Here is a 56,020-nt window from a genome sequence, read left to right as displayed (position 1 = left end):
GCCTGCTCGTTCAGCTCGCGCTGGAAGTCCTCCATACGGGAGCGCAGCTCGGGGTCGGCGGTGGCGAGGACACGGGCGGCCAGCAGGCCCGCGTTGCGGGCGCCGCCGACCGAGACGGTGGCCACCGGCACCCCGGCCGGCATCTGCACGATGGAGAGCAGGGAGTCCATGCCGTCCAGGTACTTCAGCGGTACGGGGACGCCGATGACCGGGAGCGGGGTGACCGAGGCGAGCATCCCGGGCAGGTGCGCGGCCCCGCCGGCGCCCGCCACGATCGCCTTCAGCCCGCGACCGGCCGCCCGCTCCCCGTAGGAGACCATCTCGCGCGGCATCCGGTGCGCGGAGACCACGTCCACCTCGTACGGGACCTCGAACTCGTCCAGCGCCTGCGCGGCGGCCTCCATCACGGGCCAGTCCGAGTCCGAGCCCATCACGATGCCGACCAGTGGGTTACTCAACGATCGTTCCTCGCAGATAGCCGGCGGCGTGGCGGGCGCGCTCCAGCACCTCGCCGAGTTCGTCGCCGTAGGTGTTGACATGGCCCACCTTGCGGCCGGGCTTCACGTCCTTGCCGTACATGTGGATCGTCAGCTGGGGGTCGCGGGCCATGCAGTGCAGATAGCCCTGGTACATGTCCGGGTAGTCGCCGCCGAGGACGTTGACCATGACCGTCCAGGGGGCGCGCGGGCGCGGGTCGCCGAGCGGCAGGTCCAGCACGGCCCGCACATGGTTGGCGAACTGCGAGGTGACCGCGCCGTCCTGGGTCCAGTGGCCCGAGTTGTGCGGGCGCATGGCCAGCTCGTTGACGAGGATCCGGCCGTCCCGGGTCTCGAACAGCTCGACCGCCAGGTGCCCGGTCACGCCCAGCTCGCGGGCGATCCGCAGGGCCAGCTCCTGGGCGGCGCCGGACAGCTCCTCGGAGAGCTCGGGGGCGGGCGCGATCACCGTGTCGCAGACGCCGTCCACCTGCCGGGACTCCACCACCGGATACGCCACGGCCTGGCCGTGCGGGGAGCGGACGACGTTCGCCGCCAGCTCGCGGGTGAAGTCCACCATCTCCTCGGCGAGCACCGGGACGCCCGCCAGGAACGGGTCGCGGGCCTCCGCCTCGGAGCGGACGAACCACACGCCCTTGCCGTCGTACCCGCCGCGCACCGTCTTCAGGATGACCGGGAAGCCGTCCCCCTCGCCGCCGCCCTCGGCCGCGAAGGCGGCCACGTCGGCGGGGTCGGTCACGATGCGGTGGCGCGGGCAGGGCACGCCGATCTCGGTGAGCCTGGCCCGCATCACGCCCTTGTCCTGGGCGTGCACCAAGGCGTCGGGCCCCGGGCGGACGGGGATGCCGTCCGCTTCCAGGGCCCGCAGGTGCTCGGTGGGCACATGCTCGTGGTCGAAGGTGATCACATCGCAGCCGCGGGCGAACTCACGGAGCGTGTCCAGGTCGCGGTAGTCGCCGATGACGACATCGCCGACGACCTGGGCCGCGGAATCCTGCGGAGTGTCACTGAGGATCTTGAATCTGATGCCGAGGGGGATGCCCGCCTCGTGGGTCATACGGGCGAGCTGGCCGCCGCCGACCATGCCGACTACCGGGAACGTCACCCTTCCAGGGTATCCGGCCGCTCGGACAGCCCCCGGCCCGGCCGGGACCACGGGCAGTACGGAGGCCGTCCCGCTCCGCCCGGGCGCCCCGTTCGGCCGATGGTTAGCATGGCCCGTGCGCAGTACGCGAGGCGCGTACGGGTGCGCATACGGGCCAGGGGGCCGCCCGACCGACCAGGTGGACCAGATGGACCATGGACCACGGACCACACCGGACGACAGGACCGAGAGATCACCATGAGTGAACGGGGCGCCCTCCGGGTGCGGCTGGACCGGCTCCTCCGCGAGATCGCGAAGTTCGGTCTCGTCGGCGGGGTCGGGCTGCTGGTCAACATGGCGGCCTTCAACCTGGTCCGGCACACCACCGAGTTGCCGGTGGTCCGGGCCAGCATCCTCGCCACGGTCATCGCCATCGTCTGCAACTACGTGGGCTTCCGCTACTTCGCGTACCGGGACCGCGACAAGTCCGGGCGCACCCGCGAGCTGACCCTCTTCCTGCTGTTCAGCCTGGCCGGGCTGGTGATCGAGAACGGGGTGCTGTACGCGGCGACCTACGGCTTCGGCTGGGACACCCCGCTGCAGTCCAACGTCTTCAAGTTCTCCGGCATCGCGGTGGCCACGCTCTTCCGCTTCTGGTCCTACCGGACCTGGGTCTTCCGTGCGCTGCCCCCGGACCCGGACGACGAGGCCGTGCAGACCGCGGAGGCGATCCTGGAGCGGGCAGAGGCCCTGGAGGGCGAGCCGAGCCGGGAGCGGGAGCGGGCCGCCGCGCCCCGGCACCGCTGACGTTCCCCGGGTGGTCTCAGCGGACCGTCGGCGGAGGCTCCTCGCGGGGCCCGACCGGCTCCCGGTCCTGGCCGCCGACCTCGCGGCTGAGGAAGAGCGCGAACACCGCCGGCTGGGGCTGGAGCAGCTCCAGCCGGCCGCCGTCGGCCTCGGCGAGGTCCCGGGCGACGGCGAGCCCGATGCCGGTGGAGTTGCGGCCGCTGATCGCCCGCTCGAAGATCCGCGCGCCGAGGTCGGGCGGCACGCCCTGGCCCTCGTCGGCGACCTCCACCACCACCTGGTTGCCGGTGACCCGGGTGCGCAGGGCCACCGTGCCGCCGCCGTGCATCAGCGAGTTCTCGATCAGCGCGGCCAGCACCTGGGCGACCGCCCCGGGGGTGCCGACCGCGCGGATGCCGGTCTTGCCGGAGGCGACCACGGCCCGGCCGGCGCTGCGGTAGGCGGGCCGCCACTCCTCGGTCTGCTGCTTGACGACCTCGTCCAGGTCGAAGGCGACCGCCGAGCCGGTGCGGGGGTCGCGCGAGTTGGTCAGCAGCCGCTCCACCACGTCGGTCAGCCGCTCCACCTGGGTGAGCGCGGCGTGCGCCTCCTCCCGGACGGTGTCCAGGTCGCCGGTGTCGGAGATCTCCTCCAGCCGCATGGACAGCGCGGTCAGCGGGGTGCGCAGCTGGTGGGAGGCGTCCGCGGCGAGCCGGCGCTCGGCGGTGAGCATCCGGGCGATCCGCTCGGCGGAGGCGTCCAGCACGTCCGCGACCCGGTCCAGCTCGGGCACCCCGTACCGCTTGTGGCGAGGGCGCGGGTCGCCGGAGCCGAGGCGTTCCGCGGTCTCGGCGAGGTCGGTGAGCGGGGAGCCGAGCCGGTTGGCCTGGCGTACCGCGAGCAGGATGGCCGCCACCACGGCGAGCAGCGCGACCGCGCCGATGATCAGCAGCGAGCGGCCCACCTCGCGGGTGATGGAGGAGCGGGACTCCTCGACGGTGACGGTGACCTGGCGGTCGCCGCGTCCGCCGTGCGCCTCGCCCCGGATGACGCTGCCGCCCGGGCGGGAGCCGATCTCGATGGAGGGGCGGCCGGTGATGTCGATCGAGGCGTACCGGCGGGCGCCGCTCTGCCGGGCCAGGATGTCCGGGTTGACCGGCTCGCCGCCGATCAGCCGGCTGTCCACGATGCTGACCAGCCGTACCGCCTCGGTGTCCACGCTCTCCTGGGCGCTGGCGCTGATGGTGCGGGTCTCCACGAGGACGAGGGAGAGGCCGAAGACCGCGATGACGACGAGGACGACGGCGAGGGTGGAGGTGATGAGTCGGCGGCGCACGGCCCCTGCCTAGCTGTTGTCCGGGTTCTCGGGCGTCCGCGCCGGGGTCAGTTCTTCTCGAAGCGGAAGCCGACGCCGCGCACGGTGGCGATGTAGCGGGGGTTGGCGGCGTCGTCGCCGAGCTTCTTGCGCAGCCAGGAGATGTGCATGTCCAGGGTCTTGGTGGAGGACCACCAGGTGGTGTCCCACACCTCGCGCATCAGCTGGTCGCGGGTGACGACCCGGCCGGCGTCCCGGACCAGGACCCGCAGCAGGTCGAACTCCTTGGCGGTGAGCTGGAGTTCCTCCTCGCCCATCCAGGCCCGGTGCGACTCCACGTCGATCCGCACCCCGTGCGGGGCGGGCGCGGGGGCCGGTTCGCCGGCGCCGCGCCGCAGCAGGGCCCGGACCCGGGCGAGCAGTTCGGCGAGGCGGAACGGCTTGGTGACGTAGTCGTCGGCGCCGGCGTCCAGCCCGACCACGGTGTCCACCTCGTCGGCGCGGGCGGTGAGCACCAGGATCGGCACGGTCAGCCCGTCGGAGCGGAGCCGGCGGGCGACCTCCAGGCCGTCCATGCCGGGCAGCCCGAGGTCGAGCACGACCAGGTCCACACCGCCCTGGAGTCCGGTCTCCAGCGCGCTCGGCCCGTTCTCGCGCACCTCGACCTCGTATCCCTCCCGCCGCAGGGCGCGGGCCAGCGGTTCCGAGATGGATGCGTCGTCCTCGGCGAGCAGTACACGGGTCATGGGGTGATGGTAGTCGGCGCGGCGGGACGGCCGCCCCGGCATCGGCGCATGATCATCACGCCACTTTCCCACTCCGTGAGCACCCTGTGAACATGGGCGGCCATTCTGCGTAACACCTTCGAATGATCGACTATGGTTCCCTTCAAACCTGTGATCCATCTCTCAAGTCCTTCCATATGGCGCACTGTCGTGTCGTATGGTGTCGAGACGATCGATGTACCACTCAGGGACCTTTGGCCGGATTGAGCCGCCAACGGCCCCTATCCACCCCGGGCCGGCCGTGCCAGCCTGAGGGTGAACGACCTACCGGCCGGGCTCCGGGTGCCAGACGGCACCCGGGGTGTGGATCCCGGTGCGGCCGCGCTCCTCTCCCGCCTCCGCCTCCGCGCGGGGGCGCGCCCCTGCCCGGGTGGTCCCGGGCCCGGGGGTTGCGGGAGGGGTGTACGACCGCTCCGGTGCCGGCCACCCCCCCACCGGGCGCGCACCGGCTCACGAAGCGCGGACGCGTCCCGAGCGAACAAGGATCGACATGGCGTCCAGCCTGACGAAGGACTCGGCCGGTACCGCCGGCACCGAGAAGACCTTCCTCGGCCAGCCCCGGGGTCTGGCCAATCTCTTCATGACCGAGATGTGGGAGCGCTACAGCTTCTACGGCATGCGCGCGCTGCTCGTGCTGTACCTCGCCGCCGGGGTGAAGGAGGGCGGTCTCGCCTTCGACACGGCGACGGCCGTGGCCATCTACTCGGTCTACAACGCGATGGTCTACCTGCTCGCGCTGCCGGGCGGCTGGTTCGGCGACCGGGTCTGGGGCGCCCGCAAGACGGTGGCGGTCTCCGGCACCATCATCATGGTCGGCCACTTCCTGCTGGCCGTCCCCGCCACCGTGTCCTTCTTCATCGGCCTGGCGTTCATCGCGGCCGGCTCCGGTCTGCTGAAGGCCAACATCTCCACGATGGTCGGCCACCTGTACCGGGACAAGAACGACCCGCGCCGCGACGGCGGCTTCACGGTCTTCTACATGGGCATCAACCTCGGCGCCTTCCTCGCCCCGCTGACCATCGGCCTGGTGGGCCAGAAGGTCAACTGGCACCTCGGCTTCGCGATGGCCGGTGTCGGCATGGCGCTGGGCCTGGTCTTCTACTTCCTGGGCTTCGGCAACCTGGCCCCGGAGTCCAACCAGGTGCCCGCCCCGCTGACCCCCGCCGAGCGCACCGCGGTGATCCGCAAGGCGGCGATCTGGGCGGCCGTGGCCGCGGTGGCGTACGCGGTGGTCGGCCTGACCGGCTCGCTCAGCATCGACTGGGTGCTGTGGCCGCTCACCATCCTGGGCCTGGCGCTGCCGGCCTGGTACCTGTTCCGGATCAAGCGCGACCCCGAGCTGGCCCCGGTGGAGCGGTCCCGGATGTCGGCGTACGTCTGGTTCTTTGTCGCCGCCGCGGTGTTCTGGGGCATCTACGACCAGACCGGCTCCACGCTGAGCCTGTTCGCGGACAAGAACACCGACCTGTCGTTCCTCGGCTGGGACTTCCCGGCGAGCTACTTCCAGTCGCTGAACCCGCTCTACGTGATGGCGCTGGCCCCCCTCTTCGCCTGGGCGTGGGTGGCGCTGGCCCGCCGCTCCAAGGAGCCGAGCACCCTGGTGAAGTTCACCATGGGGCTGGTCCTGGTCGGCCTGTCCTTCTTCGTGATGATGCTGGCGCAGGCCGCGGCCGCGGGCGGCGTGAAGGTCACCCCGCTGTGGCTGGCCGCCGTCTACCTGCTGCAGACCGTCGGCGAGCTGACGCTCTCCCCGGTGGGCCTGTCGCTGACGACGAAGCTGGCGCCGGAGAAGTACGCCTCCCAGATGATGGGCGTGTGGTTCCTCGCGGTCACCGCGGGCGACTCGGTCATCGCGCTGCTCCAGCTGATGGGCGCGCCGACCGACACCGAGTGGTGGTTCGCCAGCCAGGGCGCGCTGGCCGTGCTGGCCGGTGTCGCGATCTACATGTTCCGCAAGAAGGTCCAGCCCCTCATGGGCGGCGTGCACTAATCCGCCACCCCACCGGGCACGCCCCCCGGGCCCCTCGTACCGCCACCACGCGGGCACGGGGGGCCCGCGGCGTTTCCGGGGGCTGTTTCCCGGGGGCTGTTTTCCGGGGCGTTTCCCGAGGTTCCTAGGGGCGTCCGGGGGGTTCCTAGGGGCGTTTCCCAAGGTTCGTAGGGGGCTGTTTCCCGAGCGTTTCCTAGGGGCGTTTCCCGGGGGTACGACGGTGCGGCCGACCGGCTATGGGCGCGAACCGGCCAAGGGCGTGCGCAGGGCGCGAGGGGCAGCGATAAGGGCTACGCAGGAGTGGGCGAAGAGACGCGACGCGGGGTACGACGGGGCGCGCGTGGGGTGCGCGCCGGAGCGCGGGAAGGGGTACGGCGCGGGTTGGGCAGGGGCGCGCATGGGGTGCGCCGGAGCGCGCATGGGGGTACGGCGCGGGTCAGGCGGGGGCGGCGAGCTCGGCCCAGACGGTCTTGCCGTCGGCGCCGGGGTCGCGGGCGACGCCCCAGTCCAGGCAGAGCCGCTGGACGATGAACATGCCGTGTCCGCCGGGGCGGCCGGCGCGGTGCGGGGTGCGGGGCTCGGGCTGGCCGGAGCCGCGGTCCTCGACCTCCAGGCGGAGCACCTTGGCGTCCAGCGAGACCCGCAGCTCCTCGGGGCCCTCGGCGTGCAGGCACGCGTTGGTGACCAGCTCGGAGACGACCAGCAGCACGTCCTCGGCGGCGGCCCGGCGGTCGGCGCCCTCGGCGGGCAGCCAGCCCCAGTCGTAGAGCGCCTGGCGGGTGAAGTCACGGGCCAGCGGCACGATGCCGCTGGCACTGCCCAGGGAAAGCCGCCGGAGCCGCCGTTCCCCCGCCGGCGACCCGGCCTCCGCGGCGCCTGCCATCTCGGACGTCCCCTCCGGCGCCGTGGGAGCGGCGGAGGCAGCGGGAGCGGTGGCGGCGCCGAGGGCGGAGCCCTCCGGCCCGGGGCCGATCCCGCTCGGCGGATGCTGCTGGGTGGTGCCCATCAGCGCTTCACCTCACCGATTCACCAAGTCGGGCCATTACTTCGTCTACGTCGTGCTCGTGTACTTCGTCACAGACAGTACGGATCCTCCGCGTGTACTCCGCAAGGATTCCCGTTGGGGTCTTCTGCCCGGACGCGTCCGGACGACACCCCTTTTCGCCCTCGGCGGGCCGCCGGGTCAGCCGTCGAGGGCCGCGGCCAGCGAGTCGTGCACGGTGAAGACCGCGTCCGCTCCGGTGATCTCGAACACCCGGGCCACCACGGGCTGCATCCCGGCGAGATGGACTCCGCCACCGGCCGCCTCGGCCTTCAGCCGGGCCGCGAGCAGCACGTTCAGCCCGGTGGAGTCGCAGAACGCCAGCTGCGAGCAGTCGATGACCAGGCGGGTGCGACCCCGCTCCACGGCGGCGTCCAGAGGCTCACGCAGCAGTTCTGCGGTGTGGTGGTCGAGCTCACCCGCCGGGGTCACCACCTCGCTGCGGCCCTCCGTGCGGACCCCGACCTTGAGCCGGCCCTGATTTGCGCTGCCGACCGTCCCGCGGTCCATGCCCGTCCCTCTTCGCCGATGCCGATGGGTCGGTAGAACATTACGCCCTACCAACCCCCCGCCGGTAGTCAGGGGGTTAGCCACATAGCGCGCATACTGGACATTTCACACTTGCGACGATCCACCTGGAACCGGTAGGGCTAGTAGGGACACAACCAACACGGCCGGCTTCGGAGGCGCCGCTCACCGCAGTACGTCTTTAGGCATCGGCGGCCTTATGCCGAGAACCATGGAGGAGACCATGTCACCCCGGCTCGACGAAACGCGTACCCCGAACGCGCCGTCGGCAACATCCCCCCACCGTCCGATCGACTCCGACCCGGTCGTGCCCGAGCAGGCCGAGGCTTACGAGGACGGCGCGGACCCCACCTCGGATCTCCCCGAGATCCCGCCGTACGACGAGGTCGACCCCCTTGACGCGAGGGCGCTCTCCAAGACCCTCTTCGCACGGCTGGACGCGCTGGAGGAGGGCACGTACGAGCACGCGTACGTGCGCAACACCCTGGTCGAGCTGAACCTCGCGCTCGTCAAGTTCGCCGCCTCCCGCTTCCGCTCCCGCAGCGAGCCGATGGAGGACATCGTCCAGGTCGGCACCATCGGCCTCATCAAGGCCATCGACCGCTTCGAGCTGAGTCGGGGGGTGGAGTTCCCCACTTTCGCGATGCCCACCATCGTCGGGGAGATCAAGCGGTTCTTCCGCGACACCTCCTGGTCGGTGCGGGTGCCGCGGCGGCTCCAGGAGCTCCGGCTGGACCTGGCCAGGGCCGGTGACGAGCTGGCCCAGCAGCTGGACCGCTCGCCGACCGTGGCGGAGCTGGCCGAGCGGCTCGGGCTCACCCGGGACGAGGTCGTCGAGGGCATGGCCGCCAGCAACGCGTACACCGCGAGCTCGCTGGACGCGCAGCCCGACGAGGACGACTCCGAGGGCGCGCTGGCGGACCGCCTCGGCTACGAGGACCACGGTCTGGAGGGCATCGAGTACATCGAGTCCCTCAAGCCGCTGATCGCCGCGCTGCCGGCCCGGGACCGCACGATCCTCTCGCTGCGCTTCACCGCCGGGCTGACCCAGTCCGAGATCGGCGAGGAGCTGAACATCTCGCAGATGCATGTCTCCCGGCTGCTCTCGCGCACCCTGGGCAAGCTCCGCAAGGGCCTGACCCTGGAGGAGTAGCCCTCCGGGCAGTGCTTCTGACGACCGCTGTGACAGGCGTCTCCGCCGATCGGCCCGTCCCCCGTGTACATGTACGGGAGGCGGGCCGATCGGCGGTTTGCGTACGACCTGGAGTGCGTACGACCGGCAGGGCTAGCGCACCCGCTCGCCGCGCTGCCAGACGGCGCTGACCAGGGGGACGCCGGGGCGGTAGGCCAGGTGGACGTGGGAGGGGGCGTCCAGCAGGGCGAGGTCGGCGCGGGCGCCGGGGGTGAGCCGGCCGACGTCGGTGCGGCGCAGCGCGCGGGCGCCGCCGGCGGTGGCGGACCAGAGGGCCTCGTCGGGGGTCATCCCCATGTCGCGCACGGCGAGCGCGACGCAGAAGGGCATGGCGGAGGTGAAGGAGGAGCCCGGGTTGCAGTCGGTGGACAGCGCGACGGTGGCGCCGGCGTCCAGCAGGCGGCGGGCGTCCGGCCACTCGGCGCGGGTGGAGAACTCGGCGCCGGGCAGCAGGGTGGCCACCGTCCGCGAGTGGGCGAGGGCGTCCACGTCGGCGTCGGTGAGGTGGGTGCAGTGGTCGGCGGAGGCCGCGTCCAGCTCGACGGCGAGCTGCACCCCGGGGCCGTGGGAGAGCTGGTTGGCGTGCACCCGGGGGTGCAGTCCGCGGGCCCGGCCGGCGGTGAGGATGGCGCGGGCCTGGTCGCCGTCGAAGGCGCCCCGCTCGCAGAAGACGTCGATCCAGCGGGCGTGCGGGGCGCAGGCGTCCAGCATCGGGCCGGTGACCAGCTCGACATAGCCGGCCGGGTCGTCGGCGTAGTCGGGGGAGACGACGTGGGCGCCGAGGAAGGTGGTCTCGTCGGTGTGGCGGGCGGCGATCCGCAGGGCGCGGGCCTCGTCCTCGACGGTCAGCCCGTAGCCGGACTTGGTCTCGAAGACGGTGGTGCCCTGGTGCAGGGCCTCGCGCAGATAGCGGACGACGTTGGCCTCCAGGGCCTCGTCGGTGGCGGCGCGGGTGGCGGCGACGGTGGTGCGGATGCCGCCGGCGGCGTAGGGCTGCCCGGACATCCGGGCGGAGAACTCGGCGGTGCGGTCCCCGGCGAAGACCAGGTGCGAGTGGGAGTCCACGAAGCCGGGGATGACGGCCCGGCCGGCGGCGTCGACCCGGTTGTCAGTGGCGGGTGCTTTGCTTGATTCACCGACCCAGGCGATGCGGTCGCCGTCGATGACGACGGCCGCGTCCTGGATCAGGCCGAGGGGGGACGAGTCACCGAGGGAGGGGTCGTTGGTGACCAGGTTGGCGATGTTGGTGATCACGGTGGCGGTGGCCGCGACGGCGCTGTTCGCCGTGGCGGGGGCGGAGCTCGCCGGGGCGCTGTTCGTGGTCTCGGGGCCGGTGCTGCTCATGGTGCGGAAGGTCTCCTCGGGCCTCGGTGCGGGGGGTCTCAGTGCAGGGCGGCGATGGCGTCCGACAGGGCCCGGGCCGCGTCCGGCACCTGCCGGTGGACTCCGTCCCGTACGACCTGCCGGCCGCCTACGACGGTATGGCGCACATCCGCCGCGGACCCGGCGAATACCGCCGTCTCCGCTGCCAGGCGCGGTGGCGGTCCCGCTGTCCTGACGGTGTCCAGGGCGATCACGGCGAAGTCCGCGAGCGCCCCGGGCTCCAGCCGGCCCGCCTCGGGCCAGCCGAGCGCGGCGTGCCCGTCGGTGGTGGCGGCGCGCAGCAGCGCGGCGGCGGTCCAGTGGCCGCGGGTGCGGGTGCGCAGCCGCTCGTCCAGCTCCATCGCCCGGGCCTCCTCCAGCAGGTCGATCACGGCGTGGCTGTCGCTGCCCAGGGAGAGCGGGGAGCCCGCCCGCTGGAGGGCGGTGGCGGGGCCGATGCCGTCGGCGAGGTCGCGTTCGGTGGTGGGGCACATACAGGTGCCGGTGGCCGAGGAGCCGAGGAGCCGGATGTCCTCGTCGGTGAGATGGGTGTTGTGGACGCCGGTGGTGCGCGGGCCGAGCACCCCGTGGTCGGCGAGCAGCCGGGTGGGGGTGCGGCCGTGGGCGGCCTGGCAGGCCGCGTTCTCGCCGGTCTGCTCGGAGAGGTGGACATGCAGCGGGGCCTGCCGCCGGGCGGCCCAGTCGGCGACGGTGGCGAGCTGCTCGGCGGGCACGGCCCGCACCGAGTGGATCGCCGCGCCGATCCGGACGCCCTCGCGGTCCTTCAGCCCGTCGGCGCGCTCGGCCCAGGCGTCGGCGGTGCCGTCGGAGAAGCGGAGCTGGTGGGTGGTGGGGCGTTCGCCGAAGCCGGCCGAGAGATAGGCGGTGTCGAGCAGGGTGATCCGGATCCCGGCCTCGCCGGCGGCGGCGATCAGCGCCTCGCCCATGGCGTTGGGGTCGGCGTAGGGGCGGCCGCCGGGCGCGTGGTGGAGATAGTGGAACTCCCCCACGCTCGTGATCCCGGCCAGCGCCATCTCGGTGTAGACGGCGCGGGCCAGGGCGAAGTAGGTGTCCGGGGTGAGCTGGGCGGCGACCTGGTACATCACCTCGCGCCAGGTCCAGAAGGTGCCGCTGCCGACCTGGACGGTGGAGCGCAGCGCCCGGTGGAAGGCGTGGCTGTGGGCGTTGGCGAGGCCGGGGATGGTCAGCCCGCGCAGCACCACGGCGCCGGGCGGCGGGGTGGGGGTGCCGGTGCGGACGGCGGTGATCCGCCCGCCGGTCACGTCGAGGGCGACGCCCGGTTCGACCACGGGGTCGAGCCAGGCGTGCTCCGCCCAGTAGGTGGTGGTCACCGGCAGGCCAGTCCTTCCAGTACGTCGGCCAGCGCGCGCACCCCGGCCTGGCAGTCGTCCTCACCGGCGTGCTCGGCCGGGGAGTGCGAGACCCCGGTGGGGTTGCGCACGAACAGCATGGCGGTGGGCACGGAGGCGGACAGGATGCCCGCGTCGTGTCCGGCGCCGGTGCCGAGGACGGGCAGCTCCCCGCCGAGGAGCTTCGCCAGCTCGTCGCGGAGCGCGTGGCCGAACTCCACGACCGGGGTGAAGGACTCGCGGACCACGGTGAGGTCCACGCCCTGGCGGTCGGCGGCCTCCCGGGCGGCGGCCTCCACGGCGGCGACCACGGTGTCCAGGGCGGACTGGTCGGCGGCGCGGGAGTCCAGCCAGCCGCGCACCAGGGAGGGGATGGCGTTGACGCCGTTGGGTTCGACGGCGACCTTGCCGAAGGTGGCGACGGCACCGGCGAGTTCGGCCTCCCGGCGGGCGGCGAGCACGGTCTCGGCGTACGGCAGCATCGGGTCGCGCCGGTCGGCGAGCCGGGTGGTGCCCGCGTGGTTGCCCTCACCGGCGAAGTCGTACCGCCAGCGGCCGTGCGGCCAGATGGCGGAGGCCAGGCCCACCGGGTGGCCGGTGAGGTCCAGGGCGCGCCCCTGCTCGACATGGAGCTCGACGAACGCGCCGATACGGGCGAGCCGTTCGGGGTCGGGGCCGATGGCGTCCGGGTCGTATCCGGCGTTCTCCATGGCCTGGGGCAGGCTCACCCCCTCGCCGTCGCGCAGCCTGTGCGCGGCCTCGCGGGTGAGCTGCCCGGCGGCCAGCCGGGAGCCGACGCAGGCCAGCCCGAAGCGGGCGCCCTCCTCGTCACCGAAGTTGGCGATGGCCAGCGGCCGGGTGAACCGCGCGCCCCGGTGCCGGAGTTCGTCCAGCGCGGCGAAGGAGGACACCACCCCGAGCGGCCCGTCGAAGGCGCCGCCGTCGGGGACGGAGTCCAGATGGGAGCCGGTGACCACGGCGTCCGAACCGAGGGGGTCGCCGAGCCAGGCCCACTGGTTGCCGTTGCGGTCGGTCTCATAGGTCAGCCCGCGCGCCTCGGCCTGCTCCTGGAACCAGGTACGGCAGTCGGCGTCGGCCCCGGTCCAGGCGTAGCGGCGGTAGCCGCCGGTGCCCGGGTGGCGGCCGATGGGGGCCAGCTCGGCCCACATCCGGGAGAAGCTGTCGGCACCGCTCGCCGAGGGGCGCCCACGGTCCGGTCCGCCGCTCACGAGGCCGCGCCCTGCTGACCGCTGTCGCCCGAGGACTCCGCCGTGCCGTCTTCCCGCGTGCCATCTTCCCGCATCGGGACGCGGACGCCGCGCTCGGCGGCCACGTCCTCGGCGATGTCGTACCCGGCGTCCACGTGCCGGATGACGCCCATCCCGGGGTCGTTGGTGAGCACCCGGCGGATCTTCTCGCCGGCCAGCGGGGTGCCGTCGGCGACGGTGACCTGCCCGGCGTGGATGGAGCGGCCCATGCCGACCCCGCCGCCGTGGTGCAGGGAGACCCAGGAGGCACCAGAGGCGACGTTGACCATGGCGTTGAGCAGCGGCCAGTCGGCGATGGCGTCGGAGCCGTCGAGCATGGCCTCGGTCTCCCGGTACGGGGAGGCGACGGAGCCGCAGTCGAGGTGGTCCCGGCCGATGGCCAGCGGGGCCTGGAGCTCACCGGAGGCGACCATGTCGTTGAACCGCTCGCCGGCCCGGTCGCGCTCGCCGTAGCCGAGCCAGCAGATCCGGGCGGGCAGGCCCTGGAAGTGGACCCGCTCACCGGCCATGGTGATCCAGCGGCGCAGCGACTCGTTCTCCGGGAAGAGGTCGAGCATCGCCTTGTCGGTGGCGGCGATGTCCTTGGGGTCGCCGGAGAGCGCGGCCCAGCGGAAGGGGCCCTTGCCCTCGCAGAACAGCGGCCGGATGTAGGCGGGGACGAAGCCGGGGAAGTCGAAGGCCCGCTCGTAGCCGGCGAGCTTGGCCTCGCCCCGGATGGAGTTGCCGTAGTCGAAGACCTCGGCCCCGGCGTCCTGGAAGCCGACCATGGCCTCCACATGGCGGGCCATCGACTCCCGGGCCCGCTGGGTGAAGTCGGCCGGCTTGTCGGCGGCGTAGGAGGCCATGTCGTCGAAGTCGACGCCGAGCGGGAGGTAGGCGAGCGGGTCGTGGGCGGAGGTCTGGTCGGTGACGATGTCGATGGGCGCGCCCATGGCGAGCAGCCGCGGCAGCAGCTCGGCGGCGTTGCCGAGGACGCCGATGGAGAGCGGGCGGCGGGCGTCGCGGGCCTCGGTGGCCAGGGTGAGGGCGTGCTCCAGCGAGTCGGCCTTCACATCGAGGTAGCGGTGCTCGATCCGGCGCTCGATGGCGCGCGGGTCGCAGTCGATACAGAGGGCGACGCCGTCGTTCATGGTGACGGCCAGCGGCTGGGCCCCGCCCATGCCGCCGAGCCCGGCGGTCAGCGTGATGGTCCCGGCCAGCGTCCCGCCGAACTTCTTGGCCGCGACGGCGGCGAAGGTCTCGTAGGTGCCCTGGAGGATGCCCTGGGTGCCGATGTAGATCCAGGACCCGGCGGTCATCTGCCCGTACATGGTCAGGCCGAGCTGCTCCAGGCGGCGGAACTCCTCCCAGTTCGCCCAGTCGCCGACCAGGTTGGAGTTGGCGATCAGCACACGCGGCGCCCACTCGTGGGTCTGCATCACGCCGACCGGGCGGCCGGACTGGACCAGCATGGTCTCGTCCTGCTTGAGGGTGCGCAGGGTGCGGACCATGGCGTCGAAGGAGCGCCAGTCGCGGGCGGCCTTGCCGGTGCCGCCGTAGACGACCAGCTTGTCGGGGTGCTCGGCGACCTCCGGGTCCAGGTTGTTCTGGAGCATCCGCAGGGCGGCCTCCTGCTGCCAGCCGAGGGCGGTCAGTTCCGTACCGCGCGGGGCCCGGACGGGGCGGGGTCCTGACATGGGATGCCTCCTCGGCGACAGACGCTATGCAGAGCTGGTTATTCACATACTGACCCGATGAATACTTCCAGTCAACGGGGCGGCGGCGCCCGTCGGCCTCATGGCCGTCGGCCGTTCCCCCGTTCGCCTCGTCGCCCGTTCGGATGATTGGCTGGGGGCCATGGCTTCCGACCGCCGCGACCGAGCCGTACGAGCCGCCGTCGACCAGCGGCTGCTGTCCCAGGACCACCCCGTCGCCGCCCTCCTCGACACCGAGGGCGTCCGCGCCTCCGCCGCCGAACTGCGCGCCGCCTTCGCCGCCGTCACCGACGCCCCGGTGCTGCACGCCTTCGCCGTCAAGGCCGGGCCGCTGGTGCCGGTGCTGCGGCTGCTCTCCCAGGAGGGGCTGGGCGCGGAGGTGGCCAGCCCCGGGGAGCTGGCCCTGACCCGCGCCGCCGGGGTGCCGCCCGAGCGGATCGTGCTGGACTCCCCCGCCAAGACCCCCGCCGAGCTGACCGAGGCGGTCGCCCTCGGAGTCGCCGTCAACGCCGACAACCCGCAGGAACTGAGCCGCCTCGACACCCTGCTGAGCCGGTCGCCGACGGCCTCCCCCCTCGGCCTCCGCGTCAACCCGCAGATCGGCGGCGGCACCATCGACGCGCTGTCCACCGCGACCCCCACGTCCAAGTTCGGCATCGCCCTGCGCGACCAGGGCGCCCGCGACGAGGTCGTCCGCGCCTTCCTGGACCGCCCCTGGCTGACCCGGCTGCACACCCACACCGGCTCCCAGGGCATCCCGCTCTCCCTGCTCGCCACCGGGATCCGGGAGGCCTACGAGCTGGCCGAGGAGATCAACGAGGCCACCCTCCGCGCACACGGGCGCCGCCAGGTGGACACCCTCGACATCGGCGGCGGGCTGCCGGTGAACTTCGCCTCCGACGAGCACACCCCCACCTTCGCCGAGTACGCCCGGCTGCTGGCCGCCGAGGTGCCCGGACTGTTCGACGGGCGGTACGGGCTGGTCACCGAGTTCGGGCGGTCGCTGCTGGCCAAGCACGGCACCCTGCTCGCCCGCGTCGAGTACACCAAGACCTCCGGCGCCCGTCCCATCGCGGTCACCCACGCCGGCGTCCAGGTCGCCACCCGTACGGTCTACGACCCGGACTCCTGGCCGCTGCGGATCGCCACGTACGACGCCGAGGGCCGCCCCAAGGACGGCCCCCTCACCGACCAGGACGTGGCCGGCCCCGCCTGCTTCGCCGGCGACCTGCTCGCCGTCGAACGCCCCCTCCCCCTCCTCGAACCCGGGGACGTGATCGCCGCCCTGGACACCGGCGCCTACTACTTCACCGCCCACTACGCCTACAACTCGCTCCCCCGCCCCGGCGTCTACGGCCACACCGAGTCCCCCGACGGCACCGTCCACTTCACCCCCGCCCGCCCACCCCAGCAGCTTGCCGAGATCGTCGCCGAGTCAGGCGGCGCCCACCGGGACGCCCTGCTGGGGTGACGGGGGGGGGAAGGCCGCCGGGGCTCGGGTGACCGGACCGTACGCGGGACCGAGCCCCGTCCCGTACGCGGGGCGGGGGCGCCTCTTCGGGAGGCGAGCGGCCGGGGCGTACGCGGGGCCGGGGTGTACGCGGGGCCGGGGTGTACGCGGGGCCGGGGCGTACGCGGGGCCGGGGGGCCCGACGTACGGGGAGGGCAGGCCCCCGCCCCCGTACGTCAGGCGCCGTCGCCGAACACCCGGCGGTACGCCTCCTCCGCCGGCACCCCGGCGTCCTCGCCCCGGGCCTGGCGGGCCCGGTACGCGGCCAGCGCCCGTGCCTCCTGGAGTTCGAGGGCGTCCGCCGGGCCGACCAGCACCGCGACGAGCTGCCCGTGCTCCGTGATGCCGACCGGTTCCCCGGTCGCACCGACCTCATGGACGAGCTCGTCGAGCCGCTCGCGGGCCTCGGTGATCGAGTAGGTCTGCTGCGTCATGCGCGTGAGTGTAGGGAGAGCGCCGCACCGCCGGGGCCCGGGCAGCCGCGTCGGCCGGGCCGCCCCAGTCGGCCCGCCCCCGCGCGGGCACCCACCGGGGCGGTCCCGGCCCCCCTCCGTTCGCCGCACCCCCGGCGGTAATCGCCGGCCTCGCGGGAATCAGCCGTACCCCGCCGGGCAGTAAGCATCCATGTCCACTACCGCAGAGCCCGTCGACGGCGGCGAGCCGGCCCTCAAGAGAGCCATCGGGCCGAAGCTGCTGATCCTCTTCGTCATCGGTGACATCCTCGGCACCGGCATCTACGCCACCACGGGAAGCGTGGCGGGCAAGGTCGGGGGCGCGCTCTGGCTGCCGTTCGCGATCGGCTTCGCGGTCGCGCTGCTGACGGCGGCCTCGTATGTCGAGCTGGTCGGCAAGTACCCGAAGGCCGCCGGGGCCGCCCTCTACACCCAGAAGGCGTTCGAGGTCCCCTTCCTGACCTTCATCATCGCGTTCATGGTCATGTGCTCGGGACTGTCCTCGGCCAGTGCCGCCGCCCGGGCGTTCAGCGGGGACTACCTGGGCGAGTTCACCGACGCGGTGCCGCCGACGCTGATCGCGGTCCTCTTCATCCTGGCGCTCGCCGCGCTGAACCTGCGGGGCGTCTCGGAGTCGGTGAAGGCCAACGTGGTGCTCACCCTGGTCGAGCTGACCGGTCTGACGATCATCCTGGTCATCGGCGCCTACGCGGTGCTCTCCGGCGAGGGCGAGCCCTCCCGGCTCGGCGACTTCCAGGCCACCGGCACCGGATACGCCCTGCTCACCAGCGTGCTGGGCGCCACCGCGCTCGGTTTCTTCGCCTTCGTCGGCTTCGAGGACTCGGTCAACATGGCCGAGGAGACCCAGGACCCGGCCCGCACCTTCCCCCGCGCCATCTTCATCGGCGTCGGCGTCACCGGCACCATCTACGTCCTGGTGGCCCTGATCTCCTCGCTCCTGGTGGACTACCGGGTCCTGGAGGGCTCCAGCGGCCCGCTGCTGGAAGTGGTGAAGGCCGGCGGGCTGGACTTCCCGCCCAAGCTCTTCGCGCTGATCGCCCTGTTCGCGGTCACCAACTCCGCGCTGATCAACATCATGATGGCCTCCCGGCTCTGCTACGGCATGGCCAACGAGCGGATCCTGCCGCGCGCCATGGGCAAGGTGCTCCCCCGCCGCCGCACCCCGGTCGTCGGCATCGTCTTCGTCTCGCTGCTGGCGATCGGCCTGGTGTCCACCGGGGAGATCGAGGGCCTCGGCGACACCACCTCCTTCCTCCTGCTCTGCGTCTTCGCGGTGGTCAACGTCGCCGTGCTGGTGCTGCGCAAGGACCGGGTCGAGCACCACCACTTCCGTACGCCGACGATCCTGCCGGTGCTCGGCGCCATCAGCGCCCTGGTGCTGGCCAGCCCGCTGGCCGACCGCTCCTCCGACGTCTACATCCGGGCCGCCGTGCTGGTGGCGCTCGGGGTGGTGCTCTGGGCGGTGAACAAGCTGGTGCTCCGGGCACGGGGTGAGGACACGCCCGCCTCGCCCGCGCCACGCCAGTAGCGACCCGCACACCCGGGCCGTCGGGTGGCGCGAAAGCGCCGCTCGATGTCCGGCAACCGTCGACCGTACATCGGTCCGGGCACGTTCCCGTGGAATTTGCCAGAACTCCCTTCCCACGAGCGGGACTTTGCGTAACCTCCTCGTCACTGCTGCTTCTTGCGTGACGGGGAACTGGGAACTGGGAGGGGAACCGGCGTGCCCGGAATCGACGAGTGCCTGCGCGAAGCGATGAGCCTGCCAGGTGCCCGCGGTGCCGCGCTCGTCGACTGGACCAGCGGGCTGGCGCTCGGCACGGCGGGCGAGTCCCCGGTGGGCGACCACGAGACGACCGCCGCCGAGACCGCCGAACTGGCCCGCGCGGCCGCCGAGTACGAGTCCTTCGCCCCGGGGGCGAACGGCCCGCCCGCGCTGCCGCCGGGCCCCTCGGCCGCCGCCGCCCCGGCGCCCGTGCCCCGCCCGGCCCCCTTACCCGTACCGCCCCCCGTCCCCGTCCCCGCAGCATCGGCCGGACCGGCCGACGACCTGCGGGAACCGCCCGTCGAGGACGTCATCGTCACCACCCGGACCGGCTACCACGTGCTGCGGTTCGTCGGCACGACGTTCGACAGCAGCGTCTTCCTCCACCTCTGGCTGGACCGCCGCACCGGCAACCTGGCCCTCGCCCGGTTGCGGCTGCGCGAACTCGCCGAACGGCTGGTACTGATATGAGCGCGCACGCCGCCGCCCCCGTGGTCTCCCCGATGCTGCTGCGGCTCGCCGAGGACCGCGCCACCGGCGCCCTCATCCGCGACCACGGCACCCTCTATCTGGTGGACGGGCGGGTGGTGCACGCCGAGAGCCCCGCGGCACCCGGTGTGGACGTGCTGCTCACCGCCGGGGGCCGACTGCCCCGGGCCGGCTGGCAGGAGGCCGTCGACCGGGCCGGCGCCCGCCGCGAGGTGGGCCGCTTCCTGGTCGACAGCGGGCGAATATCCGGCGGTGAGCTGGAGATATGCCATCTGGCCGCCCTCTTCGACGCGGCCTACTTCGTCCTCACCCCCGGCGGCGGCCCGACCCGCTTCCGCGGCGGCGTCGGGCACTGGATGGGCCAGGTGCGCCCGGTCCCCGCCGCCGACGTCCAGCGCGAGACCCTGCGACGGCGCGAACTGCTGGAAGCCGTCTGGCCCTACCCGGCGGTCGACTCCGCGCCGGTCGTGCCGCGCACCCCCTCCCCCGGCCAGACGGTCACCCCCCGCCAGCGCGCCCTGCTGGCCCGCGCCGACGGCCGGCGCACCCCCGCGCGGCTCGCCCGCGAGCTCGGCCGCCCCGCCTTCCACACCCTGCTGGACATCCGCCGGCTGGCCGCGGCCGGGCTGGTCGCCACCCCGTACGAGCCGGCCGCGGCACCCGCACAGGTCCCGCCCACCGTTCCGGCGTGGGTCGCCGACATCGCCGCCGACCCGGACACCGCTCTGCTCCGCCGGCTCCGCGACGCACTGGAGGCACACCTGTGACGACCCGTACGCGCCCTACGCGCTCATGAGGCGCGCTCTGCGACAGCGCGCCGAGAGGAGACTGCTGATGACGGCCGAAGCCGAGGTGCTCGGCGAGCTCAGAAGGCTGCGGGCCAGAGTCCCGCAGCTCACCGGGGCGCTCGCGGCCAGCGCCGACGGGCTGGTCCTGGCCCGGGACGCGGCCGACGCCGAGGGCGCCGAGCATGTCGCCGCGCTCACCGCGACGGCGCTCGGCGTCGCCCAGCGGCTCACCGACGCCACCGGACAGGGCGGCTTCCGGGAACTGCTGGTCCAGGGCGAGCACGGGTACGTCGCCACCTACGCGGCGGGCGGCTCGGCCGTCCTCACCCTGCTCGCCGAGCCCCGGATCAACGTGGGCCGCCTCCATCTGGAGGCCCGGCGTTCAAGTGCCCGGATCGGCGCCCTGGTCGACGAGGCCCTGGAACGCCGCCCCGACCCCCGCCCGCAGCGCCGACCCGAACCGCGGACCCCCGCGACCGCCCCGGCGAAGTCCGGCCCCCTGCCCGTACGGCCGCCCGCGGCGGCGCCCGCCGTACCGCCCCTCCCGACCCATCACCCGAAGGAAGCGTGAGACGCCATGGCCAACACCGAGACCGCCCTCAAGGAAGCCACCACCATCATCGACGGCGCCATCGGCGCGGCCCTCGTCGACTACACCAGCGGCATGGCGCTGGGCACCGTCGGCGGCGGCAAGGACCTCGACCTCAACGTGGCCGCCGCGGGCAACACCGACGTGGTCCGCGCCAAGGTGCGCACCATGGAGATGCTGGGCCTGAACGAGGAGATCGAGGACATCCTGATCACCCTGGGCAGCCAGTACCACCTGATCCGCCTGCTCAGGAGCCGCGGCTCGAACGGGCTGTTCCTCTATCTGGCCCTGGACAAGAGCCGCGCCAACCTGGCGATGGCCCGCCACCAGCTCCGCAAGATCGAGGCCTCGCTGGAGATCTGACGACCCGCCGGCACACGGCGGCGGAAGCGGAAGCGGAAGCGGAGGCGGAAGCGGTACGGGCCGAGCCCGGCGGACGCACGTTGTACGGGGCCGGGGCCCGCAGGTGTACGCGGTACCGGGCACGGGCCTCAGCCCGGCAGGCGTACGCGGCACGGCCGCGGCGGGCTCGGCGCGCGTACGTGACACGGGGCCGGGGCCGGGGCCGGCAGGTGTACGTGCCCGGCGGGCGTACGCGGTACCGGGCGGCCCCGGCGGCTCGGCCGCAACGCATCCGCGCCCGGACGTCCTCAGCGGCGGCGGGACCCGCCCGGGGCGGCGTCTCCGGCGGCGATACCGGTGAAGCGGTAGCCGCCCACCGCGCGCCCGGTCGGGCCGCCGCCGGTCACGGCTCGGCCGACCGCCCCGGCCGGCAGCCACAACAGCCGGTCGGCGGCCCGTTCCCGTCCGCCGAGCCAGGCGGCCTTCAGCCACAGCCCGGCCCCGGCGCCCGCGAGCCACAGCCCTCCGGCGCCGGGCAGCGCGAACGACGAGCCCACCGCCGCCAGGAACCCGGCGAGCAGCCACCAGCGCAGGGCCCGCCGCCGGTCCCGTACCGTACGGGCCCGGTCCTGGAGCACATCGCCGCGCCCCGCCCGGACCGCCGCCCCGGCCGGCCGCGCATACGCACCGCGCCGGGCAAGGGCGACGGCCGCCGCGGTGACCAGGAAGAGGGCCGCCCCGGCGAGCAGCCCGATCCGCCGCCCGGTCAGCCCCGGGACCAGCGCGCCCACGGCGGCCGCGGCCAGCCCCGTCCACCACAGTGGCGCCGCCCCGGCCCGCACCACCACGGCCACCCGCACCAGCGTCTGTCCCGTCCGCGCCATGCACGCCTCCCTTGATCCACCCCGGCTCGCCGGGCGGCAGGCTAGCGGCCGGTTCTGAAGGTCTCCTGAGAGCCGGGCGGACACGCGCCCGGCCCCTACTCCTCCCCTACTCCCCTACTCCGCTACTCGGCGAAGAGGCCGCGGGAGGCCGCCGCCGCGTCGAACTCCTCCAGCCGCGCCTGCGCGTCCGGCAGCCCGTCGCACATGGCCTCCAGCAGCACCCGCCCCAGCAGCATCGGCGCGCAGGCGGTGTCGAAGGCGAGCCCGGTGCCGACGGCCGCGGGGATCAGCAGGTCGCTGTGGCGGGCGACCGGGGCGAACGCGGAGTCGGCCACCGTGACCACGGTCAGCCCGGCCTCCCGGGCGTACGCCAGGGCGTCCACCACCTCACGCGGGTGGCGGGGCAGCGCGAAGCAGAGCAGCACCCCGGCCCCGGCCCGTACCGCCGCGTCGATCCGGTCGGTGAGCATGGTGCCGCCCTCGTCCAGCAGCCGGACGTCGGGGTGCACCTTGGCGGCGAAGTAGGCGAAGCCGCGGGCCTGCGAGGAGGCGGCCCGCAGTCCCAGTACGGGCAGCGGCCGGGAGGAGGCCAGCAGCCGTCCGGCCCGCTCGACCGGGGCCGGGTCGGCCAGCAGCGTGCTGAGGTGGCGCAGGTTCTCGATCTCCGCCTGCACGGCCTGCTGGTACTCGTTGAGCCCCTGCTCCCCGTCCCCGGTGGCGGGCTGCTCCCCCGGGGCGACCTCGCGCAGATGCCGGCGGAGCGCGGGGTAACCGTCGAAGCCGAGCGCCACCGCGAAGCGGGTGACGGACGGCTGGCTGACCCCGGCCAGTTCGGCCATCTCCACGCTGGAGAGGTACGGCACCTCGGCGGCGCGGCGCACCATCCAGTGCGCGATCCGGCGCTGCGTGGGCGTCAGCCGGTGGCCCTCGAAGAGCGCCTGGAGCCGCGCGGCCGGGCTGTCGCTCATGACCGTCCCCCTCGTTCTATTCAAGCACTCATAATCCTGCATGACATTATGCAGAGCGCCGCCCCGCAAGCCACCCGTCGCCGCCCGGGGGCCATCCGGTGGGCGAAGAGGGGGGTTAGCCCCAATGACCCGGCCCCGCGCACTCCGTACCGTAGCGAGCATGAAAGCTCCCGATCACGAGCTCGCCAAGGAGCTCGACGCCACCCTGAGCGCCCGCCGCGACCTGGGTGCGGAGTACGAGCAGGCGCTGATCGAATCGTTCCTGGAGAAGCTCGACCAGCGGATGGAGGCCACGGTGGACCGCCGGGTCCGCCGCGAGGTGGCCGAGCAGCAGATAGGCGCGGTCCGCGGCAGCCGCTCCGCCGAGCCCGCGCTCACCGGCTTCGGCGAGCGCTTCGGCTTCGCCGTGGTCTCCCTGGTGCTGGCCATCCCGCTCTCCGGCATCGGTGCCGGTGCGGCCGGTCTGGGTGGGCTGATGACCGTCTGGGCCGGGATCGTCGGCGTCAACGTCGCGCAGACCCTGCGCGACGGGCCGATACGTCGCCGCCGCGAGGCCCGCGAGCACCCCCTGGACGCCTGAACCACCCCCGGACGCCGCCTCCGGACATGGGTCGGGGCCGCCCGCGCGATGGCGGGCGGCCCCGGAGGTATGGCGAGGACCGCCGCACCCCCGTGACCGGGGGGCGGGACGACGGCGGTCCTCGCGGGGGACACGGGCCCGGGTCAGGGCCGGTCTCCGCGTCCGCGGCGCGCTGGGTGATCCGGGAGCCGCTCCGGAAGCCCTGGCGCCGACACATCCAACGATGACGCCCACGTGTTAAGGCGGTGCTGCCGCCGTATGACGGGTGCGTACCGTTTCGGCGACATGCCCGCACCGCGATCCTGACGCCGGGTCAAGGACGCCCGCGGGCTGCGGCTCCGCCGGAAGGGTCCCACTCCGCCGGAAGGGGCTACTTCGCCGTGCGGGCCAGGAAGGCGAGCAGGTCCTGGCGGCTGACGACGCCGGTGGGCTTGCCCTCGACCAGGACGATGGCGGCGTCGGCGGTGCCGAGGACGGCCATCAGGTCGCTGACCGGCTCGCCCGAGCCGACCTGGGGCAGCGGCTTGCTCATGTGCTTCTCCAGCGGGTCGTCCAGCGAGGCGCGCTGGGTGAACAGCGCGTCCAGCAGCTCGCGCTCGACCACCGAGCCGACGACCTCGGCGGCCATCACGTCCGGGTGGCCCGCGCCCGGCTTGACGATGGGCATCTGGGAGACGCCGTACTCGCGCAGCACGTCGATGGCCTGGCCGACCGTCTCGTCCGGGTGCATATGGACCAGGGTGGGGATGGCCCCCTCCTTGTCGCGGAGCACGTCGCCGACGGCGGCGGAGGTACCGGCCTCCTCCAGGAAGCCGTAGTCGGCCATCCACTCGTCGTTGAAGATCTTGGAGAGGTAGCCCTTGCCGCTGTCCGGCAGCAGCACCACGACCACGTCGTCCTCGCCGAGGCCCTCGGCGACCTTCAGCGCGCCGACGACCGCCATCCCGCAGGAGCCGCCGACCAGCAGGCCCTCCTCCTTGGCGAGGCGGCGGGTCATCTGGAAGGAGTCCTTGTCGGAGACGGCGACGATCTCGTCCGTCACCTTGGCGTCGTAGGCGGAGGGCCAGAAGTCCTCGCCGACGCCCTCGACCAGGTAGGGGCGGCCGGAGCCGCCGGAGTAGACCGAGCCCTCCGGGTCGGCGCCGACCACGCGCACCTTCCCGCCGCTGATCTCCTTCAGATAGCGGCCGGTGCCGCTGATGGTGCCGCCGGTGCCAACGCCCGCGACGAAGTGGGTGATCTTCCCGTCGGTCTGCTCCCACAGCTCCGGACCGGTGGTCTCGTAGTGCGAACGGGGGTTGTTCGGGTTCGAGTACTGGTCCGGCTTCCAGGCACCGGGGATCTCACGGACCAGCCGGTCGGAGACGTTGTAGTACGAGTCCGGGTGCTCCGGGTCGACCGCGGTGGGGCAGACCACGACCTCGGCGCCGTACGCCCGCAGCACGTTGATCTTGTCGGTGGACACCTTGTCCGGGCAGACGAAGACGCACTTGTAGCCCTTCTGCTGGGCCACGATGGCGAGACCGACACCGGTGTTGCCGGAGGTGGGCTCGACGATGGTGCCGCCGGGCTGGAGCGCGCCGCTCTGCTCGGCCGCCTCGATCATGCGTACGGCGATGCGGTCCTTCACCGAACCGCCCGGGTTGAAGTACTCCACCTTGGCCAGGACGGTGGCCTTGAGGCCCTTGGTCACGCTGTTGAGCCGCACCAGCGGGGTGTTGCCGACGAGGCTGATCATCGAATCGTGGAATCGCACCGTAAGTCTCCGGGATCTCCGTAATGGTCAGTCCAGCGTATGCGTAGTCGGACACGGTTACGGGGCAGTTACCTGGTGTACGGACACGAGGAGGTGGCTGCGCCTATGTCGAGGGCGAGGGTGGCACGGCGGATCGCGGCGGGCGCGGCCTACGGGGGCGGGGGCATCGGACTGCTGGGCGCCGCCGCGGTCGGCGTCCTGGTGGCCGAGATGCAGCTGGCGAAGCGCTCGGTGGGCGGGGGCACGGCCCCGATCCCACCGCGCGGGGACGGGCTGTACGGGGCGGGGTACGGCTCGCCGACCTTCCCGGTGGCACCGGTGCGGCTCGCCCTGCTGGGTGATTCCACCGCGGCGGGGCAGGGGGTGCGCCGGGCCGGCCAGACGCCCGGTTCGCTGCTGGCCTCGGGGCTGGCGGCGGTCGCGGAACGCCCGGTGGAGATGCGCAATCTGGCCCTGCCGGGCGCCCGCTCGGACGATCTGGACCGCCAGGTGACGCTGGCGCTGGCCGATCCGGGGCGGTTGCCGGACGTGTGCGTGATCATGATCGGCGCCAATGACGTGACCCATCGGATGCCGCCGACCGAGTCGGTGCGCCATCTGGCGGCGGCGGTGCGGCGGCTCCGCACGGCGGGCGCGGAGGTGGTGGTGGGCACGTGCCCGGATCTCGGCACCATCGAGCCGGTGTACCAGCCGCTGCGCTGGCTGGCCCGGCGGGTGTCGCGGCAGCTGGCGGCGGCGCAGACCATCGTGGTGGTGGAGCAGGGCGGCCGGACGGTGTCGCTGGGCGATCTGCTGGGCCCGGAGTTCGCCGCCAACCCGCGGGAGATGTTCGGGGCGGACAACTACCACCCCTCGGCCGAGGGGTACGCGACCGCGGCGATGGCGGTGCTGCCGACGGTGTGCGCCGCGCTGGGGGTCTGGCCGGAGGCCGAGCGGCTGGACGCGGACCGGCGCGAGGGCATGCTGCCGGTCGCCCAGGCCGCGGCGGAGGCGGCCGACGAGGCGGGCACCGAGGTCACCGGCGCCCGCGCCCCCTGGGCCCTGCTCAAGCACCGCCGCCGGCGGCGGCTGCCCGCCCCGCCCGCGCCGGAACGGGGGTCAGCCCCGGAAGCCCCGGCCCCTGCGCCGCTGCGGGACGACGCCCGACGACGGTGACGGGGGGGGCGGCCCGGGCCGCCGGAAGGGCGGGCGGAGGCCTGGGCCCCGGGGATCGCCCCGGGCATCCGCCCCAGGAGTCCGGACCCAGGCCCGGCCGCCCTGGAGCCCGGCGGCCACCCCGAGCCGCCCCTGGTGTCCCCGTGCCCCGCGGCGGGTATCGGTCCTGCAGTCCCACCGAACTGAGCGGGCGCTTAGAAATGCGGTCCGCATCACACACCCGTCCGGATGACCCCGAGTGATACGTACGGGTAACTTCCCTCTCAGTCCTGCCCTCCTCGCCCTCATGGAGCCGTGATGCCCGAAGCCGTGATCGTCTCAGCCGCCCGTTCCCCGATCGGCCGGGCCTTCAAGGGCTCCCTGAAGGACGTGCGGCCGGACGACCTGACCGCCACGATCATCCAGGCCGCGCTCGCCAAGGTGCCCGAGCTCGACCCGCGCGAGATCGACGACCTGATGCTCGGCTGCGGTCTGCCCGGCGGCGAGCAGGGCAACAACCTGGGCCGGATCATCGCCGTGCAGATGGGGATGGACCACCTGCCGGGCTGTACGGTCACCCGCTATTGCTCCTCCTCGCTGCAGACCTCCCGGATGGCGCTGCACGCCATCAAGGCGGGCGAGGGCGATGTCTTCATCTCGGCCGGCGTCGAGACGGTGTCCCGGTTCGCCAAGGGCAACTCCGACAGCCTGCCGGACACCCACAACCCGGTCTTCGCCGAGGCCGAGGCCCGTACCGCGGCCCGCGCCGAGCAGGAGGGCACCGACTGGCACGACCCGCGCGAGGACGGCCTGCTGCCCGACGCGTACATCGCGATGGGCCAGACCGCGGAGAACCTGGCCCGGCTCAAGGGGATTACCCGCCAGGACATGGACGAGTTCGGCGTGCGGTCCCAGAACCTCGCCGAGGAGGCCATCAAGAACGGCTTCTGGGAGCGCGAGATCACCCCGGTCACCACCCCGGACGGCACCGTGGTGGCCAAGGACGACGGCCCCCGGGCGGGCGTCACCCTGGAGGGCGTCTCGGGCCTCAAGCCGGTCTTCCGCCCCGACGGCCTGGTCACCGCGGGCAACTGCTGCCCGCTCAACGACGGCGCCGCCGCGCTGGTGATCATGTCCGACACCAAGGCGCGCGAGCTGGGCCTGACCCCGCTGGCCCGGATCGTGTCCACCGGTGTCTCCGGCCTCTCCCCCGAGATCATGGGCTACGGCCCGGTCGAGGCCAGCAAGCAGGCGCTGTCCCGCGCCGGGCTCACCGTCGGCGACATCGACCTGGTCGAGATCAACGAGGCGTTCGCCGCGCAGGTCATCCCGTCCTACCGGGACCTGGACATCCCGCTGGAGAAGGTGAACGTCAACGGCGGCGCCATCGCCGTCGGCCACCCCTTCGGCATGACCGGCGCCCGGATCACCACCACCCTGATCAACAGCCTCCAGTTCCACGACAAGCAGTTCGGTCTGGAGACCATGTGCGTGGGCGGCGGCCAGGGCATGGCGATGGTGATCGAGCGGCTGAGCTGAGCCGAGGCCGAAAGACATACGGGAGGGGGGCTCGGTTTCGGCCGGGTCCCCGTTTCCGTTCCCGGGCCCCCTTCCGGTACGGTCACCGCCTCGCCGCGGGGCCCTTCGTCACCGCCCGGTGCACGGTGAATACCGTTGCGTCACGGCGCAAACATCCGCGCCCGAGCCGTGACCGAATCTCCCCCAGGATGTGACCTGCCTCTCCGGGCAGGCGTGTTCTCGCAGGTCACGGCCGAATCGGCGACGGGACACCGGCCAAAAGACCTGTCCATTTCGTGACGTAATGCACTGACAGGGGGCGCGGGCACCCGACAAGCTGAGGTAGGAAGTGCGGGGGATCGATTGAAGTCGGGAGTAAGTCAGTGAGCGCCATGTCTCTCGCCCTGCTGCTGACCACGGCCGCCGCCACGGTCGTGGGCGCCGCCGCCCTGCACGCCGCCCACGGGCTGCGCAAGCAGGTCGCCGCGCTGCGCACGGAGCTCGCCCACGCCACCCCCACCGCCCCGGCGGCCCCCGCCCCCACCGTCCCGCACGCCCGCGCCGCCGAGGACATACGGGCCGCGGTCGCCGAGGCGCTGGCCGAGGAGCGGGAGCGGGAGCTGGCGGAGGCCCGGGCGTTCTGGGCCGCCCAGGAGGCGCGGGACGCGGCCGACTCGCTCGGCCCGCTGCCCGGCGGACCGGCCGGTCTGCCCGACGACGGCGCCCCCTTCTTCGTACCGCGCCAGGCGGACTTCGTCGGACTGGACGGGATCGGGCTGGAGCTGGGCGCGGAGTACGGCGAGTACGCCGCGTACGCGGACGGGCTGGACGACCCGGTGAGCCTGGAGGACGTGGACGCCCTCGCCGCCGAGCTGCCCGAGCTGCCGGGTGTCGCGGACCACCCGGAGGACTCCCCCGAGCTGGCCGCCGCCCGCCGCCGGCACCCCTCGCACCCGGACTTCGTGCCGGTGCAGACCCCGGTGGTCACCGACCACGAGCGCACCGTGGCGCGCCTGGAGGAGCTGGCCGCGACGGCCACGGCGCTCACCGACGTACGCCCGGGTCCGCTCGGCACCCTGGACGTGTACGTGTTCGCGGACGGGACGACCCTCTGTATGACCCCCGGGCACCGGGAGACCGCCGAACGCCTCGCGGACGCGCTGCGGGCCGGCCGGGAGCCGGTGCTGCTGGGCGGGTCCGGGGTCTCCGGCGCGTACGCGCTGACCTTCTCCTGCGGCACGGGTGCCGACAACGTCTACATCCTGGCCGACCGCGTCATCGCCTCCCTGTAGGAGGACCGGGCCAGGGCCTTCTCAGAGCCCGGAGGCGGCGGCCGCGCGCCGGACGGCCGCCAGGGCCTCGTCCCGTTCGCGGGTGAGCGGGGAGCCGGCGGGGGCCGTCCGCAGAACCTCCGCGAGATCGTTGCAGGCGACCACAAGCTGGTCCGCGACGGCGAACATCCCGGCGTCCGGCATGGTCAGCGGCGGCTCGCCGGGGGCCTCGATCCGCTGGGCGCGCAGCGACAAGTCCCTGGCCAGAGCCAGCGCACCGGCCGCCGCGCCCTGCTGGAGGCGGCTCTGCGGCGCCGCCCGCAGCCGGTCGGCGAAGCGCTCCACCGCGCCGGTCAGTCCACTCGTATCAAGCACTCCGCGACCCTACGCGCCCCCGCCGGACTGTTGCCAACGGGCGGACGCTCAGGCACGGTGACGTGAAGGAGCACACGCTCGACGCGTCCGGAGGCGCCGATGTCCCACGTCTTCTCCGAAGAGACCCACCGCAACCTGATCTCCCGCATCCCCGACATCACGGGGCGCCAGTTGACCGAATGGCTTCGCACCGTCGAGGAAGGCCCCTCCCTCGTCCGCTTCGAGGAGAAGGTGAGCTGGCTCCGGGGCGCGCACGACCTCTCGTACGGGCACGCCAAGGCGATCATCCACGAGTACGACCTGCGCCGGGCCGCGCGCAAGCTGCTCTGACCCCGTCCGAAACGGCGGAGGGGCCCGCCCGGCTGCTGCCGGACGGGCCCCTCGCTGCTGGGGACTGACGGGTCAGTCGTCGCCCTGCAGGATCGCGATGAGCCGCAGGAACTCCAGGTAGATCCAGACCAGGGTCATGGTCAGACCGAAGGCCGCCAGCCACGCCTCCTGGCGCGGGGCGCCGTAGGTGAGACCGTCCTCGACCTGCTTGAAGTCCAGGGCGAGGAAGCAGGCACCGAGGATGATGCCGATGACGCCGAACAGGATGCCGAGGCCACCGCTGCGGAAGCCGAGGCCGTCACCGCCGCCGATGAGGGCGAACAGCAGGTTCACCACCATCAGCAGCATGAAGCCCATGGCCGCGGCCATCACGAAGCCGACGAACCGGCGGTTCACCCGGATCCAGCGCATCTTGTAGGCGATCAGCACACCGGCGAACACCGCCATGGTGCCGAGCACCGCCTGCGGCACCGCGCCGGGGGTGACGTAGGTGGAGACCGCGCTGGAGATGACGCCCAGGAAGACGCCCTCGAAGGCCGCGTACAGCAGGATCAGCGCGGGCGAGGCCTTGCTCTTGAAGGCCTGGATCATCGCGAAGACGAAGGCCACCAGAGCGGCGCCGACGCCGATGCCGTACGAGGTGTTGATGTTGGCCGGGTCGACCGGCAGCAGGAACCAGGAGAGCGCGGCGGTGACGAAGACCGTGCCGAGCGTGATGGCCGTGCGGCTCACCACGTCGTCGATGGTCATCGCGCCCGAGCGCGCCGGGGCCTGCGTGGGGTCGCCGAGCTGGGTGTCCTGCGCGTACGGGTTGGTCGCGTACGGGTTCGTCGCGTAGGGGCCTGCTCCGGCGGCGGGGCTCCCGGCCTGCGGCTGCTGCGCGTTGAAGCCCGCGTAGCCGGTGTCGCGGCTGAACCCCCGTCGCGAGAAGACCGGGTTGCTGCTCCTCATCTCACTCCTCCATGGCCGCCGTGCGCGGCCTTGGAACAAGAGTAATGGGGACGCAAAAGAAACACCCTAGTGCTCGGGGAGGATCTTTCCCCTCCCTGGGCGTTCCGCGGGCACTGCGGGGCGGTGCGCCGCGCTTCCCTCACCGGGCCGGAAGGGAACGTACGTTCGAACGGCAGTGCATCGACAGTGCCCGGAGCCGGACTCGAACCGGCACGGCCCGAAGAGGGCCAGCGAGGTTTAAGCTCGCCGTGTCTACGTTCCACCATCCGGGCCATCACACGCGCACGCGCATACGCCCATCCGCGCGGGTCACGCTGGCACATGAGCCTATCCGGGGCGCGTCCCCCGATCAGCGGAGCCGTGGCCCGATATTGTCTTATTCTATTGGGGCCTGAGGGAGCGTCAGCCACGGCGGGCAAGGTCGCCCGGGCCCCCTTCGGCGCTCGCGGCCGCAAAGGGTGCGCAAAGGAATGACGGAAAGTCGTCGCCCGGTGTGACCCTGTCATGACAATGCGCCGCATTGCGCCCCGGGAACGCGCCCCACCCCGTCCCTGGGAACGCGCCGCATTCCGCCCCGTCACACGGCCGCCTCAGGGGTGCCGTCATACCTCAGGAGGAGCGGACGGGGCCGCGGTCCGACTCCAGACTGCCCCGGGAACGGGCACGCGGAGGGACGTATCGGGGGTGGGTCGGGGGCCACGATGGACAGGTCCTCGACAAGCGCGCCCGACAGCGGTCGCGCAGCCACCGCGTACCCGACGGGAGTCCCTCGTGACCACCACCTCCACCGCCTACCGCTCCACCGCGGTGGCCGCCCGCGCCACGGAGCTGTCCAAGGTCTACGGACAGGGTGAGACCCAGGTGGTCGCGCTGGACCGGGTCACCGTGGACTTCCGGCAGGGCGAGTTCACCGCGATCATGGGCCCCTCCGGTTCCGGCAAGTCCACCCTGATGCACTGCGTGGCCGGGCTGGACACCTTCTCCGGCGGCTCGGTGCGGATCGGCGACACCGAGCTCGGCTCGCTGAAGGACAAGCAGCTCACCCAGCTGCGCCGGGACAAGATCGGCTTCATCTTCCAGGCCTTCAACCTGCTGCCCACCCTGACCGCGCAGGAGAACATCACCCTCCCGATGGACATCGCGGGCCGCAAGCCCGACAAGGAGTGGGTGCGCAAGGTCATCGACATGATCGGGCTGTCCGGACGGCTCGGGCACCGGCCCGCGCAGCTCTCCGGCGGCCAGCAGCAGCGTGTCGCGGTGGCCCGCGCGCTGGCCTCCCAGCCCGAGATCATCTTCGGCGACGAGCCGACCGGCAACCTCGACTCGCGCTCCGGCGCCGAGGTGCTGGGCTTCCTGCGCAACTCGGTGCGCGAGCTGGGGCAGACCGTGGTGATGGTGACCCACGACCCGGTAGCCGCCTCCTACGCGGACCGGGTGATCTTCCTGGCCGACGGCCGGATCGTGGACGAGATGCTGCACCCCACGGCGGACGGCGTGCTGGACCGCATGAAGGAGTTCGACGCCAAGGGCCGTACGAGCTGAGCCCCGGCCCGGGGGCGCCACCCGGCCCCCACCGGCCGAGCCCCGGCCCCTCTCCGACCTCCTGACCCCACCCCAACCCACCGGGACCCCACCTCATGCTCCGTACCGCCCTGCGCAACGTGCTCGCGCACAAGGCCAGGCTGCTGATGACCGTGCTCGCCGTGATGCTCGGCGTCGCGTTCGTTTCCGGCACCCTGGTCTTCACCGACACGCTCTCCCAGGCCTTCCGCAACCAGTCCGCCAAGAACTACGACGACGTGGCCGTGGCGGTCACCTCCTACGCCGACGGGTCGAACCCCGAGTCGGGCTCCGGCGTCTCCCAGAAGACCGTCGACAGGATCGGCGCGCTGGACGGGGTCACCGCCGTGAGCGCCCGGGTGAACGGCTTCGCCGGGGTCGCCGACCCGAACGGCAAGCTGATCGGCGTCGGCTGGTCCAACAAGGGCGCCAATTTCGCCCCCGGCAAGGACGGCAAGGACCCGGCGTACGCCTTCGGGCAGGGCTCCGGCCCCGCCGCCGCCGACCAGGTCGCCCTGGACCAGGACACCGCCGCCAAGGGCAGGTACAAGGTCGGCGACCGGGTGCGGGTGGCCACCAACGGGCCGGTGAAGGAGTACACCCTCAGCGGGATCTTCACCACCGACGACGGCGCGGTCAGCGCCGGCGGCAGCCTGGTGCTGTTCCAGACCCCGGTGGCGCAGAAGCTCTACCTGGCCCCCGGCCACTTCCAGGACGTCAACGTCAGCGCCGCGCCCGGCACCGACGACGAGAAGCTGCTCGACCAGGTCGTGCCGCTGCTCCCGAAGGAGGCGGTGGCCCGCACCGGCGCCGCCCTCGCCGACGAGCAGGCCAAGGACATCGAGGCCGGGATGAGCGGCCTCAACCAGGTGCTGCTGGCCTTCGCCGGGATCGCGCTCTTCGTCGGCGTGTTCCTGATCGCCAACACCTTCACCATGCTGGTCGCCCAGCGCACCAAGGAGATCGCGCTGATGCGCGCGGTCGGCGCCTCGCGCCGCCAGGTCACCCGCTCCGTGCTGGCCGAGGCCGGCCTGGTCGGCCTGGTCGCGGCGGCGGTCGGGCTCGGGCTCGGCGTGCTGCTCGCTGTGGGGCTGCGCTCGGGCATGTCCAGCTTCGGGATGAAGGTGCCCGGCGGGCCGCTGGTCGTCACCGCGACCCCGATCGTCTCCGCGCTCGCCGTCGGTGTGCTGATCACCATGCTGGCCGCCTGGCTGCCGGGCCGCCGGGCCGCGAAGATCCCGCCGGTGGCGGCGATGAACAGCGTCCACGCGGCGCCCTCCGCCAAGTCCCTGCTGGTGCGGAACATCGTCGGGTCGGTGATCACCGCGATCGGCGCGACCGCGATCGCCGGCGGCGCCGGGATGGGGGACGAGAACGGCCGCTATCTGATCGGGCTGGGCGCCTTCCTCGCCCTGATCGGCGTGATCGTGCTGATCCCGCAGCTGTCCCGGCCCATCGTGGCCCTGGTCCGGCCGCTGCTGGTCTCGGTCTTCGGTGTGGCCGGCAAGCTGGCCGGCCAGAACGCGGTCCGCAACCCGCGCCGCACCGGTGCCACCGCCTCCGCGCTGGCCATCGGGCTCACCCTGGTCACCGGCCTGTCGGTGGTCGGTGTGACCGTGGGCCAGTCGGTGGACAAGATGACCACCGACAACATCCGCGCCGACTACATGGTCGCGATGGCCAGCGGCGGCCCGCTGGACGGCTCCGCGCTGGCCGCCGTGGAGAAGGCCCCGGGCGTCAGCGCCGTCTCCCCGCTGACCAGCACCTACCTCAAGCTGGACGGCGAGTTCGCCCCGACCTCCGCGGTCACCCCGGGCGACGTCGAGAAGGTGCTCACCGTCAAGACGGTCTCCGGTGGCATCGGCTCGCTGGCCGACGGGCGGATCGCGGTCGCCGAGGACTCCGCCAGGAAGCACGGCTGGAAGGTCGGCGACACCCTGCCGACCGTGTTCGGCGACGAGAAGAAGGGCTCGCTGAAGGTCGGCGCGGTCTTCGAGGGCAGCGAGTTCCTCTCCCCGGTGCTGGTCGGCAGCGAGCTGGCCGCCCAGCACGAGAAGAAGCCGAACATCCAGCAGATCTTCGTCAAGATGGACGGCGGCCAGTCCGCGGCCGGCGAGAAGGCGCTGATCAGCGCCCTGGGCGAGAACCCGGCGATCAGCGTGATGGACCGCCAGGACATCCGCGACCAGTTCGGCGGCATGATCAACATGATGCTGAACATCGTCTACGCGCTGCTGGCGATGGCACTGCTGATCGCCGTCCTGGGTGTGGTCAACACCCTGGCCATGTCGGTCTTCGAGCGGCAGCAGGAGATCGGCATGCTGCGGGCCATCGGCCTGGACCGGCGCCGGGTGAAGCGGATGGTCCGGCTGGAGGCCGTGGTGATCTCGCTCTTCGGCGCGCTGGTCGGCATCGTGCTGGGCGTCTTCCTCGGCTGGGCGATCGGCCAGTCCCTCAAGGACGACCTGCCGGGCTACGCGCTGGTCCTGCCCTGGGGCCGGATCGGGATCTTCCTCCTCCTGGCCGGACTGGTCGGCGTGCTGGCCTCGCTCTGGCCGGCCCGCAGCGCGGCGCGGCTGAACATGCTGAACGCCATCAAGGCGGAGTAGCCGCGCGCGGCGGCACAGACGAGGGCCGGGCCTCCGGGCTGTTCCGACCGGGACAGCGGGGCCCGGCCCTCGGGCGTACGGCGCCTCAGCCGCCGTCAGCTCCCCGCTCGTTCCAGACGCGGGGGCGCAGGGGCAGGCCCGAGCGGCCGTCAGGACCGGTGCGCACGGCCAGGATCTGGTTGACGCCGATCTGGTGGCGCTCGAAGGCGAGGGCGGAGGCGGCCATGTAGAGCCGCCAGACGCGAGCCCGGCCCGGTGAGGTCAGCCGGACCGCCTCGGGCCAGTGCGCCTCCAGGTGGGCGACCCAGTGGCGGAGCGTCAGCGCGTAGTGCTCGCGCAGCGCCTCGGTGTCGCGCACCTCGAAGCCGGCCCGCTCCAGGGCGGAGGTGGTGCGGCCCAGCGGGGCGAGTTCGCCGTCCGGGAAGACGTACGCGTCGATGAACGGGTCCAGCCGGTACGCGGACTCGTCCCGTTCCGGGCGGCGGGCGATCTGGTGGTTGAGCAGCCGCCCGCCGGGGCGCAGCAGGGCGTACAGGGCGTCGGCGTACTCCTGGTAGCGCTCGGTGCCGACGTGCTCGGCCATGCCGATGGAGGAGATCGCGTCGTACGGGCCGTCCCGGACGTCCCGGTAGTCCTGGACGCGGATCTCGACCCGGCCGGCCGGCCCTTCCTCGGCGATCCGCTCGCGGGCGTACGCGGCCTGCTCGGCGGAGAGGGTGACGCCGACGACGGTGGCGCCGTACTCCCGGGCGGCGTGCAGGGCCATCGAGCCCCAGCCGCAGCCGACGTCCAGCAGCCGGTCCCCCTCCTTGAGGGCCAGCTTGCGGCAGACCAGGTCGAGCTTGGCGCGCTGGGCCTGCTCCAGGGTGGCGCCCTCGGTGAAGCAGGCGCAGGAGTAGACCATCGACGGGCCGAGGACCAGGGCGTAGAAGTCGTTGCCGACGTCGTAGTGGTGGCTGACGGCCTGCCGGTCGCGGTGCCTGGTGTGGGTGCGGCCGGTGCGGCCGCGGATCTCCTCGGCGGGCGGCGCGGGCGGCGGCCAGGGCCCGCCGAGACGGACCAGCTCGCGGACGGCGGCGCGCAGCCGGGGGTCGCGTACGGTCCGCTTCCCGGCCGGGCGCTCCCCGCCGCCGCGCTCCCACAGCAGTGCGGCGATCCGGCCGAGGAGGGCGTACAGATCGCCCTCGGCGTCCAGTTCGCCGGCCACCCAGGCCCGGGCGAGGCCGAGCTCGCCGGGCTTCCAGAGCAGCCGGCGCAGCGCCCTGCGGTGGCGGACCACCAGGACGGGTGCGCCGGGCGGCCCGGCCTCGCTGCCGTCCCAGGCCCGGATGCGGACGGGCAGCGGTACGCCCAGCAGGTCCTGGGCGAGAGCGGTCAGCCGCGACGCGGCGTCGGCCATGGTGCACACCTCCGTGACGGTTCGGCGGAGTTCGCTCTGTGCGTGAAGCTCTGTGTTCGACTCCACGAGAACACCGGGGGTGCGGGCGCGCAGTCCCGGAACGGGGCGATGCGCGGGCGAAAGGGCCGGGGGTGCGGGGCGATGCGCGGGCTGAAAGGCCGGGGGTACGGCGAAGGGGCCGCCCGCACCACGGATGGCGGGCGGCCCCTTCGACGAGGAGCGGTGGGGCTACCGGACGGTCAGGAGGCCTTGGCCTTCTGCGGGGCCGGCTCGGTGGCCTGCGCGGCCGGGGCGGGCTTGGCGGCCTCGTAGAACTCCTCGCGCGGCGTCTCCATGGCGCCGAGCGAGACGACCTCGCGCTTGAGGAACATGCCCAGCGTCCAGTCGGCGAAGACCCGGATCTTGCGGTTCCAGGTCGGCATGGCCATGCCGTGGTAGCCGCGGTGCATGTACCAGGCGAGGCGGCCCTTGAGCTTGATCTTCATCTTGCCCATGACGATCATGGCGACGCCCTTGTGGACGCCCAGACCGGCCACCGCGCCCTTGTTGGCGTGGCTGTACTCCTTCTGCGGGAAGCCCCGCATACCGGAGATGACGTTGTCGCCGAGGACCCGGGCCTGGCGCAGCGCGTGCTGGGCGTTCGGCGGGCACCAGGCGTTGGGGTTGCCGGCCTTGCGGCCGACCAGGTCCGGGACCTGGGCGTTGTCGCCGGCGGCCCAGATGTAGTCGGTGCCCTGCACCTGGAGGGTGGGGGCGCAGTCCACGTGGCCGCGGGGGCCGAGCGGCAGGCCGTAGCGGGCCAGCGCCGGGTTGGGCTTGACGCCGGCGGTCCACACGATGGTGTTGGAATCGACCTCCAGGCCGTTCTTCAGCACCACGTGGCCGTCGACGCAGGAGTCCATGGAGGTGCTGAGGTAGACCTCGACCCCGCGGCCCTCCAGGTGCTCCTTGCCGTACTGGCCGAGCTTGGGGCCGACCTCGGGGAGGATCTTGTCGGCGGCGTCGACGAGGACGAACCGCATGTCCTCGCGCTTGACGTTCTTGTAGTACTTGGCCGCGTCGCGGGCCAGGTCCTCGACCTCGCCGATGGTCTCCGCGCCGGCGAAGCCGCCGCCCACGAAGACGAAGGTCAGCGCCTTGCGGCGGACATCCTCGTCGGTGGTGGAGTCGGCCTTGTCCAGCTGCTCCAGGACGTGGTTGCGCAGGCCGATGGCCTCCTCGATGCCCTTCATGCCGATGCCCTGCTCGGCGAGGCCGGGGATCGGGAAGGTGCGGGAGACCGCGCCGAGCGCGACCACCAGGTAGTCGAAGGGCAGCTCGTACGCCTCGCCGACCAGCGGGGCGACGGTGGCGACCTTGCGGTCCTGGTCGATGGTGGTGACGCGGCCGGTGAGGACTTCGGCCTTCGGCAGGACGCGCCGCAGCGGGACGACGACGTGCCGGGGCGAGATGCTGCCGGCGGCGGCTTCGGGGAGGAAGGGCTGGTACGTCATGTACGAGCGGGGGTCGACGACCGTGACGGTCGCCTCGCCGTAGCGCATCTTCTTCAGAATGCGGCGAGCTGCGTACAGGCCTACGTACCCTCCGCCTACTACGAGGATCCTGGGACGCTCCGTGGTGCTCATGCCATCGAGTATCCACCCGCCCCACACCCCCTGCTCGTGCGCCCCTTCACAAGGATGGGAAGCACCTCTGCTACACTGCGCCGCCCACGTGACCCAGGTCATGGTCGCGGGAGGGAACCGGGAGGGGTTCCGGGACGTTGCCCACCCCCCGTGAACTGCGCAGAGAGCGCTCCGTAACGCCCATGCGGCACCCCGGTTCACGCCTGGGAAACAGAGCCGTAGCCGCCCTGTGAACCTGCGAAAGGGCCCTGAGGGGCGGCCCGGTGACCTCGAACGGCCCCCCGGACCCCCGACAGGGCCCTTTTCCTTGTGAAGAACTTCACGAACCTTTCGCGGGGGCCACCAGCGAGTGGGCGATCCCGTCCAGGATGTCGTGCTCCGAGACCACCACCTCGGCCGCTCCGGTGCGCTCCATGACGGCCTGGAGGACCAGCGCACCAGCGGTGATGACGTCCACCCGGCCCGGGTGCATCACCGGGATCGCGGCCCGCTCGTCATGGCTCGCGGACAGCAGCCGGGCGGTGACGGCGTCCACCTGCTCGCGGCTGATCCGCGAGCGGTGGATGGCCGCCGAGTCGTACGCGTCCAGCTCCAGCGCGATGCCCGCGACCGTGGTCACCGACCCGGCCAGCCCGACCAGCACCCCGGCCTCCCGGATCGGCACCGTCCGCTCCGCCAGGTCCAGCGCGGCGGCGATGTCGGCCCGGATGGCGGCGGTCTCCGCCTCGGTGGGCGTCGAGCCGCTCACATGCCGCTCGGTCAGCCGTACGCAGCCGATGTCCACCGAGCGGGCGGCGCGCACCGCGTCCCGGCCGACCACGAACTCCGTCGAGCCGCCGCCGATGTCCACCACCAGGTACTCCTCGGAGCCGGACAGCTCCCGGGTGGCGCCGGTGAAGGAGAACTCCGCCTCCTGGTCGCCGCTGATCACCTCGGGCTCCACGCCCAGGATCTCCCGCACCCCGGCGGTGAACTCGTCGCGGTTCTCGGCGTCCCGGGAGGCGGAGGTGGCGGCGAACCGCACCTTCTGCACCCCGTGCTCCGCTATCACCGCCGCGTACGCGCGGCAGGCGGCGAAGGTGCGCTGAAGCGCCTCCGGGGCGAGCCGGCCGGTGCGGTCCACGCCCTGGCCGAGCCGGACGATGGTCATCCGCCGGTCGAGTTCGACCGCCTTCCCGGTCTCCGGGTCGATGTCGGCGACCAGCAGCCGGATGGAGTTGGTGCCGCAGTCCACGGCGGCGACCCGGGTCATCCTCCACCTCCCTGGCAGCCCTCGCCGGGCGCCACGCAGGGGCCCTTGGCCCACCACTCGGGCAGCATCGCGACGGCCTCGTCGCCCAGCGGGTTGACCCCGGGGCCGGCCGCCAGCGAGTGGCCCACCAGCACATGCAGGCACTTGACCCGGTCCGGCATCCCGCCGGCGCTGGGGAAGCCCTCCAGCACCTCGATGGCGTCCCGGCGGGCGAGGTAGTCCTCGTGCGCGGCCCGGTAGGCGGCGGCCAGCTCGGGGTCGGCGGCCAGCCGCTCGGTCATCTCCTTCATCACCCCGTTCGCCTCCAGGGTGCCGATGGCGGAGGCGGCGCGCGGGCAGGTCAGGTAGTACGTGGTGGGGAACGGCGTGCCGTCGGGCAGCCGGGGCGCGGTCTCCACCACGTCCGGGTTGCCGCAGGGGCAGCGGTGCGCAATGGCGCGCAGGCCGCGCGGGGGGCGCCCGAGCTGGGCTTCAAAGGCGGCGATGTCCGCCTCGGTGGGCTCGGTGCGTTCGGTGGGCGGAGGGGGCGTTTCCATGCCTGCCTTGGTTCTCTTGTCTCGTGTTTCGCTGTGTCCTGCGGACTGCTTCTCTGTGTGCCGCGGGGCTACGGGTCCCGGGGGTCCGGGGAGGAGCGGTCGGCGCTGTCCACGCCGTCCCAGAGGTTGGAGTACCAGGGGCGGTCGGCCGCGCCCGGGTCGCCGGTGCGCTCGGCGGCCGCGTCGGGGTCGACCACCGTGTAGCCGGTCTCCCCGGGCAGCACGTAGTGCAGGTGCTCGCGGGCCAGCCGGCGGACGTAGGCGTCGTCCTGGAGCCGGGCCTTCTCGTCCCGCAGCCGCTCGACCCGCTCGGCCGCCTCGGCCGCGTGCCGCTCCTGCTCGGCGATCTCGCCGCGCTGGGAGACGTACTGCCGCATCGGGTAGGCCAGCGCCACCACCAGCGAGCAGACCACCAGCGCCAGGAAGGCGGCCCGGCCGGTGAGGCGGGAGCGGCGGTCCTGGCGGCGGGTCTGCGAGCGGTAGACGCGGGCGGCGGTCTCCCGGCCGAGCAGCCGCAGCCTGGTCGCGGTCGAGAACCGGTCCCGGGCCATCTCGCGCCTCCCCTCGCCCCGCCGGGCGGCATCCCGCCCGGCACTCTCGGCAACGTACGTACGTCCCCGGACACGGTACGGGACCGCGGCCGGGGACGTACGGAAGGAGGCGGCGTGCGCCGTGCTGAGCGGGTGTCAGCCGTGCTCGGTCGCGGGCGTCAGCCCTCGAACCGGCTGTGCTTGTCAGTCCGCGAAGCGGCTGTGCCTGTCAGCCCTCGAAGCGGAACCGCGGGAAGGCGGAGCGGCCGGCGTAGACCGCGGCGTCGTCCAGCATCTCCTCGATGCGCAGCAGCTGGTTGTACTTGGCGACGCGCTCGGAGCGGGCCGGGGCGCCGGTCTTGATCTGGCCGCAGTTGGTGGCGACGGCGAGGTCGGCGATGGTGACGTCCTCGGTCTCGCCGGAGCGGTGCGACATCATGCACTTGAAGCCGTTGCGCTGGGCCATCTCGACGGCGTCCAGGGTCTCGGTCAGCGAGCCGATCTGGTTGACCTTGACCAGCAGGGCGTTGGCGATGCCCTCCTCGATGCCGCGGCCCAGGCGCTCGGGGTTGGTGACGAACAGGTCGTCGCCGACCAGCTGCACCTTGGTGCCGAGCTTCTCGGTGATGGTCTTCCAGCCGGCCCAGTCGTCCTCGAACAGCGGGTCCTCGATGGAGACCAGCGGGTAGGCCTCGACCAGCTCCGCGTAGTAGTCGGTCATCTCGGCGGCCGAGCGGGACTTGCCCTCGAACTCGTAGGAGCCGTCCTTGTAGAACTCGGAGGCGGCGACGTCCAGGGCGAGCGCGATGTCCTTGCCGGGCTCGTAGCCGGCCTTCTTGACCGCCTCCAGGATGAGGTCCAGGGCCTCCCGGTTGGAGCCGAGGTCCGGCGCGAAGCCGCCCTCGTCGCCCAGGCCGGTGGCCAGGCCCTTCTCCTTCAGCACCTTCTTCAGGGTGTGGTAGACCTCGGCGCCCCAGCGCAGGGCCTCGGAGAAGGACTCCGCGCCGATCGGGGCGATCATGAACTCCTGGATGTCCACGTTGGAGTCCGCGTGCGAGCCGCCGTTGAGGATGTTCATCATCGGCACCGGCAGCAGGTGCGCGTTGGGGCCGCCCAGGTAGCGGAAGAGCGGCAGGTCGGCGGCCTCGGAGGCGGCGTGCGCCACGGCGAGGGAGACGCCGAGGATGGCGTTGGCGCCGAGCGAGGACTTGTCCGGGGTGGCGTCCAGGTCGAACATCGCCTGGTCGATCAGCCGCTGCTCGGTGGCGTCGTAGCCGACGAGCTCCGGGCCGATCTGCTCGATGACGGCGAGGACGGCCTTCTCGACACCCTTGCCGAGGTAGCGGTTGGTGTCCCCGTCACGGAGCTCAAGGGCCTCGAACGCGCCGGTGGAGGCACCGGACGGGACGGCGGCACGGCCGGTGCTGCCGTTGTCGAGGCCGACCTCGACCTCGACCGTGGGGTTGCCTCGCGAGTCGAGGATTTCCCGGGCTACGACGACGTCGATGGACGGCACGAGCATCTCCTTCTGGGATGTGACGCAAGGGGTGACGCGTGGAGTGCAGGGCCGGTAGGGCCTTGCGGCAAGAGCCTAACCGCCCGGGGGTCCGCCGCCCGTCGGCGCCCGCCCGCTGGGACGAAAAAGGGGTCATCCGATGGGATCACCGGACATATGGCGGCAGAACCTACCGATCGGTAGCCGCCAGGTGCCCCGGGCCCGGATGTGGCGGACCCCGGCCCGGACGGATCCGGGCCGGGGTCGCCGTACGCCGCCGGTGTCCGCGAAAAGCACCGGAGGCGCGCCGGGGGCGGCCCCGTCAGGGGCCGGGGGGCTCAGCTCAGGTGGAGCTGCTGGCCCGGGTAGATCAGGTCGGCGTCGTCGACGATGTCCTTGTTGAGCTCGAACAGCTTGCTCCAGCCGCCCTGGACCTTCTTCGCACCGGCGATGGTGGAGAGGGTGTCGCCGGTCTTCACCTTGTACTCGCCGTCGCCCTTCTCGACCTTCTTGCCGGTCGGGGTGGTGACCTTCTCGCCGGAGCCCGAGGCGGAGCCGGAGCCGGTGTCGGCCTTCGGGGCGGCCTGCGGCGCGGTGCGCTGCTGGCTGCGGGTGGTGGGCTGCTCGGCCTTGCGCTCCTGCTGCTGCGGCTGGGGCTGGGCCTGCTGCTGCGGGGCGGACTCCTCGCCGCCGCCGCTCTGCGCGGAGGCGCCGGACAGGTCGACGCCGCAGCTCGGCCAGGCACCCTTGCCCTGACTGGCGAGCACCTTCTCGGCGACCGCGATCTGCTGGGACTTCGAGGCCTGGTCGGCGGTGGGGGCGTAGCTGGTGCCGCCGTACGCGGCCCAGGTGGACGCCGAGAACTGCACGCCGCCGTAGTAGCCGTTGCCGGTGTTGATGGACCAGTCGCCGCCGGACTCGCACTGGGCGACCTTGTCCCACTCAGCGGTGGTGGCGGCGGAGGCGGAGGTGGCGCCCAGCAGCGGGGCGGCCACGGCGGCACCGGTGATACCGGCGAACGCGGCGAAACGGACGGCCTTGGACGGGCGACGGTGCTTGGCCTTGCCGGAAAACAGCATGGGTCATCTCCTCACCGACGCCTGCGAGGTGAGCTGTCGGGTTCGGGCGAGTGAGTTGGCCCGGTCGCACGGTGGCGACTTCACCCCAAGCCGGTCCGGTCGGTCGTACGGGACTCCTGACGAGTCCTCGCACGGCGGCCGTCCGCGGCACTTACCTTGGGTCCCCCGCTCCTGCCTTCGGCGCATGACGCGACGACTGTGCCCGACGGCCGGCGGCAGGATTCGGCGTTCCGGTCGGCGGGGCCCGCGGTGAGCGAGCGATGACGACCGTAGACACAGACCTCTCCCGAGATCAAAAACGGACATCAAGGTCAATGCGCCCGTATCGCGGCCCCCGTGACGGGCGTTTGCGCTGGTAGCGGGCACATTGGGCGTACCGGGCGGACGAGGGGCGCCAGTTGGGGCAAAGAGACCCATGTCTCACTCGCGCCCCACCCGCCCGTAAACGGACAAACGGCCACGTAATCCTCTCGGATCACCTGGCCGCAGACCGCCTTCCACCCCTGCTCGGCCTACTTCTGGTCCTCCGTCAGCTGGAGGTCCTGACCGGGGAGGATGAGGTCGGGGTCGGTGCCGACGGTGTCCTTGTTGGCCTCGTAGAGGGCGGTCCAGCCGCCGTCCAGCTCCCGCTCCTGGGCGATGGCGGTGAGGTTGTCGCCGGGCTGGACGGTGTATGCGCCGGGGTCGGTGCCCACCGAGCCGCGCTCGGCGCCCTCGCCGCGCGAGGTGCGGGCCTCGTCCTCCCGCTCGCCCTCGGTGCCCTCGGCAGCGGTCTCCTCGTCGCCGGGCAGCCCCGGGCCGGTGGCGGCCGGCTGCTGGTCGCGCCCGGCCTCGCCGGCCGGGTCGGCGCCGGTGCTCGCGGACGGGTCGGCGGAGGGCTCGGTGGCCGGCTCCTCCTCGGGTGCGGGCTTGCCGCGGTGCTTGCCGGTGCCGGAGGCGGACGCCTCGGAGTCCGCGGTGGTGGAGGCGGAGGCCCGGGCGTCGGCCGCGTCGGTCTTCTCCGGCGCCTCCGGCTCGATCTCGGACCGGTCGGCGTCGCGGGAGGCCGAGCCCGTGGTGGTCGGGGCGGCATCCCGCTCGCCGTGCGGGGTCTCGGCGGACGTCGCCGGCTCGCCGTCCGTGTCACCGGCGGCCGGGGACGGGGCCGGGTTCCGGGAGGCGTCGTCCTCGCCGAGCCCGGCGATGGGCGCGCAGGTCTGCCAGGCCGCCGCGCCGCCGGCCGCGTACACCTTCTCGGCCACCGCGATCTGCTGGGAGCGGCTGGCCAGATCCGGCCGGGCGGCGTGGGCGAGGCCGCCGTGGGACTCCCAGGTCTCCTGGGACATCTGGAGCCCGCCGTAGAAGCCGTTGCCGAGGTCGGCGCTCCACATGCCGCCGGACTCGCACTCGGCGACCCGGTCCCAGGTGGCGGCGTCTGCGGCCGTGGCGGTGCCCGCGCCCAGCAGCGGAAGGGCGATGGCCGATCCGGTCACCCCTGCCGCGACGACGATGGCGGGGGCTTGACGGGGTCGTCGGTGCCGGCCGTTCCCGGAGCGCATGCGGTGAGCCTTTCGCGTGACAGCTGAGGTGTCCGAGAAAGTAGCGGCATTCGAACGTCAGTCACAAGTCGATGCAGCGGAGATCACGCCAAGATCACAATATTGACGCGGTGTCAGCTTGCGTCATGTCGGACATGGCCGGACGAGCGGGGACCTACCGACTTCCCGGGCCCGCCGGCGCGGGCGTGAAGGCGACCGGGAGCTGCCGCAGCCCCCGCATGATCAGGCCGCCGCGCCAGCGCAGTTCGGCCGGGTCGGCGTCGAGGCGGAGGTCGGGGAGGCGGGTGAGCAGGGTGGCCAGCGCGGTCTGGCCCTCCAGCCGGGCGAGCGGGGCGCCCAGGCAGTAGTGGACGCCGTGGCCGTAGCCGAGGTGCTGGTTGTCCCGGCGGGCCAGGTCCAGGGTGTCGGGCCGGTCGAACCGCTCCGGGTCCCGGTCGGCGGCGGCGAGGACGACCAGCACCGGGTCCCCGGTGGCGATCCGCTGCCCGCCCAGGGTGAGCGGCTCGGTGGCGAACCGCCAGGTGGCCAGCTCCACCGGGCCGTCGTAGCGCAGCAGTTCCTCCACCCCGGTCTCCAGCAGCCCTTGCTCCCCCGCGGCCAGCGACTCCTGCAACCGGGCCCGCTGCCCGGGGTTGCGCAGCAGCGCGTACACCCCGTTGCCGATGAGATTGACGGTGGTCTCGAAACCGGCGAAGAGCAGGATGAAGGCCATCGCGGCGGCCTCGTTCCCGGTCAGGTGCTCACCATGGTCCGAGGCCCGGATCAGCCCCGAGATCAGGTCCTCCCCCGGCTCGGCCCGCTTGCGGTGGATCAGCTCGGCGAGATAGCCGCGCATCTTCTTCACCGACCGGGCGACGCCCCCTCGCGGCCCGCCGCCGTGCCGGATCATCATCCCCGCCCAGTCGCGGAAGTCGTCCTGGTCCTCGCGCGGGACGCCGAGCAGGTCGCAGATGGCGTAGATGGGCAGCGGGAAGGCGAACTCATGGATCAGGTCGGCGCTGCCCCGCGCCGCGAAGCCGTCGATCAGCCGGTCGGTCAGCTCCTGCACCCGGGGCGCGAACTCGGCCACCCGGCGCGGGGTGAACGCCTTGGACACCAGCCGCCGCAGCCGGGTGTGGTCCGGCGGGTCGATGTTGAGCAGATGGGTCATCAGCTCGGCCTTGCGCTCGCCCGGAATGCCGGTCTTGCCCTTGGCGTGCGCCGGCTCGTCGTGGTGCGCCGGATTCTTGCTCAGCCGCTGGTCCGCCAGCGCCTGCCGGGCGTCCCCGTACCGGGTGACCAACCAGGCCTCCACCCCACTGGGCAACCGCGTCCGGTGCACCGGCTCATGCTCCCGCAGCCAGGCGTACGCCGGATACGGATCGGTGGCGAACTCCCAGGTGAACAACTCCGGCGCGGGCGCGGCAGCCCCGGAGACGGGGCAGCCGGCGGGGGTGGAGCCGGGGGCGGATTCGGGGGCGGCGCTCATCGGGCGTCGTCCTCGTGCTGTTCGGCGTCCTGGCTGCCGCCCCGGCCCGGCTCCCGTCCCGCGGGCAGCCCCTCGGCCGCGCGGATGGCGTCGCGGTAGGCGCGGCCGGCGGCGCGGAGGGCGGCTTCGGGGTCGATGCCCTGGGCGTCGGCGCGGGCGGCGAGGGCGAGCAGGTCGTAACCGAGGCCGGGGCCCGTCGGGAGCGGGACGTCGAGGCCGGCGGTGCGGACCCGGCTCGCGAGCTTGGCGGCGAGGGCGAGGCCGGGCTGCCCGACCGGGACGCCGTCGGTGACCGAGGCGCGCTGCTTCTCGGCGGCCTTGGTGCGCAGCCAGTGCTCCTTGACCTCCTCCGGGGTCTCGGCGCGGGCGTCGCCGAAGACATGGGGGTGGCGGTGGATGAGCTTCTCCACGATGGTGCCGGCCACCTCGTCCACGGAGAACGGCTCCTCGGGGTCCTCCTCCGCGATCCGGGCGTGGAAGACCACCTGGAGCAGGACGTCCCCGAGCTCCTCGCGCAGCTCGTCCCGGTCACCGTCCTCGATGGCCTCGACCAGCTCGTACGCCTCCTCCACGGCGTACTTGGCGAGGCCCCGGTGGGTCTGCCGGGAGGACCAGGGGCAGGCGCGGCGGATGCGGTCCATCACCTCGACCAGGTCGAGCAGCCGGGCGCCCGGCAGGTCGTAGGAGCCGGGCAGCAGCTCCAGCTCCGGCATGGCGGTACGGCCGGAGCCGGCCAGCCGGGCCAGCCCGTCGGTCAGCGCCCGATCCCCCTCCCCGGTGGCCAGCACGACCACCACCGCCCCGTCCGCGCACGCCCCGACCAGCTCCTCGGCCAAGGGGGCGGCGGGCTCCACGGTGACGCCCGCCTCAGCCAGATATGGCAGCTGGGGGTGGTCCGGGTCGGCGCACAGCACACGGTCGGCCGTGCGCAGCGCCTGCCAGGCGGGCCAGGACAGCAGTCCCGGCGCCACCCGGTGGCTGGCGGTGAGCAGGACGATACGGCCGGCAGGCGTGGCGGCGGCGGGGTTCTCGTTCACCCCTGAAACGTACCGCCGGTGAAACGTACCGCCTCAGCTCAGGCCTGCTCGGGCTGGGCGGGCTGCCGGGTGGTGACCTGCCGGAGCCAGGGCGCCCGGTACTCGCCGAGCTGGATTCTGGCGTCGTCCCAGGTCCCGTAGCGCGGGTTCACGTCGATGCCCAGGTCCTTGGACGCGGCGGTGAACAGCCCGGTCAGCTTCTGCTGTCCGGCCGGGTCGTTGCCGGCGCCCGCCTTCTCGGCGATCTTGCCCATCAGGACGTTGCGCCGGACCACGGCGTCGATCTCCCCGGGCGCCACCCCCTGCTGCTGGAGCAGCATCGCGGCCAGCTGCTCCTCGCCGCCGCTCTGCGAGGCGGCGGACTTCCGGGTGTCCTGGATCTCCTTGCGGCTGGCGGTCACGCCCTGCTCGGCGGCGACCCGGTCCACCACCCGGTCGAAGATCATCCCGTTCAGCTTCTCCCGGCTGAGGTCGCCGGTGGCCCGGATGAGCTGCGCCGACTCGGGCGAGGCCTGCTGGGCGTCGCGCACCTGGCGGACCTGCGCCTGGAGCGCGGAGACCTCGATACGGTCGCCGCCGACGACGGCCGCCGCGCCGGGACGGGCCTCGCTCCCGCAGGCGGTCAGCAACGGGGCGGCGGCCAGGGCTGCGGCGGTGGCGGCGAGGGCGGTGCGACGGCGGCGGTGCAAAGGAGCCTCCCGGCGTGGGTCGTGCGGCGGTGGACAACGACCTTGCGGTGATCGATGGTATGCAGCGGATGTGGCGCGGGCCACCGTTTCGACACCACCGGTCTCGGTGGCACCGCGCGTACCGCTGCCCCGTGCAACGAGCGAGGGGCACCCGGGGTGCTGCCGCCTCACCGCACCGGGGCCCGGGCCCCGGGAACCGTCAGAACAGGCTCTTCTCGACCACGGCGTTGTCCGGGAAGCGGCGGTCGGCGTTGCCGTTCCAGCGGATGCTCAGGTTGAGGGTGGTCCCGGCCCCGGCGAGGGACGGCTGGGAGTTCGAGGGGCCCGCGCCGTCCGTGGTGCGGTTCCAGCCGTCGTAGGTGGCACCGCCGTCGCTGGTCTGGTTGACCCAGGTGTTGCCGTCGGTTCCGATGCAGGCGAACGCCTGGTGCGCCATGCTGTGGTAGCCGGGTTCGCCCGGGCCGGCGACCCGGTCCGGCGGGCCGCCGCGCGCTCCGGCGATGCCGGACTCGCACACGCCTCCGCCCGGTACCTGCGAGGGGGCGACGGTCTGGCTCGGGTTGTCGACGTTGTAGGCGCCCTGCCACACATGGTGGTCCATGCCGACCACGGCCAGGTTCACGTAGTTCTCCCGGTTCCCGAGCCGATTGGACCAGGTCCAGGAGAAGACGGACTCGCCGAATCGCAGGTCGGTGGGGATCTCGAAGTTCGGCACTTCCTGGTAGTTGGTGCGGTAGGTCGTCCCGCCCGGCTGGATCTCCATGCGCTGGACCGCGATACGTCCGTTCGACACGCTGAGCGTGATCGCCGCGACGTTGCGGTCGAGCACGACGACCGACGGAGGAGCCGCACTGACCGCGTTGCCGGGGACCCGGGTCCACCCCGACCAGCTGTTGTTCTCCAGGTTCTGCAGGAGCGTGTAGTAGGTGGCTCCGTCCGTACCCGTGTGGAAGACGACGATCCGGCCGGCCATGGTGACGATGGCCGGAGCGTGGTGCGTCTCATGGCGGCTGGGGATCTGCCGGAACCCGTTGCCGTTGTAACTGACGTAGATGCGGTTGTCGAGACCGAGGATGGCCGTGTACTCGATGCCGCCGGTGTTCAGGACGCTCGGCGCGGAGTTGGTGCGGGCACCGCCACCGCCGTTGACCCATGCCGATTCGTTGCGGGCCGCGGCGGCCGGGGGCACGGCGATCGTGCCCAGCAGTCCGGCGGCGGCCAGGGCCACCAGCCCCGCCCGCAGCACGGACCGTGCACGGCCACCGCGTTCAGTCCGGTCGAAGAGCCGTCTCGGGTACCTCATGGGTGCTCCCCTCTCGTCGTCGCCGTCATCGCCGGCGTCGAGGCGAAGCTACGTTTCCGGAGGCATCCCCGGCTGTTCCGGGCGCGCACCGCTCTGACCGCGGAGCGCACAAGTCCCTTCACGATCAAGCGCGTTCGGGCTCAGAAGCCGCGCATCTGGCGTTGGCGGTCCAGGGCGCGGCGGAGCTCGGTGGCGAGCGGGTGGTAGGGGCCGTAGGCGCGCTCGGTGTCGTAGAGGAGGTTCTGCAACTGCTGGTGGGCGGCGCTGTGGTCGCCCATGGCGAGCAGCAGGTTGCCGATGCGGTGGCGGATGTCGAAGGCCCGGGACAGGTCGGCGCCGGGCGCCAGGGTGGTGCTCTCGTGGTACGGGAGCAGGGCCCGGTACTCGGTGAGCGCGGCGGCGGTCTCGCCGAGCTGCTCCAGGCAGAAGGCCGCGTCGTAGCGGAACTGGAGGGTGGCCGGGTCGCCCGGTCCGGCCTGGCCCGCGCGGTCGTCGGCGAGCCGCCGCAGCTCGGGCAGGGCGCGGCGGTACTGGCCGTCGTCCATCAGCGTGGAGGCGTACTGCTTGCGCAGGATGCTGACCACCGGGGAGTGCTCGCCGTGCTCGGCGGCGGCCGCCGGGAGGATGGAGCCGAGCAGGTCCACGGCCCGGGCGATGCTGCCCTCCGCGAGCAGCCGCTTGACCTCCTCCACCGCCCCGGCCACGTCCAGGCGGGCGGTGGGCGGGGCCGTGGGCGGCGCGATCGGCGGGGGCGGCGGGATGACCGCGGCGGTGGCCGAGGCCCGGTCGGGCCAGGGCGCGTGGGGGCGGGCGAAGGGCCGGGTGGGGTCCATCGGCCCGGGCGCCCCGCCGCGCGGGGGCAGCAGCGGGGCGAGCGCCTCGTACACCGCCTGGGCGCCGTCGGGCCGGTCCTGCGGGTCCTTGGCGAGCAGCCGGAGCACCAGCGCTTCGAGCGGTTCGGGGACCTCGGGGCGGAGCCGGCGCAGCGGCAGCGGCGGCTCGTAGAGGTGGCGGTGGAGCACCCCGAGCGCGGTGGATCCGGTGAAGGGGACGTTCCCGCTGAGGAGTTCGTGGAGCAGTGCGCCGAGCGCGTACAGGTCGGTGTACGGGCCGACCGCGCCGCCCATGGCCTGCTCGGGCGCCATGTAGGCGGGGCTGCCGATGGGCGAGCCGGTGTGGGTGAGGCGGGTGGTGTCGGTGTCGATCGCGGAGGCGATGCCGAGGTCGAGCACGGTGACCGTGCCGTCCGGCTTGACCATGACGTTCCGCGGCTTGAGGTCGCGGTGGACGATCGGCACGGCGTGGACGGCGGCGAGCACCGCGCAGAGCTGGGCGGCGACCCCCACGGCCCAGCGCCAGGGGTAGGGGTCGTGCTCGGAGAGGTGGTCGGCCAGGTCGGCGCCCTCCACGTACTGCATGACCAGGTAGAGGTCGCTGTCCTCGCTGCCGGCGTCGTGCACGGTGACCAGGCCGGGGTGGCTGACCTGGGCGGTGACTCGGCATTCGCGGACGAAGCGGCGGCGCATCTCGTCGGCGGCGGTGGCCGGGGCCATGGCGTCGGGGCGCAGCAGCTTGACGGCCACCCGGCGGTCCAGCCGGCTGTCGTAGGCGGTCCACACCTGGCCCATGCCGCCCTGGCCTATCAGGGTGGACAGTTCGTAGCGCCCGGCGATGAGGCGTCCGTTCACTTCTCCTCTTCCCGGCGGCTGTCGCGGCCGTCCTGCCGGTCCTGCCTCAGGAGGTCGCTGAGCTCGTCCAGCTCGGCGCGCACCTGGTGGATGCGGTGCGAGGGCGGCTGGGAGGCCGCGGGGTGCTGCCGGGGCTCCGGCGGCGGGGTGGCGGCCGGTGCCTGCCGGTGCGCGGGCGGCTGGTGGACAGGAGCCTGGCGCGGCGGCGGGGTGTGGTGCGGCGGCGGGGTGTGGTGGGGGGTGGGGACGGTGGCGGTCGCCGGGCCCGGGTAGCCGTAGCCGCCGGTGCCGCCATGGCCGCCGGCGGAGCCGTAGGGGGCGGTGGCCAGCCGGTTGAAGTGCTGGACCTCCAGGCTCAGATAGAGGCTGAGCACCGAGGCGATCAGCAGGACCAGCCACACCGCGATCACCACCGACGCGCCGTCGCCGATCTCGCCCTTCACGTCCGTCGGGGCCGTCCCGCTGTAGATGAACAGCCCGATGGTGAGCAGCAGCGTCAGACCGAACAGGAACCAGTCCCGGGGGCGCCGGGTGACGAGGGCGAGCCGCAGCATGGCGGCCCAGCCGAGCAGTCCGCAGCTGAGGAACGTCAGTACCGAGAACAGCACGCGCAGGCCGATGAGCGCGCCGTCGGAGGGACGCCGGGGCGGTGGCGGTGCGGTGCCGGGGCCGTACATTGCTGCTCCTGGACGGACGAGGTGCGGGGTGGTTCGGGCGCGAACGGGTGCTCTGCGCATGTGAGCGTATACATCGACACCGACAGGGCGGCCGGGGTTGCACCGAACCGTTGCCGAACCGATCACGATCGCGCCCCGGTGGCCCCCCGCGGCGGGCCTCACGCCTCGATGGCGCCGTCCGTCAGCCCGTCGTACATGCCCCGCACCAGCCGCTCGCCGAGCCGCCCGGCCAGCCGCAGCGCGGCCTCGAACTCGGCCAGCGCCCGGAACCGCTCGCCCAGGCGTCGCTGTTCGGCCGGCGGCAGCCGCGGCAGCTGGAGCCGGCGTACGTCGAGCCGGGTGGAGGTGGTGGTGTAGCTGCTGGCCTGCCGCTGGTTGGCGGTGCCGCGCAGGAAGCCGGCCAGGAACCAGGGGTCCAGGGCGGCCGGATCGGGGCGCAGCAGTTGCAGGTTGCGGCCGAGCGCGGCGCCCGCGGTGGCCTCGTCCACCACCCGGGCCGCCCGGCCGCCGCCGAGGACGGGCACGACGACGTCCCCGGCCCGGAGCAGCACGGGCTCGTCGCCGGGTCCGGCGGGCAGGCTCCCGGAGGGCGGCTCCCCCGTGAACACGTCGTGCTCGGTGAGGACCCGCGCCGACCCGGCTCCCGAACCGCCGGAGTGCAGCTCCAGCGCCCCGGTACGGGCGAGTTCGCCGACAGTGACGCCGGGCGGACGGCCGCCCGCCCCCGCCCGGTCGGCCCCGGTGCCGCCCGCCGCCTGCTGGGTGTCGGACGCGGCGTCCACGACGAGGAGGTCGGGGCGGGGGAGGCGGTGGGCGCGGACTTGCGCAGCACCCAGAGGTGGAGCGGTACGCCGTAGGGGGGGGCGGCCCGTCCGGCTCCGGCACGTCCATGGAGCCGGAGCCGGGCCTCGGGCGGACCGGCCGACGCTCCCTACAGGACGTCGGCTCGCGTGGTGCCCAGCTTCAGCCCGGCGACCCAGTTGATGGAGGCCTTGGTGTTGTCCGTGCCGAAGTACGTGCCCCACCGGGGCTTGTTGCCCAGGTTGTCCCAGGTGCGGGCGTTGGAGCGGGAGGCGAACCGCACGCCGTCCTTGTAGATGTCCAAGGTGCCGCCACCGGAGGAGCTGGTGGTGATGCCGAGCTGGATGGAGTGCCACTCTCCGGCACTCCAGGGCGTGCTGCCGATGAGGATCCACTCCTCGCCGGTGGCCACGTACCACGCCTTGAGCCTGCCCCCTTCCACCTTCATCAGCACGGGGTAGTTCTGGCTGTGCTGGTCGTTGGTGCCGTTGGACTTCCACTGGAAGACGCAGCCGGTGTCCCCGGTCTTGGTCATCGAGTCCCAGCCGAACCAGTACGTCTTGTTGTTCTGCCAGGCGTACTCCTGGCCGTTGGGCAGGCGGACGTTGTGCCCCTCGCAGCGCGAGGTGGAACCGGCCGGCTTGTCGAACCGGAAGAAGCTGCCGTGGCCGTCGTTCCAGTTTCCGACCGTGACCCGCCCGGGAGAGTCGCACAGCGTGGTGCCGAAGACCTTCGTCCCGAGGGCGGCGTCGCCGTTCCAGATGACGGAGGCGGAGGCGGGCGAAGCGGACACCAGCAGCGCGGCTGTCGCCGACACCGCGAGAAAGACCTGCGATTTCGCATGGAGCCGAGGCATGGAACCCTCCTGGATTGTGGGGAGTTGAGAGCCCCCGGGGGACCCGGCGTGGTCGTTTCTAGTGCGTTCGATCGAGACCGTCAACCGTTCACGCACTTTCGATCATTCGATCAAATTGCTATGGGGGAGCAGCGCGGGTACACCCCGTGAACCACCGGGAGGCGGGCGGCAAGCCTCACGCCGGAACGACAAGCGCCGCAAACACCTCCGGCGCACTCCCCGGCGGCGGTTCAGCCGCCGGACACCCACTGTTCATCCGCCGAGCACGGCCCCGTGGTGGGCAACCGCGCCCGCCCGCCCATAGGTTTCCGAGGCATGGCCCCAGACACCCCACGGTTGGCGAAGCGGCTCCTGCGACCGGCCTACCGGCTCGCCGAACCTCATCTGCGGAAGACCGCGGAACGCGCGGCACGGCCCCTGCGGACCGAGCTGGCGGCGCTGGCGAAGGAGGTCGCGGAGCTCCGGGAGCGGCAGTACGCGCTCGGCCTGCTGGTCGACGGCACCGGTCGCGGCACCCACCGGATGCCCACCCCGCAGGTGATCGACACCCTGGTCCGCCAAGTCGGCGCCGTCAGCGGCAGCCCCGAGCACGCCCGCCGCGCGGTGGTCACCGCCTTCCGCACCCTGGTCGCCCAGGAGGCCCTGGGCATCGGCCGGCTGGCCGGGTCCACCTCCAACATCTGCGGCAAGCTGGCCACCGTCCCGCTGCTCACCCCGCCGAACGGCAGCATCCTGGAAATCGGCACTCTCTACGGCCAGTTCGCCGCCGCCCTGCTCCGCATGACGCACCGCGCGGGCATCGAGCCCGAGCTGACCATCGTGGACCCGCTGGCCGGCTCCCAGCTCCAGCCCGGCACCGCGGGCAACGCCGACCCGACCGGCACCCCGGTCCGCGAGGACGTGGTGCGCGCCAACCTGGCCCTGGCCGGCAGCCCCGGCGCGTACACCTCCCGCATCCAGCGCGGCTTCTCCTCCGACCCCGAGGTCCGCAAGGCCGTCTCCGACCGCGCCTACGGCGTGATCATCGTGGACGGCGACCACTCGGCGGACGGCGTGGCCGCGGACCTGGAATGGGTCGAGGAGATCGCCGCCCCGGGCGCGGTCGTGGTCCTGGACGACTACGGCGACAACAAGTGGCCCGGAGTCCAGCAGGCCGCCGACGTCCATCTGGCCCGCGGCGGCTCCCGCTTCACCCTGCTGGGCCGGGTATCCACCTCGGCCTTCCTCCGGGCGGACTGAGGCCCGGCGGGCCTTCCGCACGACGACGAACGACAGCGCGCCCCGCCCCCGGCGATCACCGGGACCGGGGCGCGCGTGCGTCGTGCCGGGGTCAGCTCCCGGACGCGTACGTCACGAAGTCCGCCCAGGCGGTGGAGGCGAACCCGAGCTGCGGCCCCGACAGGACGCCGAGTCGGGACGCGGGCTGCTGATCGTCGAGGCGCTCGCCGACCGCTGGGGTGTGACGGTCGGGCCGGTGCCCCGGAAGACCGTCTGGGTGGAGCTGGATCTCGTATCGTGACCGGCCGCTCGACCGGCCCCGAGGCCGGCGGGACCGGGGCGTGGGATTCCACGACCCGGTGGTGCGCGACGCGGTGCGGCCCGACGTAAGAAGACCAAAGGAAGTAAGGAAAGGACCGGGAAAACCACCCACCCCACCCACCCTCCGGTACCCGTCACCCTCCCGGGTGATTTTGTCCAATCGGGCTGGCATTCGGGTGGGTTGGCGGGCATATGCTCGCGGCGATCACCTCAGACATACGTCGGCCCCCGACCGGAACTCTCACCTTCCAACCGAGGGCCTGACCAACAAGGAAGCAGTCCCTTCCCCATGGCTGTTCAGCACCCTAGCGCGCCCTCGCGCGCCCCGTTCGGCGATCGCCGCCGTGTCACTCCTTCCGGCGTGATTCACGTCAAGGTCCGGCACAGGACCGGCTTCACCGTCGTCGGCAACCACCTCGCCCAACATCACCAGTTGTCGCTGGTCGCGATCGGGCTCGCCGTCCACATCCAGTCGCTGCCCGACGGGGCCAAGATCGGCATCAAGGCCCTCGCCGACCGCTTCCCCGAGAGCGAGCACCGGATCGCCGCCGCCCTACGGGAGTTGGAGGAGCACCGCTACCTCTCGCGGACCCGGGAGCGGCTGCCCAACGGCAAGGTCGTCACCCGTACCGTCTCGTACAACCACCCGGACGCGGAGGGGCCGGAGCCCGATCCCGTACCGCCCGGCGACTCGTCCCCGACACCGGCCCCCGTACCACCGTCGCCACCGAAGGAACCGGCACCCCCGGCGGCTGCACCGGCGCCCTCCCCGCCACCACCGCCGCTTCCCACACCCCAGACCCTCGACCCGGAGCGCCACCACCTGGCCGCCGACCTGCTGGCCGGGCTGCGCCGCGACGATCCCCGGCTGGTCCTGGGCGAACGGGAGGTCCGGCGGCTGACCCCGGCGGTGGCCGCCTGGCTGGAGCGGGAGGTGGCCCCCGAGGCCGTACGCCTCGCCCTCACGACCGGCCTGCCACCACTACTGGCCCGGCCCGCGGGCTTCCTCGCCCACCGGCTCACCGCCCAACTGCCGCCGCCACTGCCCGCGCTGCCGCCCGGGCCGAAGGCCCCCGACCCGCTGATCAACTGCACCGGCTGCGACCGGTCCTTCCGCTCCCCCGACCCGACCGCACGCTGCCGCGACTGCCGAGAAGCGGCCATGGCCGCCACCGAGGCGGCCTGAGCCGAGCGGGTCCGGGGGTCTCACCCCATCCGACAATCAAGAAGGAGTCCGATGGTCAGCTCGCCTCATGAGGCGATGCACCGGATCTTCGAGGAGTATCCGGCGCTGTTCAGTAGCGTGGCCGAGGTACTCGGCGTGCCCTTCGGCACCCCGATCTCGATGACCGCCTTACCGACCGACCTCACCGAGACCCGCCCCCTCGAACGACGACTCGACACCCTGCTGCGCTTCGAAACCGAGGAAGAGGGCGAATTCCTCCTCGCCGTCGAAGCCCAAGGCAAGCGGGATCCAGCCAAGCCCGCCAGCTGGGCCTACTACCTCTCCTACCTGTACAACAAGTACGGCCAACACCCCGCCCTGCTCGTCATCTGCCAGGACCGGGCAACCGCCGAGTGGGCCTCACAGCCGGTCCACATCGGACCGCCCCAGTGGGCCTCACTCATCCTGCGCCCCCTGGTCGCCGGCCCCCACAACATGCCGGTCATCACCCGCGAGACCGAGGCCCGCAAGGACCCCG

General features: G+C 73.0%; 49 protein-coding genes, 1 tRNA gene, 3 pseudogenes and 1 riboswitch (1 of these 54 cut by a window edge). Of the genes and pseudogenes, 20 read left to right on the top strand and 33 right to left on the bottom strand.

The window, feature by feature from the left end:
- Positions 1 to 431: the 5' portion of a 5-(carboxyamino)imidazole ribonucleotide mutase gene (gene purE / locus M1O15_RS25745; RefSeq protein ID WP_248636595.1), read on the bottom strand. It extends 67 nt beyond the left edge of the window; only the first 431 of its 498 coding nucleotides appear in the window; the start codon lies at positions 429 to 431; its stop codon lies off the left edge, out of view.
- Positions 432 to 450: 19 nt separating this feature from the next.
- On the bottom strand, positions 451 to 1,581 hold the full coding sequence (locus M1O15_RS25740; protein WP_248636594.1) for a 5-(carboxyamino)imidazole ribonucleotide synthase: 1,131 nt from the start codon (positions 1,579 to 1,581) through the stop codon (positions 451 to 453).
- A 258-nt stretch (positions 1,582 to 1,839) separates the two neighbouring features.
- Between M1O15_RS25740 and M1O15_RS25735 the strand changes: the two genes are divergently transcribed.
- The gene (locus M1O15_RS25735; protein ID WP_248636560.1) at positions 1,840 to 2,388 is read left to right on the top strand and encodes a GtrA family protein; all 549 of its coding nucleotides are present in this window, start codon (positions 1,840 to 1,842) and stop codon (positions 2,386 to 2,388) included.
- A gap of 16 nt (positions 2,389 to 2,404) precedes the next feature.
- On the opposite strand, the gene M1O15_RS25730 is transcribed toward M1O15_RS25735, so the two are convergent.
- On the bottom strand, positions 2,405 to 3,703 hold the full coding sequence (locus M1O15_RS25730) for a sensor histidine kinase (RefSeq protein ID WP_248636559.1): 1,299 nt from the start codon (positions 3,701 to 3,703) through the stop codon (positions 2,405 to 2,407).
- A 47-nt stretch (positions 3,704 to 3,750) separates the two neighbouring features.
- Complete coding sequence (locus M1O15_RS25725; RefSeq protein ID WP_248636558.1) at positions 3,751 to 4,428, bottom strand: response regulator transcription factor; 678 nt, start codon at positions 4,426 to 4,428, stop codon at positions 3,751 to 3,753.
- Between the two features lie 529 nt (positions 4,429 to 4,957).
- Here M1O15_RS25725 and M1O15_RS25720 point away from each other — a divergent pair.
- Complete coding sequence (locus M1O15_RS25720) at positions 4,958 to 6,457, top strand: peptide MFS transporter (protein WP_248636557.1); 1,500 nt, start codon at positions 4,958 to 4,960, stop codon at positions 6,455 to 6,457.
- A 436-nt stretch (positions 6,458 to 6,893) separates the two neighbouring features.
- On the opposite strand, the gene M1O15_RS25715 is transcribed toward M1O15_RS25720, so the two are convergent.
- Both M1O15_RS25715 and M1O15_RS25710 read right to left on the bottom strand, forming a co-directional pair.
- Positions 6,894 to 7,463, bottom strand: a complete 570-nt coding sequence (locus M1O15_RS25715; RefSeq protein ID WP_248636556.1) for an ATP-binding protein — start codon at positions 7,461 to 7,463, stop codon at positions 6,894 to 6,896.
- Positions 7,464 to 7,640: 177 nt separating this feature from the next.
- A complete protein-coding gene (locus M1O15_RS25710; protein WP_248636555.1) occupies positions 7,641 to 8,009 on the bottom strand; it encodes an STAS domain-containing protein in 369 nt (122 codons plus the stop codon).
- A 229-nt stretch (positions 8,010 to 8,238) separates the two neighbouring features.
- On the opposite strand from M1O15_RS25710, the gene M1O15_RS25705 reads away from it, so the two are divergent.
- The gene (locus tag M1O15_RS25705; protein ID WP_248636554.1) at positions 8,239 to 9,180 is read left to right on the top strand and encodes an RNA polymerase sigma factor SigF; all 942 of its coding nucleotides are present in this window, start codon (positions 8,239 to 8,241) and stop codon (positions 9,178 to 9,180) included.
- A 132-nt stretch (positions 9,181 to 9,312) separates the two neighbouring features.
- On the opposite strand, the gene hutI is transcribed toward M1O15_RS25705, so the two are convergent.
- From hutI to hutU, 4 genes are read right to left on the bottom strand one after another with little or no spacing between them, the layout of a single operon-like run.
- Positions 9,313 to 10,563 carry an imidazolonepropionase gene (gene hutI, locus M1O15_RS25700; RefSeq protein ID WP_248636553.1) on the bottom strand — a complete coding sequence of 417 codons (1,251 nt, stop codon included), beginning with the start codon at positions 10,561 to 10,563 and terminating at the stop codon, positions 9,313 to 9,315.
- Between the two features lie 38 nt (positions 10,564 to 10,601).
- Positions 10,602 to 11,939: a formimidoylglutamate deiminase gene (locus tag M1O15_RS25695; protein ID WP_248636593.1), complete on the bottom strand. Its 1,338-nt coding sequence runs from the start codon at positions 11,937 to 11,939 to the stop codon at positions 10,602 to 10,604.
- A complete protein-coding gene (locus tag M1O15_RS25690) occupies positions 11,930 to 13,120 on the bottom strand; it encodes an allantoate amidohydrolase (protein WP_248636592.1) in 1,191 nt (396 codons plus the stop codon). Before M1O15_RS25690 ends, M1O15_RS25695 begins: the two co-directional genes overlap by 10 nt.
- 56 nt (positions 13,121 to 13,176) lie before the next feature.
- Positions 13,177 to 14,895, bottom strand: a complete 1,719-nt coding sequence (gene hutU, locus M1O15_RS25685) for a urocanate hydratase (RefSeq protein WP_248636552.1) — start codon at positions 14,893 to 14,895, stop codon at positions 13,177 to 13,179.
- A 160-nt stretch (positions 14,896 to 15,055) separates the two neighbouring features.
- On the opposite strand from hutU, the gene M1O15_RS25680 reads away from it, so the two are divergent.
- Entirely contained in the window at positions 15,056 to 16,384 is a 1,329-nt protein-coding gene (locus M1O15_RS25680) for a type III PLP-dependent enzyme domain-containing protein (protein ID WP_248636551.1), read from the top strand.
- A 215-nt stretch (positions 16,385 to 16,599) separates the two neighbouring features.
- Here M1O15_RS25680 and M1O15_RS25675 read toward each other — a convergent pair whose 3' ends face one another.
- Positions 16,600 to 16,857 (bottom strand): type II toxin-antitoxin system Phd/YefM family antitoxin, encoded by a 258-nt coding sequence (locus M1O15_RS25675; protein ID WP_248636550.1) that lies wholly within the window; start codon positions 16,855 to 16,857, stop codon positions 16,600 to 16,602.
- A gap of 190 nt (positions 16,858 to 17,047) precedes the next feature.
- On the opposite strand from M1O15_RS25675, the gene M1O15_RS25670 reads away from it, so the two are divergent.
- The 5 genes from M1O15_RS25670 (at position 17,048) to M1O15_RS25650 (ending at position 20,890) form a co-directional block, all read left to right on the top strand.
- Positions 17,048 to 18,424, top strand: a complete 1,377-nt coding sequence (locus M1O15_RS25670) for an APC family permease (RefSeq protein ID WP_248636549.1) — start codon at positions 17,048 to 17,050, stop codon at positions 18,422 to 18,424.
- 195 nt (positions 18,425 to 18,619) lie between these two features.
- Positions 18,620 to 19,132: a hypothetical protein gene (locus tag M1O15_RS25665; protein WP_248636548.1), complete on the top strand. Its 513-nt coding sequence runs from the start codon at positions 18,620 to 18,622 to the stop codon at positions 19,130 to 19,132.
- Positions 19,129 to 19,917 (top strand): transcriptional regulator, encoded by a 789-nt coding sequence (locus M1O15_RS25660; RefSeq protein WP_248636547.1) that lies wholly within the window; start codon positions 19,129 to 19,131, stop codon positions 19,915 to 19,917. Before M1O15_RS25665 ends, M1O15_RS25660 begins: the two co-directional genes overlap by 4 nt.
- 67 nt (positions 19,918 to 19,984) lie before the next feature.
- Positions 19,985 to 20,509: a roadblock/LC7 domain-containing protein gene (locus M1O15_RS25655; protein WP_248636546.1), complete on the top strand. Its 525-nt coding sequence runs from the start codon at positions 19,985 to 19,987 to the stop codon at positions 20,507 to 20,509.
- Between the two features lie 6 nt (positions 20,510 to 20,515).
- Entirely contained in the window at positions 20,516 to 20,890 is a 375-nt protein-coding gene (locus M1O15_RS25650) for a hypothetical protein (RefSeq protein ID WP_248636545.1), read from the top strand.
- 287 nt (positions 20,891 to 21,177) lie between these two features.
- Here the strand turns inward: M1O15_RS25650 and M1O15_RS25645 are convergent, their stop codons facing one another.
- The gene (locus M1O15_RS25645; protein ID WP_248636544.1) at positions 21,178 to 21,753 is read right to left on the bottom strand and encodes a hypothetical protein; all 576 of its coding nucleotides are present in this window, start codon (positions 21,751 to 21,753) and stop codon (positions 21,178 to 21,180) included.
- Positions 21,754 to 21,875: 122 nt separating this feature from the next.
- A complete protein-coding gene (locus M1O15_RS25640) occupies positions 21,876 to 22,721 on the bottom strand; it encodes a MurR/RpiR family transcriptional regulator (RefSeq protein ID WP_248636543.1) in 846 nt (281 codons plus the stop codon).
- Between the two features lie 160 nt (positions 22,722 to 22,881).
- Between M1O15_RS25640 and M1O15_RS25635 the strand changes: the two genes are divergently transcribed.
- The gene (locus M1O15_RS25635) at positions 22,882 to 23,301 is read left to right on the top strand and encodes a hypothetical protein (protein ID WP_248636542.1); all 420 of its coding nucleotides are present in this window, start codon (positions 22,882 to 22,884) and stop codon (positions 23,299 to 23,301) included.
- Positions 23,302 to 23,671: 370 nt separating this feature from the next.
- Here the strand turns inward: M1O15_RS25635 and M1O15_RS25630 are convergent, their stop codons facing one another.
- Positions 23,672 to 25,057 carry a cystathionine beta-synthase gene (locus tag M1O15_RS25630; protein WP_248636541.1) on the bottom strand — a complete coding sequence of 462 codons (1,386 nt, stop codon included), beginning with the start codon at positions 25,055 to 25,057 and terminating at the stop codon, positions 23,672 to 23,674.
- Positions 25,058 to 25,162: 105 nt separating this feature from the next.
- On the opposite strand from M1O15_RS25630, the gene M1O15_RS25625 reads away from it, so the two are divergent.
- The 3 genes from M1O15_RS25625 (at position 25,163) to M1O15_RS25615 (ending at position 29,001) form a co-directional block, all read left to right on the top strand.
- Positions 25,163 to 26,212, top strand: a complete 1,050-nt coding sequence (locus tag M1O15_RS25625) for an SGNH/GDSL hydrolase family protein (RefSeq protein ID WP_248636540.1) — start codon at positions 25,163 to 25,165, stop codon at positions 26,210 to 26,212.
- A gap of 297 nt (positions 26,213 to 26,509) precedes the next feature.
- Positions 26,510 to 27,730, top strand: coding sequence for an acetyl-CoA C-acetyltransferase (locus M1O15_RS25620; protein WP_248636539.1), 1,221 nt, complete (start codon positions 26,510 to 26,512; stop codon positions 27,728 to 27,730).
- 371 nt (positions 27,731 to 28,101) lie between these two features.
- Positions 28,102 to 29,001 (top strand): hypothetical protein, encoded by a 900-nt coding sequence (locus M1O15_RS25615; protein WP_248636591.1) that lies wholly within the window; start codon positions 28,102 to 28,104, stop codon positions 28,999 to 29,001.
- 21 nt (positions 29,002 to 29,022) lie between these two features.
- Here M1O15_RS25615 and M1O15_RS25610 read toward each other — a convergent pair whose 3' ends face one another.
- A complete protein-coding gene (locus tag M1O15_RS25610; protein ID WP_248636538.1) occupies positions 29,023 to 29,355 on the bottom strand; it encodes a hypothetical protein in 333 nt (110 codons plus the stop codon).
- A 99-nt stretch (positions 29,356 to 29,454) separates the two neighbouring features.
- Here M1O15_RS25610 and M1O15_RS25605 point away from each other — a divergent pair, with 99 nt between their 5' ends.
- Positions 29,455 to 29,685, top strand: coding sequence for a DUF4287 domain-containing protein (locus tag M1O15_RS25605; protein WP_248636537.1), 231 nt, complete (start codon positions 29,455 to 29,457; stop codon positions 29,683 to 29,685).
- Between the two features lie 72 nt (positions 29,686 to 29,757).
- Here M1O15_RS25605 and M1O15_RS25600 read toward each other — a convergent pair whose 3' ends face one another.
- Both M1O15_RS25600 and M1O15_RS25595 read right to left on the bottom strand, forming a co-directional pair.
- A complete protein-coding gene (locus M1O15_RS25600) occupies positions 29,758 to 30,636 on the bottom strand; it encodes a Bax inhibitor-1/YccA family protein (protein WP_248636536.1) in 879 nt (292 codons plus the stop codon).
- Between the two features lie 187 nt (positions 30,637 to 30,823).
- Positions 30,824 to 30,908: transfer RNA gene (locus tag M1O15_RS25595), tRNA-Leu, on the bottom strand.
- A gap of 499 nt (positions 30,909 to 31,407) precedes the next feature.
- Here M1O15_RS25595 and M1O15_RS25590 point away from each other — a divergent pair.
- Both M1O15_RS25590 and M1O15_RS25585 read left to right on the top strand, forming a co-directional pair.
- Positions 31,408 to 32,178 carry an ABC transporter ATP-binding protein gene (locus tag M1O15_RS25590; protein WP_248636535.1) on the top strand — a complete coding sequence of 257 codons (771 nt, stop codon included), beginning with the start codon at positions 31,408 to 31,410 and terminating at the stop codon, positions 32,176 to 32,178.
- A 95-nt stretch (positions 32,179 to 32,273) separates the two neighbouring features.
- Entirely contained in the window at positions 32,274 to 34,805 is a 2,532-nt protein-coding gene (locus tag M1O15_RS25585; protein WP_248636534.1) for an ABC transporter permease, read from the top strand.
- An 85-nt stretch (positions 34,806 to 34,890) separates the two neighbouring features.
- Here the strand turns inward: M1O15_RS25585 and M1O15_RS25580 are convergent, their stop codons facing one another.
- The 16 genes and pseudogenes from M1O15_RS25580 to M1O15_RS25505 form a co-directional block, all read right to left on the bottom strand.
- Positions 34,891 to 36,204 (bottom strand): class I SAM-dependent methyltransferase, encoded by a 1,314-nt coding sequence (locus tag M1O15_RS25580; RefSeq protein WP_248636533.1) that lies wholly within the window; start codon positions 36,202 to 36,204, stop codon positions 34,891 to 34,893.
- A gap of 239 nt (positions 36,205 to 36,443) precedes the next feature.
- Entirely contained in the window at positions 36,444 to 37,829 is a 1,386-nt protein-coding gene (locus tag M1O15_RS25575) for an NAD(P)/FAD-dependent oxidoreductase (RefSeq protein ID WP_248636532.1), read from the bottom strand.
- Between the two features lie 319 nt (positions 37,830 to 38,148).
- Positions 38,149 to 39,081, bottom strand: a complete 933-nt coding sequence (locus M1O15_RS25570) for a Ppx/GppA phosphatase family protein (protein WP_248636531.1) — start codon at positions 39,079 to 39,081, stop codon at positions 38,149 to 38,151.
- On the bottom strand, positions 39,078 to 39,617 hold the full coding sequence (locus M1O15_RS25565) for a DUF501 domain-containing protein (protein WP_248636530.1): 540 nt from the start codon (positions 39,615 to 39,617) through the stop codon (positions 39,078 to 39,080). Before M1O15_RS25565 ends, M1O15_RS25570 begins: the two co-directional genes overlap by 4 nt.
- A gap of 68 nt (positions 39,618 to 39,685) precedes the next feature.
- Positions 39,686 to 40,168, bottom strand: coding sequence for an FtsB family cell division protein (locus tag M1O15_RS25560; RefSeq protein WP_248636529.1), 483 nt, complete (start codon positions 40,166 to 40,168; stop codon positions 39,686 to 39,688).
- A gap of 208 nt (positions 40,169 to 40,376) precedes the next feature.
- The gene (gene eno, locus M1O15_RS25555) at positions 40,377 to 41,663 is read right to left on the bottom strand and encodes a phosphopyruvate hydratase (RefSeq protein WP_248636528.1); all 1,287 of its coding nucleotides are present in this window, start codon (positions 41,661 to 41,663) and stop codon (positions 40,377 to 40,379) included.
- A 317-nt stretch (positions 41,664 to 41,980) separates the two neighbouring features.
- The gene (locus tag M1O15_RS25550; protein ID WP_248636527.1) at positions 41,981 to 42,721 is read right to left on the bottom strand and encodes a LysM peptidoglycan-binding domain-containing protein; all 741 of its coding nucleotides are present in this window, start codon (positions 42,719 to 42,721) and stop codon (positions 41,981 to 41,983) included.
- A gap of 3 nt (positions 42,722 to 42,724) precedes the next feature.
- Positions 42,725 to 42,914, bottom strand: a riboswitch (cyclic di-AMP (ydaO/yuaA leader).
- 319 nt (positions 42,915 to 43,233) lie between these two features.
- Entirely contained in the window at positions 43,234 to 44,193 is a 960-nt protein-coding gene (locus M1O15_RS25545) for a transglycosylase family protein (protein ID WP_248636526.1), read from the bottom strand.
- 220 nt (positions 44,194 to 44,413) lie between these two features.
- On the bottom strand, positions 44,414 to 45,727 hold the full coding sequence (locus tag M1O15_RS25540) for a cytochrome P450 family protein (RefSeq protein ID WP_248636525.1): 1,314 nt from the start codon (positions 45,725 to 45,727) through the stop codon (positions 44,414 to 44,416).
- On the bottom strand, positions 45,724 to 46,764 hold the full coding sequence (locus M1O15_RS25535) for a nucleoside triphosphate pyrophosphohydrolase (RefSeq protein WP_248636524.1): 1,041 nt from the start codon (positions 46,762 to 46,764) through the stop codon (positions 45,724 to 45,726). The genes M1O15_RS25540 and M1O15_RS25535 overlap by 4 nt, the downstream gene beginning before the upstream one ends.
- 38 nt (positions 46,765 to 46,802) lie before the next feature.
- The gene (locus tag M1O15_RS25530; RefSeq protein WP_248636523.1) at positions 46,803 to 47,453 is read right to left on the bottom strand and encodes a SurA N-terminal domain-containing protein; all 651 of its coding nucleotides are present in this window, start codon (positions 47,451 to 47,453) and stop codon (positions 46,803 to 46,805) included.
- Between the two features lie 199 nt (positions 47,454 to 47,652).
- Positions 47,653 to 48,756 carry a hypothetical protein gene (locus M1O15_RS25525; RefSeq protein WP_248636522.1) on the bottom strand — a complete coding sequence of 368 codons (1,104 nt, stop codon included), beginning with the start codon at positions 48,754 to 48,756 and terminating at the stop codon, positions 47,653 to 47,655.
- Between the two features lie 140 nt (positions 48,757 to 48,896).
- The gene (locus M1O15_RS25520) at positions 48,897 to 50,444 is read right to left on the bottom strand and encodes a serine/threonine-protein kinase (protein WP_308282396.1); all 1,548 of its coding nucleotides are present in this window, start codon (positions 50,442 to 50,444) and stop codon (positions 48,897 to 48,899) included.
- Positions 50,441 to 51,121 (bottom strand): hypothetical protein, encoded by a 681-nt coding sequence (locus M1O15_RS25515; protein ID WP_248636521.1) that lies wholly within the window; start codon positions 51,119 to 51,121, stop codon positions 50,441 to 50,443. Before M1O15_RS25515 ends, M1O15_RS25520 begins: the two co-directional genes overlap by 4 nt.
- A 158-nt stretch (positions 51,122 to 51,279) precedes the next feature.
- Positions 51,280 to 51,828, bottom strand: a pseudogene (locus tag M1O15_RS25510) (restriction endonuclease subunit S domain-containing protein); the annotation flags it as partial.
- Positions 51,829 to 52,052: 224 nt separating this feature from the next.
- Positions 52,053 to 52,778: a polysaccharide lyase family protein gene (locus M1O15_RS25505; RefSeq protein WP_248636520.1), complete on the bottom strand. Its 726-nt coding sequence runs from the start codon at positions 52,776 to 52,778 to the stop codon at positions 52,053 to 52,055.
- 315 nt (positions 52,779 to 53,093) lie between these two features.
- Here M1O15_RS25505 and M1O15_RS25500 point away from each other — a divergent pair, with 315 nt between their 5' ends.
- The 4 genes and pseudogenes from M1O15_RS25500 to M1O15_RS25485 form a co-directional block, all read left to right on the top strand.
- Positions 53,094 to 54,017 (top strand): class I SAM-dependent methyltransferase, encoded by a 924-nt coding sequence (locus tag M1O15_RS25500; RefSeq protein ID WP_248636519.1) that lies wholly within the window; start codon positions 53,094 to 53,096, stop codon positions 54,015 to 54,017.
- Between the two features lie 154 nt (positions 54,018 to 54,171).
- Positions 54,172 to 54,297 (top strand): annotated as a pseudogene (locus M1O15_RS25495) (ATP-binding protein); the annotation flags it as partial.
- Between the two features lie 309 nt (positions 54,298 to 54,606).
- Positions 54,607 to 55,503, top strand: coding sequence for a helix-turn-helix domain-containing protein (locus tag M1O15_RS25490; protein ID WP_248636518.1), 897 nt, complete (start codon positions 54,607 to 54,609; stop codon positions 55,501 to 55,503).
- A gap of 51 nt (positions 55,504 to 55,554) precedes the next feature.
- A pseudogene (locus M1O15_RS25485) lies at positions 55,555 to 56,020 on the top strand (hypothetical protein); the annotation flags it as partial.

Origin of the sequence: Streptomyces lichenis (assembly GCF_023218175.1) — a bacterium.
Lineage (GTDB): Bacteria > Actinomycetota > Actinomycetes > Streptomycetales > Streptomycetaceae > Streptomyces > Streptomyces lichenis.
This window is presented reverse-complemented; position numbering and strand designations above follow the sequence as displayed.

Bases quoted from the DNA above. Each gene is read 5' to 3' on its own strand.
- M1O15_RS25680 (WP_248636551.1), top strand. From the start codon at position 15,056: ATGGCTTCCGACCGCCGCGACCGAGCCGTACGAGCCGCCGTCGACCAG.
- M1O15_RS25710 (WP_248636555.1), bottom strand. From the start codon at position 8,009: ATGGACCGCGGGACGGTCGGCAGCGCAAATCAGGGCCGGCTCAAGGTC.
- M1O15_RS25575 (WP_248636532.1), bottom strand. From the start codon at position 37,829: ATGAGCACCACGGAGCGTCCCAGGATCCTCGTAGTAGGCGGAGGGTAC.
- M1O15_RS25565 (WP_248636530.1), bottom strand. From the start codon at position 39,617: ATGGAAACGCCCCCTCCGCCCACCGAACGCACCGAGCCCACCGAGGCG.
- M1O15_RS25585 (WP_248636534.1), top strand. From the start codon at position 32,274: ATGCTCCGTACCGCCCTGCGCAACGTGCTCGCGCACAAGGCCAGGCTG.
- M1O15_RS25615 (WP_248636591.1), top strand. From the start codon at position 28,102: ATGTCTCTCGCCCTGCTGCTGACCACGGCCGCCGCCACGGTCGTGGGC.
- M1O15_RS25660 (WP_248636547.1), top strand. From the start codon at position 19,129: ATGAGCGCGCACGCCGCCGCCCCCGTGGTCTCCCCGATGCTGCTGCGG.
- M1O15_RS25675 (WP_248636550.1), bottom strand. From the start codon at position 16,857: ATGACGCAGCAGACCTACTCGATCACCGAGGCCCGCGAGCGGCTCGAC.
- M1O15_RS25735 (WP_248636560.1), top strand. From the start codon at position 1,840: ATGAGTGAACGGGGCGCCCTCCGGGTGCGGCTGGACCGGCTCCTCCGC.
- M1O15_RS25655 (WP_248636546.1), top strand. From the start codon at position 19,985: ATGACGGCCGAAGCCGAGGTGCTCGGCGAGCTCAGAAGGCTGCGGGCC.
- M1O15_RS25620 (WP_248636539.1), top strand. From the start codon at position 26,510: ATGCCCGAAGCCGTGATCGTCTCAGCCGCCCGTTCCCCGATCGGCCGG.
- M1O15_RS25625 (WP_248636540.1), top strand. From the start codon at position 25,163: ATGTCGAGGGCGAGGGTGGCACGGCGGATCGCGGCGGGCGCGGCCTAC.
- M1O15_RS25715 (WP_248636556.1), bottom strand. From the start codon at position 7,463: ATGGGCACCACCCAGCAGCATCCGCCGAGCGGGATCGGCCCCGGGCCG.
- M1O15_RS25670 (WP_248636549.1), top strand. From the start codon at position 17,048: ATGTCCACTACCGCAGAGCCCGTCGACGGCGGCGAGCCGGCCCTCAAG.
- M1O15_RS25550 (WP_248636527.1), bottom strand. From the start codon at position 42,721: ATGCTGTTTTCCGGCAAGGCCAAGCACCGTCGCCCGTCCAAGGCCGTC.
- M1O15_RS25740 (WP_248636594.1), bottom strand. From the start codon at position 1,581: ATGGTCGGCGGCGGCCAGCTCGCCCGTATGACCCACGAGGCGGGCATC.
- M1O15_RS25525 (WP_248636522.1), bottom strand. From the start codon at position 48,756: ATGAGGTACCCGAGACGGCTCTTCGACCGGACTGAACGCGGTGGCCGT.
- M1O15_RS25705 (WP_248636554.1), top strand. From the start codon at position 8,239: ATGGAGGAGACCATGTCACCCCGGCTCGACGAAACGCGTACCCCGAAC.
- M1O15_RS25640 (WP_248636543.1), bottom strand. From the start codon at position 22,721: ATGAGCGACAGCCCGGCCGCGCGGCTCCAGGCGCTCTTCGAGGGCCAC.
- M1O15_RS25605 (WP_248636537.1), top strand. From the start codon at position 29,455: ATGTCCCACGTCTTCTCCGAAGAGACCCACCGCAACCTGATCTCCCGC.
- M1O15_RS25540 (WP_248636525.1), bottom strand. From the start codon at position 45,727: ATGAGCGCCGCCCCCGAATCCGCCCCCGGCTCCACCCCCGCCGGCTGC.
- M1O15_RS25515 (WP_248636521.1), bottom strand. From the start codon at position 51,121: ATGTACGGCCCCGGCACCGCACCGCCACCGCCCCGGCGTCCCTCCGAC.
- hutU (WP_248636552.1), bottom strand. From the start codon at position 14,895: ATGTCAGGACCCCGCCCCGTCCGGGCCCCGCGCGGTACGGAACTGACC.
- M1O15_RS25720 (WP_248636557.1), top strand. From the start codon at position 4,958: ATGGCGTCCAGCCTGACGAAGGACTCGGCCGGTACCGCCGGCACCGAG.
- M1O15_RS25650 (WP_248636545.1), top strand. From the start codon at position 20,516: ATGGCCAACACCGAGACCGCCCTCAAGGAAGCCACCACCATCATCGAC.
- M1O15_RS25690 (WP_248636592.1), bottom strand. From the start codon at position 13,120: ATGTGGGCCGAGCTGGCCCCCATCGGCCGCCACCCGGGCACCGGCGGC.
- M1O15_RS25600 (WP_248636536.1), bottom strand. From the start codon at position 30,636: ATGAGGAGCAGCAACCCGGTCTTCTCGCGACGGGGGTTCAGCCGCGAC.
- M1O15_RS25490 (WP_248636518.1), top strand. From the start codon at position 54,607: ATGGCTGTTCAGCACCCTAGCGCGCCCTCGCGCGCCCCGTTCGGCGAT.
- hutI (WP_248636553.1), bottom strand. From the start codon at position 10,563: ATGAGCAGCACCGGCCCCGAGACCACGAACAGCGCCCCGGCGAGCTCC.
- M1O15_RS25725 (WP_248636558.1), bottom strand. From the start codon at position 4,428: ATGACCCGTGTACTGCTCGCCGAGGACGACGCATCCATCTCGGAACCG.
- M1O15_RS25505 (WP_248636520.1), bottom strand. From the start codon at position 52,778: ATGCCTCGGCTCCATGCGAAATCGCAGGTCTTTCTCGCGGTGTCGGCG.
- M1O15_RS25500 (WP_248636519.1), top strand. From the start codon at position 53,094: ATGGCCCCAGACACCCCACGGTTGGCGAAGCGGCTCCTGCGACCGGCC.
- M1O15_RS25570 (WP_248636531.1), bottom strand. From the start codon at position 39,081: ATGACCCGGGTCGCCGCCGTGGACTGCGGCACCAACTCCATCCGGCTG.
- M1O15_RS25645 (WP_248636544.1), bottom strand. From the start codon at position 21,753: ATGGCGCGGACGGGACAGACGCTGGTGCGGGTGGCCGTGGTGGTGCGG.
- M1O15_RS25580 (WP_248636533.1), bottom strand. From the start codon at position 36,204: ATGGCCGACGCCGCGTCGCGGCTGACCGCTCTCGCCCAGGACCTGCTG.
- M1O15_RS25560 (WP_248636529.1), bottom strand. From the start codon at position 40,168: ATGGCCCGGGACCGGTTCTCGACCGCGACCAGGCTGCGGCTGCTCGGC.
- M1O15_RS25635 (WP_248636542.1), top strand. From the start codon at position 22,882: ATGAAAGCTCCCGATCACGAGCTCGCCAAGGAGCTCGACGCCACCCTG.